We start from the raw sequence: 56,263 nt of genomic DNA on the forward strand, positions 1-56,263 counted from the left end.
TTGTGGAACTGGACTCTAGACAAGCCCCACTCCACTCGGAGGTTTTCTTCATGTCACCACGCCACGCCGACCGTCACCAACGTCCCTGGGTAATACAACTAGGTAGCAGTTGATGTCGTTTTGAGCCCCCAAAACGACATCAACTGCTACCTGGTTGGGGAGGGAAGTCAGTGGAAGGCGTCCAGTCCGGTGATGTGCCGGCCGAGGATCAGGGTGTGCACCTCGTCCGTGCCCTCATACGTGCGGACCGATTCCAGGTTTGCGGCATGCCGCAGCGGTGAGTAATCCGTGGTGATGCCGTTGCCGCCCAGGATGGACCGGGCCTCCCGCGCCACGGCAATCGCCTCCCGGACATTGTTTAGCTTGCCCATGGAAATCTGCTCCGGGCGGATGCTCCCCGCATCCTTCAGCCGGCCCAGGTGCAGGGCCAGCAGGGTGCCTTTCTGGATCTCCACCAGCATGTTCACCAGCTTTTCCTGCGTGAGCTGGTAGCCGGCCAGCGGCTTGCCGAACTGCAGCCGCTCCTGCGAGTACGCCAGCGCGGCCTCATAGGAATCGCGGGCCGCGCCCATGGCACCCCACGCGATGCCATACCGGGCCTCGTTCAGGCAGGTGAACGGGCCGCGCAGCCCCCGCGCTGCCGGCAGCAGGGCCTCGGGACCCAGCCGGACGCCGTCGAACACCACATCACACTGGATCGAGGCGCGCATGGACAGCTTTTGCCGGATGGGCGTGGCGGTCACCCCGGGGGTGCCTGCCGGCACCAGGAAGCCGTGCACGCCGTCGTCCGTCATGGCCCACACCACCATCACGCCGGCCACGGAGGCCAACCCGATCCATCGCTTGGCGCCGTTGAGCACCCAGCCGGCGTCCTCCCCGTTGCCGTCCCGCTCAGCAAAGGTGGCCATGGAGGCGGGATCCGAACCGGCGGTGGGCTCGGTCAGGGCAAAGCACCCGATCACCTCCCCGGCGGCCATCCGGGGCAGCCACTCCTGCTTCTGCTCCTCGGACCCCCAGGTGTGGATGGCCGTCATGGCCAGCGAGCCCTGGACGGACACGAAGGTGCGGATGCCGGAATCGCCGGCCTCCAGTTCCATCGCCGCGAGGCCGTATTCGACGGCGGACCGGCCGGGGCAGCCGTAGCCCTCCAGATGCATGCCCAGGACCCCCAGTTCACCCAGCTCCGGGGCCAGGTCCAGGGGAAAGACGGCGTCGTCATACCACCGGGCGATCTCCGGTTTGATCCGTTGATGGGTGAAGTCACGGACCTTCTGGCGGAGCTCCAGTTCCTCCGCCGAGAGCAGGGAATCGAGGTCCAGCACGTCGGAGGTGCCGGCCGTCATGGCTTCACCTGTCATTTCTTCACCTCGAAGTAGCCGCGGGTGGAGGGCAGGAAACGGCAGACGACGGCGAGGACCACGCCGAGCGCCAGCAGCAGCACGCCGCTCACGAAGGCGCCGCCGACGCCGAAGATCTGGGTGTCGCCGTAGGCCGGGTCCCACATCTGCACCGCCGAGATGAAGAACGCCGCGGTCAGCAGCAGCGCCCCGGCCAGGGGCAGGATGCCGCGGAACCAGAGGTTGCGCACCGATTCCCGCAGCGTTCCACGGAAGTACCAGAAGCAGGCAAAGCCGGTCAGGGCGTAGTAGAACGCGATGAACAGGCTGATGGCACTGATGGAGTCCGCCAGCAGGTTTTCGCTCAGGAAGCTCATGGCCACGTAGTAGGCCGCGGCTGCCCCGCCCATCACCTGGGTTGAAAAACCTGGCGTCTGGTTGCGTGGGTGCACCTCCGCGAACTTTGCCGGCAGTGCACCATGGACACCCATGGAGAGGGTTCCGCGGGCGGTGGGCAGGATGGTGGTCTGGGTGGAGGACAGGACGGACGCCAGAACCGCGACGACGATCAGCCAGCCCCATGGGCCCAGCACCACGTCCTTCATGGCCAGGAAGACATCGTCCTGGTTGGCCTCGTTGCCCAGGCCGATGCCCTCCGAGCCCACGGTGGCGTACATCATCACCAGCAGCCCCACGGAGACATAGATTGCCACCAGGACGAACGCCGAGATCACGGCGCCGCGGCCGGGGGTGGTGGACGGGTTTTCGGTTTCCTCGTTCACGGCAAGGCAGGTGTCCCAGCCCCAGTAGATGAACAGTGCCAGGAGTGCCCCGTGTACTACAGCACCGGGATCGGCGAAGGCGCCGGCGGGGTTGAACCACTCGAGATCGAAGGCCTGCCCTTCCGGCGCACCGCCCACGATCCGCACCACGATGGCCAGCGCAAAGAGGCCCAGCGCAATGTACTGGACATAGGTCAGCACCCGCTGGACGTGCTCGCCGAGGCGGATCCCGCGGTAGTTCACCAGCGTCATGAGGACGATGAACGCCAGCCCTGTGCCGGTGACCAGTACTTTGTTCCCCGCCAGGGACCCGTCGCCCACCAACAGCCACAGATACTGCCCGGCCACCTGTGCCAGGTTGGCCAGGACCACGATGCCGGCAAGTGCCACGCCCCAGCCGCCCAGCCAGCCCGCCCAGGGGCCGAAGGCCCGGCGGGACCAGGTGAAGGTGGTGCCGCAGTCCGGGATGGCGCTGTTGAGCTCACGGAAGGCGTAGGCGATGAACAGGACCGGAATGAAGCCCAGCAGCAGGATCAGGGGAGTGTAGTTGCCGTTAACCGCAACGATGAGACCCAGGGTGGCGGCCAGCGAATACACCGGAGCGGTGGAGGCCAGGCCCAGCATTACCGAGTCGCCAAGGTCAAGGATGCCGGCCCGCAACCCCTTGGCGGGCACAGGGATGCCGGTCCCGCGGCCGGGGCCGCCCGTCGTCGTCATGTCCGTGCTCATGCTGTCACCGGTTTCATAGAACGATTCCTGCCTTGGTGGTATCGGCCACCGCGGAAAGCGGCGCCGGCGCGTCAATGGTGTTGGGGACGAAGCGGCAGAAGTAGTCGGTGACCGGCCCGTCCGATTCGCGGATGCCGCAGCCCACGGACTCGCCGTCCACCACCCACAGGCCCAGGACGGGGTGGTTGCCGTCGAAGTCCGGCAGCGGGTGGTACTGCTGGTAGCACCAGCCCTCGCGGCCGTAGCCGCCGGGCTGTTCCAGGCTGATTCCGTCCGCGTGGATCCGGATGTTGTCGCCTTCGCGGCCGTGGAGGGGCTTGGCCACCCATTCCTTCAGCGGCCCAGGATCTGTGAGGTAGGCAGGCAGCAGGTTGGGATGGTTGGGGTAGAGGTGCCACAGGGCGGCGAGCAGGGCCTTGTTGGAGAGCAGCATTTTCCAGGCGGGCTCCACCCAGCGCGGGTTGTGGGCCCGCTCCAGGAGGCGGGGCCCGAATTCCTCCTTCATCATCAGCTCCCAGGGGTAGAGCTTGAAGATGGTGCTGATCATGAAGTTGTCCAGGTCCACGAAGCGGTTCAGGTTGGGGTCCCAGCCGATATCGGACATATTGATCCCGATAGTGGTCCACCCGGCCTGGCCGGCGACGTCGCGCATGTAGGCCGCGGTCATCCAGTCCTCGCCTGATTCCTCCACCTCCGAATGGGCAACGTGGAGGGTGCTCATGCCGGTGCGGTACTGGAACTTCTTCCACTGCCGGATCAGGGCTTCATGGATGCCGTTCCATTGATCCTTCTCCGGGTGGACGTCCTGCAGCCAGAACCATTGGGCGACGGCGGCCTCGATGAGTCCGGTGGGGGTGTCGGCGTTGTATTCGAGCATCTTGGCCGGACCGCCCCGGCCGTCGTAAATGAAGTCGAACCGGCCGTACACATCCACGTCGCCGGCCTGCAGTGATTCGGCCGCCAGTTCCAGGGCCTGCGGGCCGATGCCGATGCTGCCCATGGCGCCGGTGGCCAGGAATTTCGCGGCCTCCAGGCACATGCGGTGCATGTCCTCAGCCGCCGCCTCGAGGGTCTCCACCTCGTCCATGGTGAATTCGTAGTATGCGGACTCGTTCCAGTACTCGATCCGGCGCCCGTCATCCATGGTGGTGGTGGAGAACACCAGGCCCTGCTCTTCGATCTTCTGCTTCCAGCCCGGACGCGGCTGGGACAACATCCTCTTCATCCGTCAGCCCCCCGAAACCTTGCCGCCGCCACCGCTTGAGCCGCTTTTGGCGCTCGAACCGAAACCGCCGCGGCTGACCGTACCGCCCTTGCTGCTGTAGCCGGTGGAGGCCTTGGCCCCGCTGGGGATGGTCCTGGTGTAATTGGGCGCGGTTGACCGGTTCTGGCCGATCGGCGGAACGCTTGCCCCACGGGAGTAGAAGTACCAGGCGTAAATGCCGCCGCTGCGGCCCGCCGAGCTGTCGCAGCTGGTGTCCGCCACGCGCTCGCCGGTTTCGTCGTTGAAGCACACCTGTGCGTATTCGGGGTCGTCCTCGTTGCTGGCCACCACTGCCGTAATGGTTCCGGCCAGGAGTGCCGTCACGCCCAGGCCCACGACCACCGTGCGCCGCTGGGAGCGCTTCTTCCGTGCCGCTGCATCGTTGAGCTGTTTTTCCCGCTCCCGGGCGAACGGGTCAACAGGAGTGACCGGTTCATTGAGGAGGTCGGGGCGCAGGTCCGGCTTGGGGACCTGCCAGGGCGGAGGCTTGGCGGTGCTGCCCCCGGGGGTTTCCGAAGGCACCTGCCCGGAGGCTCCGCCCCGTCCTTTGTCCTGCGTTTTGTTGGGGTCCTCGTTCGGGTCCATGGTGTTTGAATCCACAGCGTCCCCTTCAGTTGTCCACGTGAATTGGGCACAGCGCTGCACCCCCATTGCAATCCTCGGATCAGCGTAATCCCTCTGCCGGGCCGCTGCGAGTAGAACCACGCTCGAAGGCGGGGGAGAACTGCCCATCGCAGCATTGCCGGGAGGCGGCGGGGGAGAACCCTAGACTGATGCCATGGAATCAGGTTCTGTCCTCGCCGTCTGCCGCGTCCACCAGCTCATCGGGGACCAGGGGAACGTTGGTGTCACGGCCATCGACAAGCGCCCGGCAAACGGGCCCGTGAAGGTCCACAAACTGGGCCTGCGCGGCGACATCCAGGCCAACAGGGCCCACCACGGCGGGGAGGACCAAGCTGTCTACGCCTACTCCCAGGCCGACGCCGACTTCTGGGCCGGGACCCTGGGACAGGAACTGCCGCCGGGCGCCTTCGGCGAGAACCTGCGGGTGTCCGGCATCGAAGCCACCCACGCGGTGATCGGGGAGCGCTGGAAGGTGGGGCCCGACGTCGAACTCGAAGTCACCTCCCCGCGCACCCCCTGCGCCACGTTCCAGCGCCGGATGAAGGAGCCGCAGTGGGTGAAGCGGTTCACCGACGAGGGGCGGGTGGGGACGTACCTGCGCGTCATCCGCACCGGCAGCATCCGGGCCGGCGATCCCATCGAGCGGACCTTCGTGCCGCGGCACGGCATCACCATCGGCAGATGGTTCAGCGCGCCGGACGCGGAAGTCATCAAGGCCCTCCGCAGTGCAGAGGCCGACGGCGAGATCAGGCTCCAGGACGAATACCACACCAAGTTCGGGGTGCTTTTGCGGCGGCTGGGGCAGTAGCACCCCCGCCCTTGGCGGGCTGTGTGCGGAAGGTCACCGCCGCCGTCGAACCCTGAATTGGCGGTCGGTGGCGTCCATCCCTTACACTTGAAACATCCCCCACTCCGGAAATCCCTTATTCCTGCCCAATTTTTGAGGCAGGACTGGCAAGTGTTGGGGCCCGCGCAAGCGATGCGGGCATTTTCATAGGGAGAGCCGGCTAAAGAAAACGCTGTACAGACTGCTGGGATAGCAGCCAAGAGATGCAGCGCGAAGTCCTGCCACGGGATTGCGAAAGCGCCGGACTTCTGTGACCGGCCGGTCAACGTTTGCCCGGCATCATCGGCACGCGTACTGCGGCTCCGCTCACCTCGGGTAGTGCCGCCTGGCCCCCTATGGATGAGGAATATCTCCCTATGCCCGAAAATCAGAACGAAACCACCACCGAAGCAACCGCCGGCATCGAATTCACCGAGCCCGCTGCCCCCGCAGCAGAGGCCGCCGGCGTAACCGCTGAGGCTCCCGAAGCCGCCCCGGCCGCCCCTGCAGCCAAAGCCGAAGAAACCCCCGCAGCTAAGGCTGGCGAGGACGAGGAAGACGGCGTGCGCTTCGCCGATCTCGGCATCGACGGCCGTGTCCTGGCCGCCCTGCAGGACGTCGGCTACGAAAAGCCGTCCCCCATCCAGGCAGCCACCATCCCGCTGCTGCTCGAAGGCCGCGACGTAGTGGGCCTGGCCCAGACCGGTACCGGTAAGACTGCAGCATTCGCAGTACCGGCCCTGTCCCGCCTGGCCGAGCTCCACGACCTCAACGGCCCGTCCCGCAAGACGCAGGCCCTGGTCCTGGCCCCCACCCGTGAGCTTGCCCTCCAGGTGGCTGAGGCGTTCACCTCCTACGCCAAGCACATTGACGACTTCACCGTGCTCCCCGTCTACGGTGGCTCCGCCTACGGCCCGCAGCTCGCCGGCCTGCGCCGCGGCGCCCAAGTGGTTGTCGGTACCCCCGGCCGCGTGATCGACCACATCTCCAAGGGTTCCCTGGACCTGTCCGAGCTCCAGTACCTGGTGCTGGACGAGGCCGACGAGATGCTGCGCATGGGCTTCGCCGAAGACGTGGAGCAGATCTTCCAGCAGACCCCGTCGGACCGCCAGGTTGCACTGTTCTCGGCCACGATGCCGAGCCAGATCCGCCGCATGTCCAAGCAGTACCTGAACAACCCGGCCGAGATCTCCGTCAAGTCCAAGACCACCACCGGCGCCAACACCCGCCAGCGGTACCTGCAGGTCATGGGCCCGCACAAGCTCGATGCCATGACCCGCATCCTCGAGGTGGAAGAGTTCGACGGCGTCATCGCCTTCGTGCGCACCAAGATGGCCACCGAGGACCTGGCTGACAAGCTGAAGTCACGCGGTTTCCAGGCTGCCGCCATCAACGGCGACATCCCGCAGCAGCAGCGTGAGCGCACCGTCGACGCGCTGAAGGAAGGCCGGATCGACATCCTGGTGGCCACCGACGTCGCCGCCCGTGGCCTGGACGTGGAGCGCATCAGCCACGTGGTCAACTACGACATCCCGCACGACACCGAGTCCTACGTGCACCGCATCGGCCGCACGGGCCGCGCGGGCCGCAGCGGTGAGGCCATCCTGTTCATGACGCCGCGTGAGAAGTACCTGCTGCGCGCCATCGAAAAGGCCACCCGCCAGCCGGTGGAGCAGATGCACCTGCCCACCGCAGAGACCGTGAACTCGCTGCGCCTGGGCAAGTTCGCCGAGCGCATCACCGAGACCCTTGAGTCCGAGGACGTCTCGATGTTCCGCGACCTGATCGCTTCCTACGAGGAAGAGCACAAGGTGCCGGCAGCAGAAATCGCTGCGGCACTGGCCGTCATGGCCCAGGGCGGGCAGCCGCTGCTGGTCAAGGAACTGCCGGCTGCTCCCGAGTTCCAGAAGCGCGAACGCTCCAAGGACGGCTTCGGCTCCCGTGGGCCCACCCGTGCGCTGACCGAGGGCAACGCCACCTACCGCATCGCGGTGGGCCGCCGCCAGCGCGTCATGCCCGGCTCCATCGTTGGCGCCATTGCCAACGAGGGCGGCATCTCCTCCGCACAGATCGGCGGCATCGACATCCGCTCGGACCACTCCCTGGTGGAGCTGCCCGCGGACCTGAGCGCCGAGCAGCTGCGTGCCCTGTCCCGCACCCGGATCGGCGGCGAGCTGATCCACCTCGAGCTGGACAACGGCCGCAAGCCCTCCGGTGACCGTGGCGCCTACCAGGGCAACCGTGGCGGCGACCGTGGCGGCAACTTCAAGGGCAACGGCGGGTTCAAGAAGGAGTTCCGCAAGAACGACGGCGAGCGGTCCTCCGCCGACCGCGGCGGCCGTTCGTACAGCGAGCGCTCCTTCAGCGACCGTGGCCAGGCCAGCGACTCCCGCTTCGGCGGGCACGGCGATGGCTCCCGCAAGCCCCGCAGCGGCGGCGACAGCGGACACCGCGACTTCAACCGCAAGGGCAAGTGGTAAACCACCCCTCGCGTTGAGGAATTGACGACGGCGATGGGCCGGCTTTCGAGCCGGCCCATCGGCGTTTAACGGCATGAGTGTGGGACTGGCCACATTCCTGCCCCCACGCGGCGGTGAAGGGACCTTGGAAGGTGCTTGCCGGCGTCGTCCACTCTGCTGGCGCCGGCCCCTCCAGCCCCGGAATCCCGCGGAAAAAGCCGCTCCCGCGGTCCCCAAAAGCGCGTTGACCGTGGTCCCGAAAGGGCTCTTGGCGCCGATTTGTTGGTGCGTAAATCTTCCGGTAGAGTATTTACTCGTTGCCCCCCTAGCTCAGTGGTAGAGCGCGTTCTTGGTAAGAACGAGGTCACCGGATCGATTCCGGTGGGGGGCTCTGAATGAGGGCCTGCGTCAAGGCGGTTTGACCGGCTTGACGCAGGTTTTTCTCATTCGTGGCGGTGTAGCTCAGTTGGTTAGAGCGCACGACTCATAATCGTGAGGTCGGGAGATCGAGCCTCCCCACCGCTACAGGCTAAGCCCCCGGGTTCCGCAAGGACCCGGGGGCTTTTCTGTTTCCTGGATCCGCAGTAGCTGGGCAGGTGCCCGCGCTAAAGGTCCAGGATGCGGCGCTTGGCAGCGGAGAACTCCTCGGCGGAGAGTGCCCCGCTGGAATAGAGGTCGGCCAGGACAGCAAGATCAGACGCCACGGAGACGTTCGGGCTGACGTTTGCAGGACCATGCGGCAGCTTGAACCTTCGGAGCAGCCTCGAATGGTCCAACGTGAGGGTGACCAGAAGTGTTGCGCCGGGAAGGGCAATAACGATGCCCAGTATGAACGACAGTTGCCCGAACGTGGTTCCCACAACTGTGATGACAACGCCGCTGGCAACCAGGCACAGTCCCGCCAGCTGCACCGCAGTCCGACCAAGGCGATGATCGCCGTCTCGATATTCCAACAGATAACCGCCGGCCGCCCCTGGAACCGCACGCTCATTCATAGGTTTGAGGATAGCCCCGGGAATTCTTCTTGAACATGGGCGCTTCCCCACCGGAAGGCTTTCCTGTTTCCCCGATCCGCAGTAGCTTGGCAGCAACGTGCGGATGGGGGATCGGTGGACTTTTTCACGGCGGTATTGGAGCCGTTCCGGTGGCTGGTGTCCGCCATCATGGTGTCTTTCCACGACGGGCTCAGTGCCTTGGGTATGCCGACTGCGGGCGGATGGACCTGGACGCTGTCCATCATCGGGCTGGTGCTGGTCATCCGCGCGGCGCTGATTCCGGTGTTCCTGGCACAGGTGCGGGCCCAGCGCAGGATGCGGCTCCTGCAGCCGGACCTGAAGGACCTCCAGGACAGGTACAAGGGCAGGACGGACCAGGCGTCGCGGCAGGCCATGGCCCAGGAGCAGATGGCCCTCTACAAAAAACACGGCACCAATCCGTTCTCGGCCTGCCTGCCGCTGTTGATCCAGGCACCGTTCTTCCTGGCGCTCTTCCAGGTGCTGTCAGGAATTTCCAATGCATCGCGCCAGGGTGAAGGCATCGGGGTGATGGGCCACGACCAGGTGGTCCAGTTCGAGTCGTCCAGCATCTTCGGGGCGCCGCTGTCAGCTTCGCTGCTCCATGGCGGCGGCGAGCCCACCGCTGTGGCCGTGCTCGCCGTCGTCATGATCCTGGTGATGATTGCCAGCCAGTTCCTGACGCAGAAACTTGTTGCCTCGCGGACCATGGCCGGCCAGGACAGCGGGAGCCCGCTGATCCGCCAGCAGCAAATCCTTCTGTACGTCCTGCCCGTGGTCTTCGGCGTGGGCGGGATCTTCTTTCCCATCGGAGTCCTGGTCTACTGGACGGTCTCCAACCTCTGGACACTGGGACAGCAGTTTTTGGTCTCACGGGAGCCTATGAGGCCTTGACATCAGACGGCAGAATGGGCCCATGGCCCAGCTGATCTACTCCGCAATCATGTCCCTCGACGGCTACACGGCAGACAGGGACGGTAACTTCACCTGGTCAGCGCCGGACGAGGAAGTCCACGCCTTCATCAACGACCTGGAGCGGGATGTGGGCACCTACCTGCTGGGCAGGCGGATGTACCAAGTGATGGAGGTGTGGGAAACCATGGGCACCGCCGAGGACCCGCCGGTCATCCAGGACTACGCGCGCATCTGGCAGGGGGCGGACAAGGTGGTGTACTCGACGTCGCTGGACAGCGCCGCTGCACCCCGGACCAGGCTGGAGCGGCAGTTCGTCCCGGCGGCGGTGCAGGACCTGAAGGCCGCCGCGGACAGGAACATCAGCATCGGCGGCCCCACCCTCGCGGCCCACGCCCTCAAGGCAGGCCTCGTGGACGAGTGCCAGTTCTTCATCAACCCTGTGGCCGTGGGCGGCGGCCTGCGCTTCCTCCCGGAGGGGCTGGAGGCAAAGTTCCAACTGCTGGACGAGCGCCGGTTCGGAAACGGGGTGGTTTACCTCCGCTACGGAGCCCGCTGAACCACAGGCGCGCCCGCCCTGGGCTGCACCGCGAAGAGGGTGAACAGCAGTGCCGCCAGGGCCGTGCCCACCAGCAGGAGGAGCCCGATTGAATAGCTGCGCGTTGCAGCGTCATACGTCGCGCCCATGACCAGCGGTGGAAAGTAGCCGCCCAGGCCGCCGGCGGCGCTCACGATGCCGCTGACGCTGCCCACCTTCCCTGCCGGCGACAGGACGCCGACCCAGGCGAAGACGCCGCCGGTCCCAAGGCCCAGTGCGGCCGCCATGGCAACGAACGTGGCACCGGCGGGCACTTCGCCGTCGGGCCGCATGTTCACCACCCAGCTCAGGACCGCGACGGCGGCAAGGGCTGCGATCACCACCGGCTTGGGGCCGAGCTTGTCGGCAAGGACCCCGCCCACCGGACGGGCAAGGACAGCGGCCAGGGCAAAACCGGCGGTCCGGGCGCCCGCGCCGGCGGGATCGAAACTGTAGACGTCCCGCAGATAGGTGGGAAGGTAGGTGGCAAAGGACACGAAACCGCCGAAGACCACGGCGTAGAGGAAGCACATCTTCCAGGTGACGGCCATCCTGGCGGCGTCAAGGAGTTTGGGCAGCACCGGGGCGTGGTTGGGTGCCCAGTCGGGGGATTCCTTCATGAGGAACCAGACCAGCACCGCCATCACGGCCAGGACAGCGGCGATCAGAAGGTGCGTGGGAAAGTATCCGATCCCGGCGACGAGCCGGGGATTCAGGAAGGCCGCAAGGGCCGTTCCGCCCATTCCCGCACCGAAGACGCCGGTGGCGAAGCCGCGGCGGGCCGGTTCATACCAGGCGCTGACGAAAGGGATCCCGACGGCGAACACGGTGCCCGCCACACCAAGCAGCAGCCCGGCCCCCAGCACCAGCGCGAAGGAGCTCAGGAGCCCGCCGACCGACACCAGGAGCAGGGGAGGGATGGCGGCCAGCAGCACCAGGGTGAACATTGCCCGGCCGCCGTACTTGTCGGTCAGGGTGCCCACCACGATCCTGCCCAGTGAACCGACAAACACAGGCATGGCCACCAGGATCCCGGTAGTGGCCGGCGTCAGTTCGAGGTTTTTGGTGTAGAACGCGCCCAGCGTGGCTACGGAGTTCCATGCCCAGAAACCTGCCACGGATGCCGCCGTCGCAAGCGCCAGGTTCAGCGCCCTGCCGGTGCCTCGCGTTGATGTTGTTCCGGCCACTGCCCGCTCCTCACTGCATCATCAAAAGCAAGCCGCCGGTCAGCGGTTGCGGGTGTCCCTGTCCGGGGTGCCCACGGCGGACCAGCCCCGGCCCTTCGTTTCCCTGTCCCGCGAGCGGTACACGATGTACGGGCGGAAGAGGTAGTGCAGGGGCGCGGTGAAGGCGTGCACCAGCCGGGTGAACGGCCAGATGACGAACAGCGCCATTCCCACCAGGGTGTGCAGGTGGAAGGAGAACGGCGCAGCGGCCATCGCCGCGATGTCCGGCTGGAAGATGAACAGCGACCGGAACCACGGCGCCACGGTTTCGCGGTAGTTGTGCCCGTGTTCGCCCTCGAAGATGCTGGCCAGCGTGGTCCACAAACCGAAGACGATGGCAGCGGTCAGCACCACGTACATCGTCTTGTCGTTCTTGGTGGTGGCCATGAAAACCGGCCCGGTGGTGCGGCGCCGGTATATCAGCAGGGCAATGCCGCCCAGCGTTGCCACCCCGGCAATGCCGCCCACCAGCAGGGCGTTGAAGTGGTAGAACTCCTGGCTCATCCCCACCGCCTGGGTCCACGCCATCGGAATCACCAGGCCGAAGAAGTGCCCGGCGATGACGGCCAGCAGCCCGAAGTGGAACAGCGGGGAGGCGATCCGCAGGAGTCTGGACTCGTAGAGCTGGGAGGACCTGGTGGTCCAGCCGAACTGGTCGTATTTGTACCGCCAGATGAGCCCGCCCACCAGCACCACCGCCATGACATAGGGCAGGACGCCCCACAGGACGGTGTCCCAGGAGTTAAGGACGACGGCGGCTCCCGGCTCGGTTGCGAGCGCTGCGTTGAGTGCCGGCATGGTTACGACCCCCTGACCGGCAGCAGCCGCGGGTCGTAGGGATCCAGTCCCACGCGTTCGGAGGGTGGGCCGTATCCGGCCATTCGCATCACTTCCTGCTCGTCCTGGGGTGACTTACCGGGCAGGGTGGCGCAGATGGCAGCCAGGATGGCAGCGTGCGGCAGGTTGTCCCGCAGCAGCCCGAGCCGGAGCATTTCAAGGCTGGCCCGGTAGCGCTGCAGCAATGTCCGTCCGGCCCCGGAATCCACCCGGGCGGCGAATTCCAGCACCATGGGCAGGTAGTCGGGAAGCTCTCCGTCCAGGTCCACCAGGACGCCGCTGTTCCGGTAGGCCTCCTTGAACAGTCCCAAGACTTCGCCGCGGCGCCGGGTGTCCCCGTCCGTCCAGTAGCTCAGGTGCAGGGCGTGCCGCCGGCCCAGGTCGAACTCGCGCACGTACTGGGCCTGCAGCTCCATGGGCGGGCTGGTTTCCAGGAGGTCCAGCACCGGTGCGAATGCGGGCAGCGCACCGGGGAATTCGGCCAGCGCGGCCCGGACCAGGGGGACCCGCTGCACCAGGTCCTCATCGGGGTAGGACAGGCACCATGCCGCGGCAAGGTAGACCACGTCATCGCGGCGGCTCATGGCTGGTCCTCGGCAGCCGCGAGGGTATCCGGTTCGGGTCCCTTCTCAGGGAAGAGCCCGGGCGGCGCCCCGCGGCCGTCCCAGTTCAGCAGGTTCACCCGGCCCCTCAGGCTGGTGCCCGCCGCGATTTCGTCCGTGGTCTGCCGGTCCTTGAGGGCGTTGAACGTGTCCACGGCAACCGGGACGGGCCTGCCGCTCGCCTCACCGAAGGGGGAGGAATCCTGCATGCCCGGGCCGCCGTCGAAATCCAGCGAGCAGCCCATCTCCTCCAGGTCGTGGGCCTGCTCCACGTGTGCCTTGGGGATGACGTACCGTTCGTCGTACTTGGCGATGGCCATCAGCCGGTACATCTCGTACATCGTCTGCCCGTCCATGCCCACGGCCTCGGGGATGGATTCGTCCGGATCGTTGCCCAGGCTGATCCCGCGCATGAAGGAGCGCATGGCCGCGAGCTTCCGCAGCACCATGGTGACCCGGTCCGTGTCCCCAGCCGTGAACAGCTCGGCGAGGTATTCCACCGGGATGCGCAGCGCGTCGATGGCGCCGAACAGGTTGGCGTGGTCCTCGCCGTCGTGCCCCTGGTCCCGCAGCAGGTCCACCACCGGGGACAGCGGCGGCACGTACCAGACCATCGGCATGGTCCGGTACTCCGGGTGCAGCGGCAGCGCCACCTTGTAGACCTTCGCGAGCGCATACACCGGCGAGCGCCGGGCGGCGTCGATCCAGTCCTCCGGGATGTCCTGCGCCCGGGCGGCGGCCTGGACGGCGGGATCGTTGGGGTCCAGCAGTACGTCCATCTGGGCATCGTAGAGTTCCTGCGGATCGGTGACGGACGCCGCGGCGGTGACGGCATCGGCGTCGTACAGGAACAACCCGAGGTACCGCAGCCGGCCCACGCAGGTCTCGGAGCACACCGTGGGGATCCCCACCTCAACCCGCGGGTAGCAGAAGGTGCATTTTTCGGCCTTGCCGGTCTTGTGGTTGAAGTAGATCTTCTTGTAGGGGCAGCCGGTGACGCATTGCCGCCAGCCGCGGCACTTGTCCTGGTCCACCAGAACGATGCCGTCCTCCACCCGCTTGTAGATCGCGCCGGAGGGGCAGGACGCCATGCAGGACGGATTCAGGCAGTGCTCGCAGATCCGCGGCAGGTAGAACATGAACGTCTGCTCGTAGGCGAACTTGATCTTGTCCTCGGACTCCCGGCGGACCTTCTCCACCAGGGGGTCCAGGTGGCCGTTGTCGGCCGAGCCGCCCAGGTTGTCGTCCCAGTTGGCGGACCACGTGATCTTGGTGTCCTCCCCGGTGATCAGCGATTTGGGCCGGGCCACCGGGAAATCGTCGCCCAGGGGAGCGTCCACCAGGGTCTTGTAGTCGTACGTCCAGGGCTCGTAATAGTCCTTGAGCTCCGGCTGGACCGGGCTGGCGAAAAGCCCGAACATCTTCCGCACCCGGCCGCCGGCCTTGAGGACAAGCTTGCCGCGCTTGTTCAGGTCCCAGCCACCCCGCCACCGGTCCTGGTCCTCGTACCGGCGCGGATAGCCCTGCCCGGGCCGGGTCTCCACGTTGTTGAACCAGACGTACTCGGTGCCCGCCCGGTTGGTCCAGGCCTGCTTGCAGGTGACCGAACACGTGTGGCAGCCGATGCACTTGTCCAGGTTCATCACCATGCCCATTTGAGCCATGACTCGCATCAGTACTGCACCTCCTGTGAGCGGCGGCGGACCGTGGCCACCATGTCGCGCTGGTTTCCGGTGGGGCCGAGGTAGTTGAACGCGTAGGCCAGCTGGGCGTAGCCGCCGATCAGGTGTGATGGTTTCACCAGGAGCCTGGTCACCGAGTTGTGGATGCCGCCGCGCCGGCCGGTTGCTTCGGACTTCGGCACGTCGATGGTGCGCTCCTGGGCGTGGTGGACGTACACCACGCCGGCCGGCATACGGTGGCTGACGATGGCCCGGGCCACCAGGACGCCGTTGATGTTCAGGCACTCCACCCAGTCGTTGTCCTTGACCTCGATGGAATCGGCATCCGCCGGACTCATCCACACCGTGGGGCCGCCGCGGGAGAGCGAGAGCATCAGCAGGTTGTCCTGGTATTCGGAATGGATGGACCACTTGGAGTGCGGCGTCAGATACCGGACCACCACCTCCAGTTCCCCGTTCCGGCCGAGTTTGGGTTCGCCGAACAGCCGGTGCATGTCCAGCGGCGGCCGGTAGATGGGAAGGCCTTCGCCGATGTCCGTGATCCAGTCGTGGTCCAGGAAGAAGTGCATCCGGCCGGTCAGGGTATGGAACGGTTTGAGCCGCTCGATGTTGATGGTGAACGGGGCATAACGGCGTCCGCCGGTCTCCGAACCGGACCATTCCGGCGAGGTGATCACCGGGACCGGCGCTGCCTGCGTTTGGCTGAAGGTGATGAACTTTTCCTCCGAGCCCTCGGACAGGTCCGCCAGTTTCCGCCCTGTCCGGACTTCCAGGTCCTTGAAACCCTGCACGGACAGCTGGCCGTTGGTGGTGCCCGAGAAGGCCAAGATGGCCTCCGCCATTTTCGCGTCGGTGTCCATCGCCGGGCGTCCGTCCGCGGCGCCGCCAAACATCACCCCGTTGGCGTGGCTGAGCCGGTTGAGCGCGCCGTCGAGTTTGTAGGTGACGTTCTTGACGGTGAAGCCGAGCCTGTCCGCAAGGGGCCCGACGGCGGCGAGCTTGTCCGCGATGGCCGCATAGTCCCGCTCCACCACCGAGAAGACGGGCATGTTCTGTCCGGGAACGCCGGGGATGTCCGTCTCCCGCCAGTCCCTGACGATTCCGCCGGGCTGGGCCAACTGGCCAGGAGTGTCGTGCTGCAGCGGCACGCTCACCAGGTCCTTCCGGACGCCCAGATGGGTTTTGGCCAGCCGGGAGAACTCGCGGGCCAGCAGGTGGAAGGTGTCAAAGTCCGTCTTGGTTTCCCACGGCGGGTCGATCGCCGGGGTGAAAGCGTGCACGAACGGGTGCATGTCCGTGGAGGAGAGATCGTGCTTCTCGTACCAGGTGGCGGCGGGGAAGACGACGTCGGAGAGCAGCGTGGTGGACGTCATCCGGAAGTCGGCGGACACCAGGAGGTCTAGCTTTCCTTCCGGCGCTTTTTCGTGCCACTTCACGTGAGTTGGTTTGAGGCCGTCGGCGTGGTCCTCACCCAGCACATTGTTGTGGGTGCCCAGCAGGTTCCGCAGGAAGTACTCGTTGCCCTTGGCTGAGGAGCCGAAGAGGTTGGAACGCCAAAGGACCAGGGTGCGCGGCCAGTTTTCCGGGGCGTCCACGTCCTCGATGGCCGGGTTCAGGGTCCGGTTCTTGAGGGCGTCCGCGATGTAGCTTGGGGTGTCCTTGACTGTTCCGGCGGCGACGGCGGCCTCCGCCTCGTCCGCGAGGTCCAGCGGGTTGCGGTCGAACTGAGGGTAGAACGGCATCCAGCCAAGCCGCGCTGACTGCGCGATGGCATCCGCGGTGTGCAGGCCGTCCATGGCTCCCGTGGACAGCGGGGACTTCAGCGCATCGGCGGAGTAGCCGTCCTGCCGCCACTGGTCCGTGTGCATGTACCAGTACCCGGTGCCGATCATGGTGCGCGGCGGCCGGGACCAGTCCAGCGCGTTGGCCAGGGACACCCAGCCGGTGACCGGCCGCGTCTTTTCCTGGCCCACGTAGTGCGCCCAGCCGCCTCCGTTCCGGCCCATGCAGCCGGTGAGCATCACCAGCGCCAGGATGGCCCGGTACGTGGTGTCACCATGGAACCACTGACAAATGCCCGCGCCCATGATGATCATGGAACGGCCCTTGGACTCTTCAGCGTTCCGCGCAAATTCGCGGGCCACCCGGATGCAGGCCTGGGCGGGAACGGAGGTGATCTCCTCCTGCCAGGCGGGTGTGTAGGGGGTGGCGGCGTCTTCGTAGCCTGCAGCCCAGTTCCCGGGCAACCCTTCGCGGCCCACGCCGTACTGGGCGAGCATCAGGTCGAACACCGTGGTGACCAGCTGGCCTTCCACCTCGATCACGGGCACCCCGCGGCGGAGCACGCTGCCGGTGCCGTCCGCCTGCTCGAAGCATGGAAGCAGGATTTCGGCGCTCTCACCCGAGACCTCCCGCAGGGACAGCGCCGGTTCGATCCCTTCAAGGTCCAGGTTCCATTTGCCCTCCCCGCTGCCGGAGTAGCGGAAGCCCATGGACCCGTTCGGGACGGCCGGCAGGCCTGTCTTTTTGTCGAACAGGACGGTGCGGAATGCCGCGTCCTCAGCCCCGGACTCCGCCGGGATGTCACGTGCGGTGAGGAATTTCAACGGCGTGAGGGCGCCGTCGTCGCGCCTTTCCAGCCTGACCAGGAACGGCAGGTCCGTGTACTGCTTCACGTAGTCCGTGAAGAACGGGACCTGCCGGTCCACGAAGAACTCCCTGAGCATCACGTGGCCCATGGCCATGGCCAGCGCGGCATCGGTTCCGGCCTGCGCCGGAAGCCACTCGTCCGCGAACTTGGTGTTGTCCGCATAGTCGGGGCTGACGGTGACCACTTTTGTGCCCCGGTACCGGACCTCGGCCATCCAGTGCGCGTCCGGGGTCCGGGTGACGGGGACGTTCGAACCCCACATCATGAGGTACCTCGCATCCCACCAGTCGCCGGACTCAGGAACATCGGTCTGGTCCCCGAACACCTGGGGGCTGGCCACGGGGAGGTCGGCGTACCAGTCGTAGAAGCTGGTCATCACCCCGCCGATGAGCTGGATGAACCGGGTCCCCACCGCGTGCGAGACCATGGACATTGCCGGGATGGGGGAGAAGCCGGCGCAGCGGTCCGGGCCGTAGGTCTTGACGGTGTTCACGTGGGCGGCGGCCGCAAGCTCGATCGCTTCCTGCCACGACACCCGCACCAGGCCGCCCTTCCCGCGGGCCTGCTGGTACCGCCGGCGCCGCTCAGGATCCGCGGCAATCTCGGCGAAGGCGAGCACCGGGTCGCCCAGCCGGGCCTTCGCTTCCCGGTACATCTCCACCAGCACTCCGCGGGCGTAGGGGAAACGGACGCGGGTGGGGGAGTAGGTGTACCAGGAAAAGGCTGCCCCGCGCGGGCAGCCCCTGGGTTCGTATTCCGGGCTGTCAGGGCCCACCGAGGGGTAATCGGTCTGCTGGGATTCCCAGGTGATGATGCCGTCCTTGACGTACACCTTCCAGGAGCAGGAGCCGGTGCAGTTCACGCCGTGGGTGGAGCGGACCACCTTGTCGTGGCTCCACCGGTCACGGTAGAAGATGTCCCCCTTGCGGCCGCCCTCCCGGAAGACTGCCCTGCCGTCGTCGGTCTGCTCCCACCGGGTGAAGAAACGGCCAAGCTTTAACATCGCCTCTGAGGCGGGTCCATCCAATCCAGCATTGGGTCCGGCAGCCATGCCCCCAAACTAGGCAGATGCTTTCAGGCCGGATAGGGCATAACGGCCCTGTTCAGGGCCACGCAGCTTCTGCATCCGGGTGACGTGCAGGCAGAATGGGTCCATGACACGCATCGCCATTATTGGCGGCCACGGCAAAGTGGCCCTCCTCCTGTCCCAGCTCCTCACCGGCGAAGGCCACTCCGTCACCTCGTTCATCCGGAATCCTGACCATGCAGGGGACGTCGCCGACACTGGCGCCTCGCCGTCGGTCCTGGACGTGGAGAATGCCACGACGGCGGAAATCACGGAGGCGCTGGCCGGCCACGACGCCGTGGTCTGGTCTGCCGGCGCCGGCGGCGGCAACCCGGAACGCACCTATGCCGTGGACCGGGACGCCGCCATCCGCTCCATGGATGCCGCCGCCCAGGCAGGAGTGGAGCGGTATGTCATGGTGTCCTACTTCGGTGCCGGCAAGGACCACGGGGTGCCGGAAAGCAACAGCTTCTTTGCGTACGCCGAAGCCAAGGCTGCCGCGGACGAGTACCTGCGCGGCACCGGGCTGGCCTGGACCATCCTTGGCCCGGGGGCGCTGACGGACAAGCCGGGAACCGGGCTGATCGACGTCGACCCGTCACCGGAGGGTGACCGGGACACCTCGCGCGCCAACACGGCGATTGTGGCGGCGGCGGTGCTGGACCTGCCCCAGACAGCGGGCCGGACCATCGAGTTCCGCGACGGCACCCTGCCGGTGGCGGCCGCGCTGGAACCGCGCGCCTAGGCGCTTTCGGGGAGGAGGGGCAGCGTCCCGGTTATGCCGGGGTGGCCGGCGCTGCCAGCTCCAGGTCCAGGGAGTTCCTCTCCACGTAGTCCAGGGCGCAGCGCACGGCACCCACCGTGACGATTGAGTCTCCCAGCGGGGAGACTGCCACCCGTGCGGGGGTGGCGGTGAACTCCTTCAGGCGCTCGCTGATGGGCCTGAGGAGCACGCCCGCGGAATCGGCCACCCCGCCGCCGATCACCACCAGCTCGGGGTTGAGCAGGGTGGCCACGGTGCCCACCACCCGGGCCATCCTGTCCGCCAGCCGGTCCAGGATGCCCAGTGCCACAGCGTCACCCTGTTCCGCAGCGGTGAAGACCTGTTCAGCTTCCACCCGGCCCTGGACGGAGCGGAGGGTGGTGGGGGCCGTGGTGGCCAGGGCGTCGGCGGCCCAGGTACGGGCAAGGTGCGCTATGCCGTAGGTGTCGCCCACCCCTTCCACCAGGTCCAGGTACGCGAGTTCCCCGGCGCTGCCGCGCGTTCCGTGGACCAGCCGGCCGCCCTCAACGATGCCCGAACCCAGCCGTTCGCTGGCCAGGATCACCACCACGTCGTCTATCCCCGCGGCGGCCCCCTGCCAGCGGTCACCGAGGGCTGCAAGGTTGGCGTCGTTTTCCAGCAGCACCGTCCAGCCCCGGGTTTCCTTGAGGGCTGGCCGCAGTCCCAGGTCGAACAGTCCCCAGAACTCCTGCGTGGCCACCACGTCGCCGTGCCTGTCAACCGGTGCGGCAACTCCGGCGCAAACGGCCAGCACCTGCCCGGGCTCCATGCCCGCCGAGCTCAGCGCCGCCCCAGCCACCCCGTCGATGAAGGCTATGCGCTCCCGGGAGCCCACCTCCCCGGCCTGGAAAGGGCGGCTGGACCGTCCCAGCGTCCGGCCCCGGAGGTCCGAAACCACCACGGTGACCTTGGAGTAGCCGATGTCCATGCCCAGGACCACGCCTGCGCGCTCGTTGAGTTCGAACCGGCGGGCAGGGCGGCCCTTCTGGTACCCGCCGAATTCGCGCTGGTTCTCCCGCTCCAGGACCCAGCCCCGGCGGACCAGGTCCTCGCACACGGCGATGGTGGTGGCGCGGGTCAGGCCCGTTGCCGCCATGACGTCCGTGACGGTCACAGCGGCCGAGGCGCGCAGGAACTCCAGGACTGCGCCGGCACTGACCCGCCGCAGCAGCTGGGGAGTTGCCGGGACCAATTCAGGCATGCTGTTGACCTTCCTGTACAAAGCACCAGATAATACTTGGGAAAGTAAATTTAGATTCAATATAAATGTACCTGCTGCACAGAAAAGGATCATCCCTTGTCCACCACTGCCACGCTGGCAACCCTGTCCGACTCCGACCGTTCGGCCGACCCCAACTGGTGGCGCCAGGCTTCCGTGTACCAGATCTATCCGCGCAGCTTCGCGGACTCCAATGGCGATGGCATCGGTGACCTGAAGGGCATCACCGCCAAGGTCCCGTACCTGAAGTCGCTGGGCATCGACGCCGTCTGGCTGAGCCCGTTCTACCCCTCCGCCCTCGCGGACGGCGGCTACGACGTGGACGACTACCGCGACGTGGACCCGAAGCTGGGCACGCTGGCCGACTTCGACGAGATGGCCGCCGCGCTGCACGGGGCCGGCATCAAGCTGATTGCCGACATCGTCCCCAACCACTCCTCCAACCGGCACAAGTGGTTCCAGGAGGCACTGGCCGCACCCAAGGGATCCCCGGCACGTGACCGCTACATCTTCCGTGACGGCAAAGGCCCCAACGGTGAGATCCCGCCGTCGGACTGGGACTCAGTGTTCGGCGGACCTGCCTGGGAGCGCATCACAGAACCGGACGGCACCCCCGGCCAGTGGTACATGCACATCTTCGCCAAGGAACAGCCGGACCTGAACTGGTCCAACCGCGAGATCCGGGATGACTTCCTGAAGACGCTGCGCTTCTGGTCCGACCGTGGCGTTGACGGCTTCCGTGTGGACGTGGCACACGCCCTCACCAAGGACCTCACGGAGCCGCTGCTCTCCAAGCTGGAACTGAGCGCCGCCAACACCGGCGTGGACGGATTCGACGACGGAACGCACCCGTTCTGGGACCGCGACGAGGTCCACGAGATCTACGCCGAATGGCGCGAAGTGTTCAACGAATACAACCCGCCGCGCACCGCCGTCGCCGAAGCCTGGGTGCACGCCACCCGGCGCGCCCGCTACGCCAGCCCCCAGGGCCTGGGCCAGGCGTTCAACTTCGACCTGCTGCAGGCCGACTTCGATGCCGCCGAGTACAAGGAGATCATCACCCGCAACCTGGCCGAGGCCGCCGCCACCGGTGCCTCCTCCACCTGGGTGTTCTCCAACCACGACGTCGTGCGGCACGCCACCCGCTACGGCCTGCCCCAGGTGGCCAAGGAAAAGGCCGGTGCCAAGGGCCAGGACGGCAAGGACTGGCTGCTGGCCGGCGGCCCCAAGGACCAGCTGGACGTTGAACTGGGCGAGCGCCGCGCGCGGGCCGCCACCCTGCTGATGCTCGCCGTTCCGGGATCCGCCTACCTGTACCAGGGCGAGGAACTGGGCCTTCAAGAAGTGGCCGAGATTCCCGAATCGGAGCGGCAGGATCCTTCCTTCTTCCGCAACAAGGGCGTGGAAATCGGCCGCGACGGCTGCCGGGTGCCGCTGCCCTGGAAGGTGGAGGGCACCTCCTTCGGATTCGGCGACGGCGGCTCCCACCTGCCGCAGCCGGATTGGTTCAGCAAGTATGCCGTTGAGGCCCAGGACGGCACCGAAGGCTCCACCCTGGAGCTCTACCGCAAGGCCCTGAAGCTCCGCCACGAACTGATGACGGACGAGGAACTTGAGTGGGCCGAAAACGGCAATCCGGACGTCCTCCACTTCAAGCGGCCCAACGGCTGGCAGTCCGTGACCAACTTCGGGAACACCGCCGTCGAGCTTCCGGCCGGCGACGTGCTGGTCAGCAGCAGCCCACTTGAGGACGGCAAGCTGCCGGCCAACACCACTGCCTGGCTGCGTTGAGGTGGGCCTGGCTGAAGCCCTGGGAAGGCCGGCTGTCCTGATGGGGGAGCGGGCCTGATGCAGGAAGTCATCTATGGATGCATGGGACTGGGCGGCAGCTGGTCTGATGAGCCACATGGAAGCCACCACGTGGACCAGGCCGCTGCCGCCGTCCAGGCAGCCCTGGACGCGGGGATCACCCTGTTCGACCATGCTGACATCTACCGCAGCGGCAAGTCCGAAGCAGTGTTCGGCGAGGTCCTGGCCGGCACGCCGGGCCTGCGGGAGCGGATCCGGCTGCAGACCAAGTGCGGCATCCGGCTGAACGAACGCGGCCTGCAGACCCACTATGACCTGAGCCGGGAGGCCATCCTGGAACGGGTCAACGGCAGCCTGGAACGGCTCCGGACCGGCTACGTGGATATCCTCTTGCTGCACCGCCCGGACCCCCTGGTGGACCCAGCGGAGGTGGCATCCGCCGTCGGGCAGCTAATGGACGAAGGCAAGGTCCGGCAACTGGGGGTGTCCAACATGTCGGCAGCGCAGATCGAGGTGCTGCAGGACCGGCTGGAAACCCCGGTGGTGGCCAACCAGCTGGAGATGAGCCTGCTCAAGCGCGCATGGCTGGAAAGCCAGGTCCTGGTCAACCACCCGGAACACCTGGACTACAGCTTCCCGCACGGGACAGTGGAGTACTGCGTCCGCAACACCATCACCCTGCAGGCGTACGGCTCCCTGGCCCGCGGAGTGTATACCGGCGCGGAACCGGACAGCCCCACCTCAGCCGATGCGGCAACGGCCGGACTCGTGGCGGAGCTTGCGGGACAGTACGGCACCTCCGGTGAGGCTGTCCTGCTCGGCTGGCTGATGAAGCATCCAGCCCGGATAGCACCGGTGATCGGAACGGTTAACCCGGACCGGATCCGGGCCTGCGGTGACGCGGCCCGGGTGGCGCAGGCCCTCAGCCGCGCCGACTGGTACAAACTCTGGGTCACGGCGCGCGGGAGCAACATCCCCTAAGCCCGCCCCTCCCAACTGGGTAGCGGTAGGTGTCGTTTTGGAGCTCCATAACGACACCTGCCGCTACCTACTTTCGCCGCTGGGCTCGGTCATATCCCGTTTAGTTCGTATTGATCCTCACAAGCTGGCCCTTTTCTTCGCCGTGCCGCTTGCGGGGCGGATACTGTAGAAAGCATGACGTCTACCATCGCCGCCGAAACCGTTAGGCCGGAACGCAATATCCCCGCAGAGATCGCCCGTTCCTGGCTGCTGGTCAATGCCATGAAGCCGGAGCTTTTCGACCAGTCGGCCGTCTCCCGTGCCGACTCGATCATCCTGGATATTGAAGATGCGGTGGACCCCTCCCAGAAGGACCAGGCCCGCGGCAACGTGATCGACTGGCTGACCGCCGGCGGCAAGGCCTGGGTCCGGATCAACGATGCCACCAGCCCGTTCTGGGCCGATGACCTCGCCGGGCTGCGCGGCACTCCGGGCCTGCTGGGCGTCATGCTGGCCAAGACCGAATCCGCGGACCAGGTCACCGAGAGCTTCCACCGCATGGACGGCAAGACCCCCGTGATCCCACTGGTGGAATCCGCCCTCGGCATCGAGGAAGCCAACCACATCGCCAAGGCCCAGGGAGCGTTCCGCCTGGCCTTCGGTTCCGGCGACTTCCGCCGCGACACGGGCATGGCCGCCACCCCGGAGGCCATGGCCTACCCGCGGGCAAAGCTCGTCGTCGCCAGCCGCGTGGGCAACCTGCCCGGCCCCATCGACGGCCCCACCGTCGGCACCAACCACCCCATCCTGCGCGAGCAGACCGGCATCACCGTCATGATGGGCATGACCGGCAAGCTGTGCCTGGCCATTGACCAGACGCCGGTCATCAACGAGGTCATCAGCCCCACGCCGTCGGACGTCGCCTGGGCCACCGACTTCATGAACGACTTCGAAGCCAACGGCCGCGTCATCCGCGACGGCTCCGACCTGCCCCGCCTGGGCCGCGCCGAGAAGATCATGAAGCTCGCCGTCGCCTTCGGGGTGCAGCCCGCGCTGTAGCCCCACCAATCACCTTCCAGGAGACCCCGTGACCGATACCCGCTATCTGGTCCACGGGGTCTTTTGGGACGGGCAGCCGCCGGGCTTCACCGCAGCGGCGCATTCCAACGCGATGGAACCTCCCAAGGAAGCGTTCGACGCCGGCAGCCCGGTTCTGCGCCTCCAGTCACCGGAGGGGGACTTCCGGGAGCTGGGCCTCCATGCCGGCGCACGCCTCGGCTTCCGGGTGGTGCAGCCGGGCAGGTCCTGCCTGGGCCATGTCCAGGTCCAGTCGGCAAGTTCGCGAAGCCAGATCCTCTGCGCCTCCGCTGCTCCGGCCGCACGGGGAAAGCAGTGCGAGCAGTGCTTCGTGCTGGATGAGTCCCGGCTGATGCACGACTTCCACCGGGGCGGCCGGGTCACTCCCGGCCTGCGCCACTACCTGATGCAGGAACACTGGCTGTACATTGCCACGTTCGCCGGCGGTGCCACCAAGGTGGGTACCGCCTCCGGTCCGCGGAAGTGGAACAGGCTCGCGGAGCAGGGGGCCGCAGCGGCCGCGTATGTTGCCAGGGCGCAGGACGGCCGCGTGGTGCGGATCCTGGAGGACCTGGTGACGGCCCAGGTCGGCCTCACGCAGCAAGTGCGGTCCGCAGCCAAAGCGGACGCCCTGCTGCAGCCGCTCCCGGCGGCGGACCTGCTGGCCGCCAATGCCCGCGCCGCTGCCGACGTGCGCGCGCTGCTGGCGTGCACCGCCGTCGACGGCTTTGAAACTGTGGCGGAGCACTGGCTGCGGCCGGCACAGGCTGACGCGCTGCACCGGCCAGGCCAACGCCATCCCTACCCGCATGCCCTGGACCAGGGGCAGCACGGCTTCCGGATCACGGCGCTGAGCGGGGCGAACGTGCTGGCCCGGCTCGATGGCACGGACGCCGCGTTCGTGGTGAACATGTCCCAACTGGCCGCCCGGACCATCACCCTTGGTGAGTACGCTTCGGAGGTCCCGGCAGTGCAGGAGTCCTTGTTCTAGCCGGTGCCGCAGGCCTGGACGGTAGACTTGCACGGTGCTGAACGAATTCTGGGCCACCGCGCCAACCCGTTACAAAGTCCTGGTCTTCAGCGCGATGGGACTGATCGCCGCCGGCATCATCCTGAACATCATCGGCAACACCGGCGGCAACCAAACCCTGGCCATGGCCTCCCTGCCGCTGATCGGGCTGGGCCTTGTCCTGCACGTCGTGGGCATCGTGGTCCGCGGCCAGTCGATCCGCAAAAACCTCAGGCGCTAGCTGCCGCGTTCCGCAGGACATGGCTGCGGGCGTGCTCCACGGCATCGGGAAGATGCTGGAACAGGTGTTTGTGGTGCCGCAGCGAACGGATCACGCCCACGTTGGTCACCAGGTCCAGGTGGTCCGGCCGCACACCCTTGAGCAGGACCGTGATGCCCCGCAGTTCCAAGGCAGCGATGACCTCCACCAGCGCGTGGGCGCCGGTGGCGTCAAGCATCCGCAGCTGCGAGAGCCTGATGATCGCCACCTGGACGTCCTTGACCTGGCTGATTTCCTGGAGGATGCGTTCGGCGGCCCCAAAGAACATCGCCCCGTCCAGCCGAAGGACCGCAATGTGCTCATCGCCGTCGGCGGAAGGCCCGGGGATCGGCTCGCGCTGGACGCCGCTCAGCGAGGCGAATTTCCGCAGCGCGAAGAGCGCCGCCGCGGCCAGCCCGATCTGGATGGCCACGATCAGGTCGAAGGCCACGGTGATGATGGCCGTGAGAACGAAGACTGCGGCGTCTGCCCGGGTGGAACGCAGGATGGCGGCAACGGTGCGCCGGGAAACCATCCGTGTTGCGGTGACCATCAGGATCCCTCCCAGTGCTGCCAGCGGGATGCGGCTGACCATTCCGGACGCCAGGTACGTGATGGCCAGCAACACGACGGCGTGAACGGCTGCGGCAAGGCGCGTCCGGGCCCCGGAACGTACATTGACCGCGGTCCTGGCGATGGCTCCGGTGGCGGGCATGCCGCCAAACAGTCCGGCGGCGATGGAAGCCAGGCCCTGGCCGGTCAGCTCACGGTCCGGGCTGTAGGGTCCGGTGGGCCTGCCGTCGGGTCCGGCCATCCCCGCGGCCACCCGGGCTGAGAGCAGTGATTCGATGGCGGCAAGGACGGCGATTGCCACCGCGGGCATGGCAAGGCTGCCCAAGGTAGCCACGTCCACGGCGGGCATTGCCGGCGCGGGAAGGGAATGGGGCAGCGCACCGATCCGCGGAACATCCAGCTGCAGGAGTTCGGCCGACGCCGTGGCCAGGAGGACCGCCACCAGGCTCGCCGGAAGGGCCCGGAACAGCTTTTGCAGCAGGACCATCACGACGGCGACCATCACCACGAGCACCAGCGTCAACAGGACAGTGGGCGCCTGCGCGGCTGAGGCAGCTTCAACGGCGGCGACCACAGTGTTGTGTCCCGGGACGCCGGACGTGCCCGTAGCGAGCGGAACCTGCTGGAGGAAGATAATGGCCGCGATCCCCAGCGTGAAGCCCTCCACCACCGGCCAGGGGATGAAGGCGACGGCCCGGCCCAGGCCGCTGAATCCCATGACGCAGACCAGCACCCCCGCCATCAGTGACAGCGGAGCCACGCTGCCCGGGCCGTGGACGGCCACGACGGGTGCCAGGACCACCACCATGGCGCCGGTGGGGCCCGAAACCTGCACGGAGGACCCACCCATGAGGGCTGCCACCATCCCGGCCACGATGGCGGTGATAAGCCCGGCCTCGGCGCCCACTCCGGAGCTCACCCCGAACGCGAGGGCCAAAGGCAGGGCGACAATGCCCACGGTGATGCCGGCCAGCAGGTCACTGCGCCACGAGGAGCGAAGGCCGGCATAATCCTGCCGGGACGGGAGGAGCCGGGTAAGCCTCTGGGCGGCCCTGACAGTGGCGCGTCCGGTGTCAGCGGCGGAGGTGGCCGTCACGAGGCTGATTCGCGGGAGAGGTGCTCCGCCGGCAGCTGCTGTGCAAGCCGGAGCTGTTCGTTCGATTCGGACAGGCTGTCCAGGAGGAAGGTCCGGGCGATGGCGAGCAGCTCCGAAACCCCCGGGTGTGCCAGTTGGTATGTCACTGCGTTGGCGGTGCGCACCGAGGTCACCACCTTGTGCCTGCGCAGGGTGGCCAGGTGCTGGGAGAGGTGCGAGGCTTCAAGCCCGGTCTGCGCCAAAAGGTAGCTGACGGCCGCAGTTTCCTGCGGGGCGGCGGCCAGCAGTTCAAGGATCCGGATACGTGCCGGGTGCGCCAGGCCCTTGAACAGATTGGCCTTGATCTCGTACAACGGCGCTTGGGCGGAAGACAGCAAGGGAGTGGCTCCTGGGCTGATTGATGAAATGATGAAACCATCATATCAGTGGGTTGCACAACGTGTCCCGGCTGCGCCGGGGATAGGCTGGAATCCATGACTATCAATCCGGATCTGCAGGGCCGAAGCTACCCTGCCGCAGAGGTGTACGACGTTGGCCGCGAGAAAATCCGCGAGTTCGCCCGCGCGGTCAAAGCCACCAACCCTGCACACTTCGACGTCGATGCAGCCACGGCCCTGGGCCACACGGACCTGGTGGCACCCCCCACCTTCGCCATCATCATTGCCCAGCGGGCCGACGCCCAGCTCATCGAGGATCCGGACGCCGGCATCGACTTCTCCCGCGTGGTGCACGCGGACCAGCGCTTCACCCACCACCGGCCCATCGTTGCCGGGGACCGCCTCGTCGCGGAACTCCATGTGGACGGCGTCCGGGCCATGGGCGGCGGCGCCATGATCACCACACGCTCGGAGATCTTCGCCCTCGGTTCCGGCGACGCCCGCGAACCGGTCACCACCACCACGTCATCCATCCTGGTCCGCGGAGAGGGACAGTAACCATGAGCCCCACCTTCAATGAACTGAGCGCCGGCCAGGACATCGGCAGCCGCACCATCGAGGTCACCCGCACCGACCTGGTCAAGTACGCCGGAGCATCCGGCGACTTCAACCCCATCCACTGGAATGAGGCCTTCGCCACAGGCGTGGAATTGCCGGGTGTCATCGCGCACGGCATGTTCACCATGGGCTCAGCCGTGCAGCTCGTCACTGACTGGGCAGGGGACCCGGGCGCCGTCGTGGACTTCCAGACCCGCTTCACCAAGCCCGTCCTGGTCACCGACACCACCGGAACCCCGGAGCCCGGCGCCACCATCGAGGTCAGCGGCACCATCGGAAAGCTCGACGCCGACGCAGGCACCGCCCGCGTCGACCTCGCCGTTGTCTCGGCCGGGCAAAAAGTCCTGATGAAGGCCCAGGCCGTCGTCAAGCTGTCCTGAGCCCGCACCCTTGAGCGCAGGCACCCGGAATCGAGGCCACGTCCCTCCAGGTCAGGCACTGGCGGAACGCCGTGGTGGTGGCCTACACAGCAAGCGGCCTGGCCTTCGCCTCCTGGGTGTCCCGGCTGCCCGCCATCCGGGACGCGCTGGACCTCAGCCCGGGCACCGTCGGGGTCATCCTGCTCTGCATGACGCTGGGTTCCTTCGCCTCCGTTTCCGCCTCCGGCCTTATCGTCCTGCGGCTGGGGTCCAAGCGGACCATCCGCACCGGCAGCATCATGGCCGGCGTCGGCCTGCTGACGGCTGGTTTTGGCACAACCGTGCTGTCAAACCCAGTGGCAACCGCTGTCGGCCTGGGCATCATCGGCCTGGGAACGGGGAGCTGGAACACTGCCTCCAATGTGGAGGGTGCGGCAGTGGAGCGCGCGGTGGGGCGGCACATCATGCCGCGGCTCCACGGCGCCTTCAGTCTGGGAACCGTGGCCGGCGCGGGACTGGGCGCCGCCGCGGCTGCTGCGTCTGTACCCGTGTTCTGGCACCTTGCTGCGGCAGGAACGGTGGTGGCCGTATCGGTGGCGACGGCGGCGTCCTGGTTCCGCGCCGACATCACCACGGCAGGGGAGCGGACCTACACCCCGGACAACTTTGAAGACCCCACCACGGGCCCCATTCCCGTGATCCCTGCCGGAAGCCCGGCTGACCCGCCCCTGGACAACAAGCGGAAGATCGCCCAGGCGTGGCGGGACCGCCGAACGCTGCTGCTGGGCGTCCTGGTGCTCGGCCTCGCCCTGGCCGAAGGCGCCGCGGGGGACTGGGTGGCCCTTGCCCTGGCGGACGGCCACGGGCAAAGCGATGCCGCCGGTGCTGCCGGCTATGGCCTTTTCGTCACGTTCATGACCATCGGCCGGTTCGCCGGGACGGTGGTGCTGGACCGCTTCGGCCGTGTGCCCGTCATGCGCTGGTGCGCCGCCCTGGCGGTCCTGGGCCTGGCGGTGTTCGTCTTCGCCCCTGCGCCGTGGCTCGCCTATGTGGGACTGGCGGCCTGGGGCCTGGGCGCATCCCTGGGCTTCCCGGTGGGCATGTCCGCCGCGGCCGACGATCCCGCCAAGGCCGCGGCCCGGGTGTCGGTGGTGTCCACGATCGGCTATGGCGCGTTCCTGTGCGGGCCCCCGCTGCTCGGCCTGCTGGCCGAACACGTGGGGATCCTGCACTCGCTCCTTGCCGTGATGGTGATGCTCGCTGTGAGCTTCGTGCTGTCCCCGGTGGCCCGGAAGGCCGGCTAGTTTTCCCTAGTATTGTTGACGGGTGACTCCCACGCTGCTTTCCTCCCTGACCACCTCCGCCGTCGGCGGCCCCGCCGGCAAGTTCATTGAGGCCCGGACCGAGGCAGAGATCATCGATGCCGTCCGGACCGCGGATGCGGCCGGCGAGCAGGTCCTTATCATCAGCGGCGGCTCCAACCTCCTGGTGTCCGACGACGGGTTTCCCGGAACCGTCGTGAAGATCGCCTCGGACGGGTTCACGGTCAACGCGGAGGACTCGTGCGGGGGAGTGGCAGTAGTGGTGCAGGCCGGCCACAACTGGGACAAGCTCGTGGAGCACGCCGTCCGGCACGCCTGGTCCGGAATCGAGGCCTTGTCCGGCATCCCCGGTTCCACCGGTGCCACCCCGGTCCAGAACGTGGGTGCGTACGGCGCCGAAGTGTCCCAGACCATCGCGGCCGTCCGCACCTGGGACCGCGAACGCAACGCCGTCCAAACGTTCACCAACTCGGAGCTGAAGTTCGGCTACCGCGACTCCATCCTCAAGCGCACCACGGTCAACGGCTCACCCCGGTATGTGGTCCTCACCGTGGAGTTCCAGTTGCCGTTGGGGCGGATGAGCGCGCCCATCCGATACGCCGAACTGGCCCGCTCCCTGGGCGTGGAGGTGGGCAAGCGTGCCTACGCCAATGACGTCCGCCGGGAAGTGCTCCGGCTGCGCGCCTCCAAGGGCATGGTGTGGGATGGCGCCGACCGCGATACCTATTCCACCGGTTCCTTCTTCACCAACCCCATCGTCTCGGCGGACGTGGCAGACACGCTGCCGGAATCGGCGCCGCGCTATCCGGCGGGCCAGGACGGACGGGTGAAACTTTCCGCGGCGTGGCTGATCGACCAGGCAGGGTTCGGCAAGGGCTTTGGCCTGGAACCGGAAGGAGTGGCCGGCGGCCGCGCATCCCTGTCCACCAAGCACACGCTGGCCATCACCAACCGTGGCTCCGCCAGCGCCGCCGACATGGTGGCCGTGGCACGCGAGGTACGCGCCGGCGTCGAACGCCGCTTCGGCATCCAGCTGCACCCGGAGCCGCTGCTCATCGGACTGGACCTCTAGCCGTCCCGCCAGGGCCGTACCAGGCCTAGGATGGGCGCATGGCTGCAACTGGTTCCCTGCGCCACCGCAGGACGATCGGCAGGCTCCGGCTCGCATCCCAACGGCTTGCCGGGGAGGGTGCCGCGTCAGCGCCGGAGCTGGTCCGGTGGATGACCGCGATGCAGGCGCAGGACCTGCCGGCAGCGCTGTGGGCCGTTGGGGTTCGAGTGCCCGGTGCGGGGATTTCGGACGTGCGTGCTGCCATCGATTCCGGGGCTGTGGTCCGGTCCTGGCCCATGCGTGGAACACTGCATCTGGTTGCCCCCGAGGACCTGGGATGGATGCTGGACCTCACCGCCGAGCGGCTCACCAAAAGCATCGCGGCCAGGCACCGACAACTGGAAATCACCTGGACTGATGTTGAGAAGGCGCGCGACCTGGCCCTGGACCGCATCCTTACTGATGGCCCCCTCAGCCGTCCCGGGCTGTTCAAGGTGTTCGACGCCGGCGGCCAGCCCACGCAGGGCCAGCGCGGCGTCCATCTCCTGGGCACGCTGTGCCGGCACGGCTGGCTGGTGCCGGGGCCGCTGTCCGGCAACCAGCAGCTGATCGCGGCTTTCGACGAGTGGATCCCGGAGTCCCGCCGGATGGAGCGCCAGGAAGCCATTGCCGAGTTTGCGCTGCGGTACTTCCGGAGCCACGGTCCCGCCACCCTGCGCGACTTTTCCTGGTGGACGCAGCTGCCGCTGACCGAGGTGCGCGCCGCGTTCCAGCACGTCCGGAGCCAGCTGGTGGAGCTCGAGATCGATGGCACCAGCTACTGGCTTTCGCCGGACGTGGCGTCCCTCCTGGATTCCGGTGTCCCCGGCGGCCGGTCCGTTCACATCCTGCCCGGATTCGATGAGTTCGTCCTCGGCTACACGGACCGGACCCCCGTCCTGGCACCGGAGCATTTCGACCTGATTGTGCCGGGCGGCAACGGCGTCTTCAAGAAGACGGTAGTTGCGGCGGGGAAGGTGGTGGGCACCTGGGCGCTCCAGGGTACGGGCCGTGGTGCCGCCGTCGTCCCCGAACTCTTCGATGGGACCAAGCCCCTGGGCCCGGCAGCCCAGGCAGCCCTCACCAAGGCCGCTCACCGGTACATGACGTTCCTGGCCACCTGACCCTCTTCCCATACCTCCCCGCATAACCGGCCCTGCACCGCATAACCGGTGTGGGCCCGCAACGCTTATGCGTGCCAGGGCCGCTCGTCTTCCTGGCAGTCCACATAGGGACGAGAGCGGCTGTCGGCAGTCCAAGAGACCAGCCACCCTTGAACGATGAAAGCCGATGCAGTGCGTGCCCTCGTTGACGATCGCTGGCCTGAGCGAGCTGTGGCCTCAACATCACAGTTGGCCGCCGCGGGGCTGGACGACCGCTTGCTGACGGCGGCCGTCAAGAGTGGTGCCCTGCTCCGCTTGCGGCGGGGAGCGTACGTCCGGGCTGCGTACTGGAACAGGATCAAACCGTGGGATCGGGACCAGCTGAGAATCATGGCGCATTTCGAGTCCACCTCGGGGCTGGCCCGGTATAGCCACGTGAGCGCAGCAAGGCTGCATGGCTTCCATGTATGGAACGCCGGATCCCTGGTGCACGTGACAACGCAGTATTCCAATTCGAGTGCCAGCGCGGGCAAGGACGTCCAGACCCACCGCCTCCCGCTCCCAGAAATTGAGTGCACTTCGTTATGGACGCCCGATGGACAAAAGATCATGACCACTGCCGTCGAGAGAACCGTCCTGGACTGCGCCCGGATCCTGCCCCTCGACAAGGCTGCTGTCATCGGCGATCACGCACTCCACAAAGGCGCTTCAATGGCCTCGATGCGGCGTTTGCTTGAAGAGAGCCCGGTCACCCGCGGGGGCAGGCGTGCCTTAGACCTGCTGGATGTTCTGGATGGGCGGTCGGAATCAGCGGGGGAGACACGGACCAGGCTGCTGCTCCACTCATTCGGTTTGGGCACATTTAAGCCTCAGGTCGAGATCATGACTACTGCGGGCCTGTTCCGGGCAGACTTCGCCGACGCGGAAGCCCGGGTGGCGATCGAATTCGACGGCGCCGTCAAATACATGGACTATAAACCCACACAGGAAGCGCTGCTCGCGGAGCGCTGGCGGGAAAATGCCCTGGTGGAGGCAGGATGGCGTGTCTTCAGGCTGCAATGGAACCACCTGGACCGGCCGGGGGAGCTCCGCGCGCGGCTGGCAGCGTTCCTTGGATATCCCGAAACGCAAAAGCGGCCCCGGCCCGCATAACCGGCGCTGGGCGGCAGCGGTTACGCGGGCAAGGGCCGCTCGTGGGGCAGCTGTACGGGTTACAGGTTGCCGGTGGCGATGTTGAGCATGCGGCGCAGCGGCTCGGCGGCGCCCCAGAGGAGCTGGTCGCCCACGGTGAAGGCGCTGATGTACTGCGGGCCCATCTCCATCTTGCGGACGCGGCCCACCGGAATGTCCAGGGTGCCCGATGCGGCCACCGGGGTCAGCTCGGCCATGGAGGCTTCCTTGGTGTTCGGAACCACCTTGGCCCACTGGTTGTCCTCGTCCAGCAGCTTCTCGATCTCGGCGACAGACAGGTCCTCGCGGAGCTTCAGGGTCAGCGCCTGCGAGTGGGAGCGCATGGCGCCGATCCGGACGCAGAGGCCGTCCATAATGATCCGGTTTTCCTCGGAGGTGCCCAGGATCTTGTTGGTCTCGACCCCGGCCTTCCACTCTTCCTTGGACTGCCCGTTGCCCAGGTCAGCATCGATCCAGGGGATCAGGGAGCCGGCAAGGGGGACGCCGAACTGGGTGGCGTCGATGTCCGTGCGCTGGTGGGCCAGGACCTTGCGGTCGATGTCCAGGATGGCCGATGCGGGATCGTCCAGTTCGGTGCTGACCTCGGCGTTGAGCGTGCCGAACTGGCTGAGCAGCTCGCGCATGTGCCGGGCGCCGCCGCCGGAAGCTGCCTGGTAGGTCATGGAGGTGCCCCACTCCACCAGGCCGTTCTTGAACAGGCCGCCGAGGCCCATGAGCATGCAGGAGACGGTGCAGTTGCCGCCGATGAAGTCCTTGGTGCCGTTGACCAGGCCCTTGTCGATGACGTCGCGGTTGATGGGGTCCAGCACGATGATGGAGTCGTCGTTCATGCGCAGGGTGGAGGCGGCGTCGATCCAGAGGCCGTCCCAGCCGCGGCTGCGCAGTTCGCCGTGGACCTGCTTGGTGTAGTCGCCGCCCTGGGCGGTGACGATAATGGGCAGCTTGGCCAGCGTGTCGACGTCGAACGCGTTCTCGAGCTTGCCGCCGCCTTCAGCGAAGGAAGGCGCGGCACCTCCCGCGTTGGAGGTGGAGAAGAACACCGGGTTGATGTTGGCGAAGTCGCCCTCGTCCTGCATGCGCTGCATGAGGACGGAACCGACCATGCCGCGCCATCCGACCAGGCCGACGGAAGGGGTAGCTGCTGTAGTCATTGGACTATTTTAGACGGCGCGACCGGAAGGGCGCAGTCGGTTACGTCACGCCCGGGCAGGGCACCGAGAAGGTACGACGGCGGCACACACCTGAGCGGTGAGCGGCGGCGCGCTCGGAGCTATAGATCAAGTCCTCGGCTCCTCTGTTGGCGGTGGAGTGGGTGGAGCGTCGCCCGGGAACGGACGCGTACTGTCTGGGAAGTTTTCGCGGGTGATGGCGATGTGTGGCGGATTTGATTCGAACCAGGCCCGTGCCTGGTCATCGGTAAGGGCAAAACGCGGTTTCGGCAATCCTTTCAGCTTGCGCTTCTTGGTCGCCCGCAACTCGCGGCGTAGGTTGCCGATTCCCAAGAGCCAGCCTCCTGTGAAGAGGACCGTCCCCAGCAGTCCGAAAATGACAAGGATTAGATTGAGGCTGGCAAGTGCAATGATCAGCATCAGGGGTGCGCCGAGGGCCGGAATGGTCATGAGGGCTGTCACGACAACGAGCCCTGTTGTCGTGTGCACCGAGTAGTTTCCGGATGGCTGGGAGCCGCCGATGCCCCATTCGTCTTTCGTATACGCGTGGACCGTGCGCTCCATGCCGGTTGCGTAGAAGTACGGCCGATCCACAAGTAGCTTCTGTACGGCAGGATCGATCACCCTAGGTGACTCGCGCTTCATCGGGAAGCCACAGGCGGCCGGAGCCTGTGCGGAGAATCACTGATTGACATGTCCTGCTCCAGGTTCCCGTGTATCGCGTTCCTTGCGCAGCTTCTTGGCCCGGTACTCGTCCCTTGCCAAGCCAAAGGTGTACCAAGCCCCGAAACCACCCAGGCCAATTGCAAACAATGCGCCCCATTCGGGGCCCGTGCCCTGCCTGAAGGAGGCGAGGAACAGCACCGTAGAGCCAAGGAACATGAGACCCAGAAAGGCGGACACAATTCCCATGCCCCACCATGTCCGGATCTGCGCCTGGCCTCGCCCCGGCGAAAAACCGATCTCGTCCCCGGGATAGCTGTGCAGTTCCCCTGTATTGGTCCTGCGCAGAACGCGCTTCTCACCCCGGGCAAGCGCGGCCTTATGCTCGGCGTACACCACGTCGTTCCGCCGCTCCCGGTAGTCGTTGTGCATCACGATCAACTCCGATCCCGCTGCTCTTGGGCCAAAGTATTCACCAGTCCTTCAGGCTCGAACGGCGCGTAGGAGGGTCCAGTGTCTTCCCCGCTGCCTTCCGTAAACGTGTGGCTTTGCGTTCCTTGAAGTAGTAACCCCATGATGTCGGCACAAGGAAAAGTACAACGGCGCAGCTGATAATAAATTGCACCCAGTCGGTGACGCCCTCACCCGTGAGGAGAATGATGGCGGCCCCAACCACAACTGCCGAGAACACCGAGATCAAAATAGCAAGGAAGAGCAGACCGCCCGCGGAATTGATGGGTTTGACGGCACTGCCGACGTCGCCCTTGTAGACCCCGTATTCCTCGACCGTGAGTCCCTGCTTCGCGGCTTCCAGTTCCACCTGCTGCTCGTAGTAACCCTTTCGCCGGGCGCGCCGAGGTTCGGGTGCGTTGTGGTTCATCGGAATTTCCCTTCTGGCCTGTCGGCACCTAGCGCGGGGGCGTAACCGACAAGAGATCGGTTGTACGAATAAGGGAATCAGGGGCGTTGCTAATTGACCAGCTGAATGATTACTGAGGAAGGAAATGCATGGCAGCTCATGGCAGTTCACTTGGAAAGGGACGACGGCTGTTAGGGAAATTTTCCCGGGTGATCTCCAGCGTTCCTGGCCGTTCTTCAAACCATGCCCGCGCCTGATCATCCGTGACTTGGTACAAAGGCTTGGGAAGTCCACGCGTCCGCCGTAGCTTTCGTGCCCGAAGTTCGTCGCGGATTGAGCCTAGCGTGTAGAACCAGCCGCCCGTGAAGAGGACCGTGCAGACAAGGCACAGCAGAAAGACTCCGATATTCAGGTAGATAACCCCAATGATCATCCAGATTGGGGCAAGTATGGCAGGGACTGTTAAGAGCACCTCAATCAGGGTCAGTACCACCAGGCTGTGGGCCGGGTTGTTGGAACTGTAGGCCGACGAACCGCCCAAACCCCACTCCTCGGGAGTGTAGGCGTTGATGATGTCGTCTTTGCCGTACCCGTAGTAGTAGGTGCGCAGGCGCTTGACGCTCTTCTGAACATTCTCAGTCATCGGTCAGGGGCGATCCGGTTCGAAATGAAAGTAAGGAATGGCGGAGGCCAGCTTCGCTGAGAGGCGCGGTGGCGGGACCGACGTTGTCACCGTCAACAGCCGCGCAAACCCACCCTTCCGTTTCCTGACGCACGAGGAACCCATACTCCCCTTCAGGGCCGCTGGTCCTCAGACGCACACCACCTTCTGGATGCGTTGCCAGATGATCCCGAACCAGGTACGACTGTGCGGCCTCAGCGGAGGTGGCAGGATCTTGGGGCAGAACAAACCAGGCCTGCATTGTTCGTGGCTGGAACAACAGCTTTGTGCGGTCCGATTCGATCTGTAACACAGTGTCGCCCAAGACTGCGGATTGCAGGAGATCGATCTGCGTCCACCGTGCGGCCTTGGCCAAGGTATAAGCAACAACATCCACCTGGGGCGTGAATGACAGCTCAGACCCAGCTGTGGCGGAGGCCATGCCGCGTGCCACGAGAGATGACAGTCCGGCTCTGATCATTTCCAGATCGGTGCTCTCATCCCTGAGGCGCAGCCAATTAGCGCTCTCGGTAGCAGCTGCAGTGTTCTGGAGCTGGAGGATGTATGCCATCTCAGCAATGCCGAAACCTATGGAATTGTCTTCCGGTACGGTCACAGTAAGTCTTCCTTCATCTCTTGGTTTCTGCTAGAAACCGAAAAAGTCTTTGACACCGTCGCCGATGTCAGAGGTAACGTCTTCGGCAAAGTCTCCAAAGGCGTCGAAGCCTTGATCAATTGCGTCTTTCGCGCCCGGAACCAATTCAACGGCAGCCCAGGCGCCACCGATCACCATACAGCTCACGCCGATTGGCCCCGGAACGAAGGAGCCAGCACCGATGAGAGTCTTCAGTCCGGATCTGACGGCGTCCCCGGTCTCGCCTTCACGGATTGCGTTGACGCTGTCGAGCCCGTCCAGGGCCACGCCTATCCCACCAAGAAGGTTTCCGGGGGCGTTCAAGGCCCGCAACTGAGACCTCCCCAGGGATTCTGCGCCAACTCCCCGGGCTACTTCTGCGAGGTCGCCAAATCTTCCGCTGACGAGGTTCAGGGTGCCTGAAAAGGCGCCGCGGAGTTCATCTGCGGCAGCCGAGCTTTTCCAGAGTTCTTTGCTCCAGATTGCACGCCAGTCACTTGAGAGAATCTCGTCGTGCGTGCTGGCGAACTGTTGGATATCCCGGAGCCCGAGGGGAGCACCCTTTATGCCCAGTACACCGTTGTAGGCATCCCAACCCTTCCGGAATGGGGAATCTCCTTCAGCGATCCACTCCGGGCCCCAAGGAACGAATGACGTGGCCGGGCCGTCCGCGGGGCCGCCGTGGGCTACACGCTCTCCGTCGAATCCAAGCGCGTGGGTGCTGGCCTTCTCCTGCTCGTCGGCGTTCCTGAGCAGCACCTTTGATTCCTGTTGCAGCCGCGAGACGGTCTGCTGAAGAAGGGTGCGGTGGTTGCTGTTCCAGTCAGAGCGGAAGCGCTGGGCGTCCGCGCCCTTCCACGCCGGATTGTTGTTGATCTGGCTGCTCAGCTGCGTCGACTGCTGTTGCAGGAGGTCCGCCGTCTTGCTGAACTGCTGCGCCAGGGTGCGCAGTTGTTCGACGTCGGCACCCCATAAAGTTCCTGCCACCAGGATTCCCCCCCCCAATATTTATCCCGCAGCAGTGCAGAGTGCTGCGGGCCCCAGCCTAAGGCAGGATCACCACTGCCGCGATGGGTTGTCCTGCCCATGCACGGCAATATGCGCTAGCCCCGGTCTGACTCCTCCAGCACGGCAGCCTTCCTTGCTCGCAGCGCGAAGAATGCGCCGAAGGCGAAGACCTGGGTAACGATGACCAGCACGATGGCGCCTGCGATCTTGTTGCCGCCCAGGATCATGGTCAGCCCCACGATCGCGGAGAGCAGCGCCAGCAGCGGCAGCAGCATGTAGCCCAGCACGAACAGGGTTTCGGGTTTCTTGAGCATGTTCCTAGCCCTCGGTCCGTGACCATTTGGTGAATCGGTAGCGCGTGCCGTTGGCGGCGGTCAGCCAGCCGTCCGGCGGGACGGAGGCGGAGGCCTCCCAACTGGGGCCAAGCTCGGGAGCGAACGTGTCGCCGTCGGCCTTCACGTCGATGGTGGTGACCACGGCCACGTTGGCGAGGTCCGTGGACTGGCGGAAGACGTCACCGCCGCCCAGGATCCACACCGTTTCGCCGCCGTCGACAAACTGCGACTCAAGGAGCGCATCATCCAGGGAAGGAACCACGACGGCGCCCTCCGCCTCAGGCGTGCGGGCCCAGCTTTTCTGCCGGGTGATGACGATGTTCGTCCGGCCGGGCAGGGGGCGGTACTTCTCCGGGAAGGACAGCCAGGTCTTTCGGCCCATGATGACCGGGTGCCCGGTGGTGAGCCTGGTGAAGTGCTTCAGGTCCTCGGGCAGGTGCCAGGGCATGTCCCCGTCCTTGCCGATGACGCCGTCGGAGGTCTGCGCCCAGACCAGGCCGACGCCGGTGATGGAGGCAGCCAGTTCCTCGGTGAAGGACTGGGGATCGGTGAAGTTTTCGGTGCTCATACGGCAATCGGCGCCTTGATCGTCGGGTGGTGCTGGTAGCCCACCACTTCAAAGTCCTCCAGCGTGTAGTCGAAGATCGATGCCGGCTTGCGCGTGATCTTCAGCTGCGGGTACTCGTACGGCTCACGTTCCAGCTGCTTGAGGACCTGGTCCATGTGGTTCTCGTAGATGTGGACATCGCCGCCGGTCCACACGAACTCGCCGGGCTCCAGCCCCACCTGCTGGGCCACCATGCAGGTGAGCAGCGCATAGGAGGCGATGTTGAACGGCACGCCCAGGAACATGTCGGCGGACCGCTGGTACAGCTGGCAGGAGAGCTTGCCGTTGGCCACGTAGAACTGGAAGAACGCGTGGCACGGCGGCAGCGCCATGTCGTTGAGCTCGGCCACGTTCCAGGCGGAGACCATGTGCCGCCGGGAGTCCGGGTTGGACTTCAGGTTCTCGATGAGTTCGGCGATCTGGTCGATGTGGCCGCCGTCAGGGGTGGGCCAGCTGCGCCACTGGACGCCATAGACGGGGCCAAGGTCGCCGTCCTCGTCAGCCCATTCATTCCAGATGGTGACGCCCTGGTCCTGCATCCACTTGATGTTGGTTTCGCCGCGCAGGAACCACAGGAGTTCAACCGCCACGGACTTGAAATGGACCCGCTTGGTGGTGATCAGCGGGAAGCTCTTGGCCAGGTCAAACCGCATCTGGCGGCCGAAAACGCTGGTGGTTCCGGTTCCCGTGCGGTCCGATTTATGGGTGCCGGAGGCCAGGACATCGCGCAGGAGGTCTTCATAAGGCGTTGGGATGCTCACGCCCCAAGTCTACTGGCTGGCCGTTGGGAAACGCCGGGTGCCCCGCGGCCGGACGTCCCTACAGGGATCACGGCGATGCGGGCTGGGCCGCGGTGGGTGCGTCAAAACGTTTCCCGCTTGGGCCTTCCAGCCTGGGAGGGGGCCAGCACAGCATCAACAGCAGGACCGCCAGGTTCAGCAGGCCTGCCGGATTCATCCAACTTGTGTGTCCGAGGGCGGGATCCGGTCGAGCCGCGTGGTTGCCGGCAATTGCCGCCAGGCCGGAGGCAACGGTGGCAACAGTCCGGAGCAGCCGGTTCATGGTGATGGCCCGGAGGAGGCCATCCTGCAGCGGAGTGAGTCCGGCCAACGCCCGGCGGCGGGTAATCAGGACCAGGACAACCAGAGTTCCAGCCGCCAGCACCACCAGGGCGCCGCCGAGATAACCTGCCAGCTCCGCTCCGGGAATTCGGCCTTCCCCGCCCATGGTCGAATAGCCGCCGTTGCCGTCCGGCTTTGACTCATAGGGGAGAGGGGCGAAGCCCGGCAAGGTGGATGTCCACAGAATCTGCGCGGCGGACCCTCCGAAGATGGCCAGGACGGTCCAACCGAGCCTGCATGGAAGAAGATCCCGGACCCGCCGCGGGTTTTCGGATTGTTGAGGCGTTACGGCGCCCCTGGGGTAGCTGAGTTGCCCCAGCGCATGAACGGCCAGGCAGCCAAGAACCGGCCACGCCAGGGTAGCCGGGATGTCCACAGGCGCAGTGCCGCCGGGGGACACCGGGAGGATCCCGGCATTGGCTGCCGGCAACAGCGAACTTGCCAGCCAGCCAACCAGGCCGGTCCAGAAGGCATGCCGGGACGCCTTTGCCACGCGGTCACTCCCACTGCCTCCCCGCATAAGGGACCGGAGCAGGAAATAAACACCGCCCGCAAACAGGAACGGCCACAGGAGAACCATCGGTGGTACATCGTTGACAACAGCGATTGCGGCAGCCTGCACGTTATCCCCCCAGAACGGTGCGTCGTGCCCCTAAGTCAATGCCGGGAAGAGCCTTGGGTCAAGCTGGGAGGACCGCGCCTAGTCGTCGAAGGGCTTGAACTGCTCCACCGCCACAACCCGTTTCCTCCCGCCGCTGGCCACGTGGCACACCACCACTTCGCCGGGGGACAGGTAGGGTTCCTTGGCTGGCAGCAGTCGCGTCAGGTGCGAGGGCATGTGCTCCGCCAGCTGCTTGAGGACGGTGGGCAGCGCGGGCCGGTGCGTGCAGACAACCACGGGCCGCTGCTTGTCGAAAAGCGATTCGATGACGGCGGCCGTCTTCTTGGGACTGCGCTGGTGCTTGTGCTCGGTCAGGCCTTCCGCCAGCTTCACCTTTGCTCCCGTGGCCCGCGCATAGGGGGCCACGGTCGCAACGCACCGCAGCCACGGGCTGGTCACCACCCGCATGGGCTTCCATGCCTGCAGGAGCCGGCCCACTGCCTGCGCCTGCCGGGTGCCGGTGGCCGCGAGCGGACGCTCACCCTCTGCCTTGCTCCAGGACGAGCGTGGCTTGGCTTTGGCGTGGCGGAGCACCAGCAGCGGCCAGGTGTCCAGCGTGCCCCGTTCGTGCGCGTCACGCAGGTATTCAAGAGGCACGACGTCGGACGGGTTGGACAGAAGGCGGGCCGCCTTTTCGGGGGCGCACCACATGACGCTGTCCACTTCCTTGCCGTCCGGGACCAGGGTGTTGCCGTTGACCTTGACCGCCCAGTAGTAGACCACCTTGAGGCCGGACGAAACGTGGTAGTGGATGGGCGGCAGGGGGATCCCAAGCGGCGCCCGGAGGCCGATCTCCTCCCACACCTCACGGACGGCACATTCGGGAACGGTCTCGCCGTCGTCAATTTTCCCTTTAGGCCAGGACCAGTCGTCGTAGCGCGGCCGGTGGATCAACGCCACTTCAAGGCCGTCCTTGTTGACCCGCCAGGGGATGGCGCCCGCAGCGGTTACGGCGACGGGTTCCCCCGGGTGGTCAGTCTGGTCAGCTACGAGTGCATCGCTCGACAACGCGGCTGCCTATCGCCGGCTCAGGCTGCGTTGACGCGGCCGGGACGCCAACAGCCAGGATTGGACGTCTTCCAGCGGCTTCCCGTCCTCGGACAGGTGGTGCCGGGTCCAGCGGCCCTCGTTGTCAAGGTGCCAGCTGGACGTTTCCGGTGCCATGTACCGCTTCAGGAGGTCAAGGACGTAGGTGATGTCGTCCGCGCTGGTCAGCTGAACCAGTGCCTCCACCCTGCGGTCCAGGTTGCGGTGCATCATGTCGGCCGAGCCGATGTACACCACGGGATCCCCGGCGTTGGCGAAGGCGAACACCCGCGAGTGCTCCAGGAACCGGCCCAGGATGGAGCGGACCGTGATGTTTTCGCTCAAACCGGGAACGCCGGGGCGCAGCGAACAGATTCCACGCACCACCACATCCACCTTGACCCCTGCCTGCGAGGCGCGGTAGAGCGAGTCAATGATGGCCTCATCCACCATGGAGTTCACCTTGATCTGCACCTGCCCGGGCACACCCGCCCGGGCGTTGCGGATCTCGGTCTCGATCCGGTCGATCAGCCCGGACCGGACGGAACGGGGCGCCACCAGGAGCCGCTTGAAGGTGGACTTAGGGGCGTAGCCGGAAAGCTGGTTGAACAGCTTGGACAGGTCCTCGCCCACCTGTTCGTTCGCAGTCAGCAGGCCCAGGTCCTCGTAGTACCGGGCGGTCCGGGGGTGGTAGTTGCCGGTGCCGATGTGGCAGTAGCGGCGGAGCCCGTCCACTTCCTGCCGGACCACCAGGGAAAGCTTGCAGTGCGTCTTCAGCCCGACGATGCCGTAGACCACATGCACGCCGGCCTGCTCCAGTTTGCGGGCCCAGGAGATATTGGCCTGCTCATCGAACCGTGCCTTGATCTCCACGAGGGCCAGGACCTGCTTGCCGGCCTCGGCGGCGTCGATCAGGGCATCGACGATGGGGGAGTCGCCCGAGGTGCGGTACAGGGTCTGCTTGATGGCCTGCACCTTGGGGTCCGCCGCAGCCTGTTCCAGGAACGCCTGAACGGATGTGGAGAACGAATCGTACGGGTGGTGCAGCAGGATGTCGCGGCGGCGCATGGCGGCAAACACGTTCGCCGCCTTGGAGGTTTCCGACTCATTCAGGTACCGCGAGGTGTGCGGGACATGCTTGGGGTAGTGCAGGTCCGCCCGGTCAATGGCGGCGATGACTGACAGGCCCCTGAGGTCCAGCGGCGCAGGCACCGAGTACACCTCGGACTCCTCCACGCCAAGCTCGCGGATCAGCAGCGCGCGGATGTTGGGGTTGATGTCGTTGGTGACCTCAAGCCTCACAGGCGGGCCGAAGCGCCGGCGCAGCAGTTCCTTCTCCAGCGCCTGCAGGAGGTTCTCGGCGTCGTCCTCCTCCACTTCCACGTCCTCGTTGCGCGTGACGCGGAAGGTGTGGTGCTCCAGGACCTCCATGCCCGGAAACAGCTTGTCCAGGTGGACGGCGATGACTTCCTCGAGCGCGATGAACCGGGCCACCCGGCCGGGGATTGCGCCGGCGCGCGGACCGTCAATGGAGATCAGGCGCGGCAACTGGTCCGGGACCTTGACGCGGGCGAAGAGTTCCTTGTCGCTGATCGGGTTACGGACCACCACGGCAAGGTTCAGCGACAGGCCCGAGATGTAGGGGAAGGGATGGGCGGGGTCAACGGCCAAGGGGGTGAGGATGGGGAAGACTTTTTCCGCGAACATCACGCTCAGCTGCTGCTTGGCGGCGTCGTCCAGTTCGTCCCAGTGCATGAGGTGGATGTGCTCGTAGGCCAGGGCGGGACGGATCTGGTCGGCGTAGACCTGGGCGTGCCGCTCCTGGAGCCGGTGGGCTTCCTCGCTGATCCGTTCCAGCACCTCGACAGGGCTCAGGCCGGCGGGTGAGGGGACGGCGAGGCCCGTGGCGATGCGGCGCTTGAGGCCGGCGACGCGGACCATGAAGAACTCGTCCAGGTTGGAGGCGAAGATGGAGAGGAAGCTGACGCGTTCCAGCAGGTGCAGGGTGGGGTCCTCGGCCAGCTCCAGCACGCGGGAATTGAAGGCGAGCCAGCTCAGCTCACGGTCCAGGAACCGGTCCGGCCGGATGTCGCCTTCCGGCTGCAGGTTCGGGGCGAATTCCGGAATGTCGATGCGGTCCTGGGTGGCCCTGGACGCCGGGACCTCGGAGGAGCCGAAGCGCGCCCGGACGGGCACCGCAACTTCCTGGGACGTAGCTGTTCCGGAGGGTTCCGGGTTCATGGCTTCTCCTTTAGCTTGCGCGTTGGTGCCGGCGCTTCCGCCCCGCGCGGTTCCCTTTCAACCTTACAAGCATTCACCTGGCCCACGGCCCTTGTTTTACGCCCTGCAGGGGATCAGTGTGGCTGCCCTGCCTACCCTGCCGCCGGCCCATACATGACGTCCATGTCCCAGCGCGTGAAACCGAGCCGCCGGTACAGGGCGACAGCGGCGGTATTGTCTGCATCCACATAGAGCATGACGCCCTTCAGCCCGCAGTCCCGGAGGTGCTTGATGCCGGCGATGGTCAGGGCCTTGCCCAGGCCCATGCCCTGGGCTTCCGGCGTCACGCCCACCACATACACCTCGCCGATCGCAGGGTGCGTGCCGTGCCGCGGGTGGACCTTGGTCCAGTGGTAACCCAGCAGGCGGCCGTCCCGGTCCTCCGCCAGGAAGAACCCCGCGGGATCAAACCAGTCCTCCGCCATGCGCGCCTCGAGGTCGGCCCGGGTCAGGTTCCCCTGCTCCGGATGGTGGGCGAAGGCTGCCCTGTTGGCGGCCAGCCAGGCGTCCTCGTCCTTGCCCGGCACGAAGGGGCGGATGGCCACCCCGTCCGGGAGGCCGGCGTCGGGAAGCTCCGCGCCCGCCGTCGTCATCCGCATCTTCCACAACTCACGCACCGGCGCGTACCCGTAACGCGCCGCAAGGTCCGCGGCGGCCTCATGGTTGCCATGGGACCAGGCATTCAGCCCCTCAAACCCCCGGACCTCCTTGAGTGCGCCGACCAGCCGGTCCGCGACTCCCTGGTTCCGGTAGGAGGGGTGGACGGCGATTTCCAGGATGCCGTGGCCGTCCGGTTCCTCAACCACGACGGCGAACCCGGCCAGGTCCTGTCCAGTGGCCGGATCTGAGTCCTTGTCGGGTGCATAGAGGGCCAGCGTCAGCAGCGTATGCCCGGCGGAGTCCCCGGCCCGCATGGTCACCATGCTCTGCTCGGAAATGGAAGGGTTTCCATCCGATTCCTCAGCTGCCGCCAGGAGGTCGCGGCAGTCCTTGAGGAGTTGCTGGTCAACTCCGCCCCGGACGACATGGACGGGCCACTTCTGCGGATGCGCTGGAGTCATGAGCCAAGGCTATACGTCAATGGCGGGCCGGGGCTCAGGCCTCGGTGAGTTCGTCTTCCTGCTGCCGGACCAGGGTGAGGCGGTAGCCAACGTTCCTGACCGTGCTGATCAGGTTCTCGTGGTCCGCGCCGAGTTTGGCGCGGAGGCGCCGGACGTGGACGTCCACGGTGCGGGTGCCGCCGTAGTAGTCGTAGCCCCAGACCTCGGTGAGCAGTTGCTGGCGGGTGAAAACGCGGCCGGGATGCTGGGCCAGGTATTTCAGGAGTTCGAACTCCTTGAAGGTGAGGTTCAGCGGGGCACCGTTGACCCGCGCCGTGTAGCTTGCCTCGTCGATGATGACGCCGGCCGCACGGATCTCGCTCGGGGCATCTTCCTGCTCGGGCACGGCCCGGGCAACGGAGAGGCGGATACGCGCCTCCACTTCGGCGGGTCCGGCGGAGTCGAGGACGATGTCGTCCACAGCCCACGCCGAGGAGACGGCGGCCATGCCGCCTTCGGTCAGGATCAGGACCAGGGGAGCGCTGAGTCCGGTGGCCTTCAGGAGCTGGGTGAGCGAACGGGCACCCACCAGGTCCTTGCGGGCATCCAGCAGGACGATGTCGCAGGGGTCCGTCTCAAGGAGGGCGGTGGGCTCGGCAGGGAGGATATGGACCCGGTGGTTCAGCAATTCGAGGGCAGGCAGGATGTCCACCGAAGAACCGGTGCTGTTGGTCAGTAACAGGATGTGCGACATTGTTCCTCCAAGGGCCGTCCGCGCATCATTGGGCGACTGAACCGGATTCTCACCGGCCGGTACGGGCTTCCTGCACGAGGTTCCCAGCCGTCAGCACGCCGCCGGCCAGCCACCTCAGCAGGGAGCGTAGCTGAACCTTGAGTATACCCGGCGGCCTCCTCCAAGCCACAGATTCAAGCCGCGGACAGGCACGTTTTGCGACATAAGCGGTTCACATAAGGCAGGATTGAAGCAGGGCGGACCAGCCCTGCCACGAGGGGGCGGACCAGCCTTCCGGCCGATGCCAGGATGGGAAAACAGCGCAGTGAGTGCACCGACGAACCACAGGCCGGGCCCCGCATGACGGCGGAACTGCAGGCACCCGTGCGTTCGCTTGGTTCCTGGACCATAGGTGTCATTGGGATCGCGGGCCTCATCGCCATCATCGCCGGGGTCTACGCGTCTCCTGAAGCGCTCGTCGCCGTCGGCATCCTCATTGCCGCCGCGGTGGGCATTGGGTGGCCGCACTTCCTCCGCATCCCCGCCAAGAAGACCCTCGCCGCCGTCATTGCCCTTCCGGGGGCGGCCGCTGCGGTGGCCGCCGGCGTGACACCGGCGCCGGGCTACCTGGACTGGACACCGGCATTCGTGGCGCTGGGAATGATGGCGGTCTTCGTGGTGCAGCTGGTCCGCGGCACGGGCCAGGCCCAACGGCTGGAGTCCACGCTCGGATGCTGCGCCGGTGTCCTGCTGTCCTGCCTGGGAGCAGGCTGGGTTGCCGGTGCCCGGTTCAACGGGGTCCGCGAGATGCTGCTGGTGGCGGCCGTCAGCGCGGCCGTGGCCCTGCTCGCCGGCCTGATCCGCTGGCCGGACAGCATCATTGCGCCACTGGGCATTGTGCTCGCAGGCCTGGCGGGGCCGCTGGCCGGACTGGTCCTGTCGGACATCGCGGTCCTGCCCGCCGCCGTCTTCGGGGTGGTGGTGGGCGCGGTCCTGGCAAGCTTCCGCAGGCTGGCCACGCTGCGTGGCGCCCCGCTGAATTTTCCAGCCGCCCTGAGCATGGGCCTCGCCCCGGTTTCTGCGGTGGGATCCCTTGCGTACTTCATAGACAAGCTACTCATCTACTAACGGGTTAGGATGGCACCATGTCCGTACTTGCTTTTGAAATCTTCTTTCTTGTCCTGCTCGGCATCGCGAGCCTGTCCATGGCCTGGTTCGCCGGTTTCGTGGTCTACCGCCTCTTCAAGGGCCAGAAGTAGCCACCCCTTTTCCGGAGCCAGCCGTATCTCGAGGTAATACCAATGCCCATTGAGATTCCTACAGATCTGACCCCTGAACTCGTCCCCCTTTCATGGCTCATTGGTGAGTGGGAGGGCCGCGGCCGGCTGGGCAGCGGCGACGAGGACTCGGAGCACTTCCTGCAGCACGTCTCCTTCACCCACAACGGCCTGCCGTACCTCCAGTACCGGGCCGAAAGCTGGTTGACCGACGACGAGGGCACGCGCCTGCGGCCGCTCACCGTCGAGACCGGCTTCTGGGCGCTGGAGCGCAAGCAGCTGGATGCCGACGGCGGCCCCGGCCTGGTGCCGGCCGACATCGTCCCGGTGCTGAAGAGCGCCGACGAAGTGGAAGCGCTGCGCAACAAGGACGGCGGTTTCGACATCTCGGTGTCCATCGCCCACCCCGGCGGAATCACGGAGCTGTACTACGGCCAGATCAAGGGCCCCCAGATCCAGTTGACCACCGACATGGTGATGCGTGGCAGCCACTCCAAGGAGTACAGCGCGGCCACCCGGATCTTCGGCCTGGTGGACGGCAACCTGCTGTGGCGGTGGGACGTGGCAACAGGGGGAGAGGGCGGCAGCGGCCTCGAAGCCCACGCCTCCGCGTTCCTGCACAGAGTCTCCTGATACAACAAGAGTCTCCTGACCTGGAAAGGGCTCCTCGTGGAAGACGGCACGGAACAAGCGGGGAAGCCCGGCGGCTACGGCGGCCTCAAAGCCGTCTTCTTCAACGGCACCCTGAAGAAGTCGCCGCAGACGTCCAACACGGACGGCCTGATCGCCATCAGCCGCGGCATCATGGAAAAACAGGGTGTCAGCACCACGGTGATCCGCACCGTGGACCACGACATCGCCAGCGGTGTCTACCCTGACATGACCCAGCACGGATGGGCCACCGACGAATGGCCGGCGCTCTATCCCGCCGTCAAGGAAGCCGACATCCTGGTGGTGGCGGGCCCCATCTGGCTGGGCGACAACTCGTCACAGACCAAGAAACTCATCGAGCGCCTCTACGCCCATTCCGGTGAGCTGAACGGCAATGGGCAGTGGGCGTTCTATCCCAAGGTGGGCGGCTGCCTGATCACCGGCAACGAGGACGGCGTCAAGCACTGTTCCATGAACATCCTCTACAGCCTGCAGCACATCGGCTTCAGCATCCCGCCCCAGGCCGACGCCGGCTGGATCGGCCCGGTTGGTCCCGGCCCGAGCTACCTGGATGAGGGCTCCGGCGGCCCCGAAAGTGACTTCACCAACCGCAACACCACCTTCATGACCTGGAACCTCCTGCACCTGGCAAAGATCCTGAAGAATGCAGGCGGCTACCCCGCCTACGGCAACCTGCCCAACGAATGGAACGCCGGAACCCATTTCGATTTCGAAAACCCGGAATACCGTTAGCCTTCAAGGACTTCTACTTCATATGACTACTCCCAGCCCTTTGTTGTCGCGCCCCGGCGCCGTCGAGGCGGGCGGCCCTGACGCAGGAGTCGCCGCCCACTACGGCGAGCCCCTGCGCGAGCAGCGCGCACTCGCTGCCGGAACCGCCGTCGTCGATCTTTCCCACCGCGGCGTGGTCACCGTCACCGGGCCGGACCGGCTGAGCTGGCTCAATACCCTGTCCTCGCAGCAGGTGGCAGCGCTGAAGCCGGGGGAGTCCAGCGAACTGCTGCTCCTCAGCGTCCAGGGCCGCATCGACTTTGACGCCCGGGTGGTTGACGACGGCGAAACCACCTGGCTGATCGTCGAGGCCGCCGAAGCAGCGCCGCTGGCTGAGTACCTTAACCGGATGAAGTTCATGCTGCGGGTGGACATCGCCGACGTCTCGGCAGACTGGGCCGTCGTCGGCAGCACCAGTGCCGTCCCCGAGTGGTCCGGCCGCCTTGCCTGGCAGGACCCGTGGCCGCACGTGTCAGCCGGCGGATACTCCTACGCCACCGTCTCCGAGGAGAACCACCCGGGCCTGGAGCGCCCCTGGTTCGAGTACCTCATCCCCGCAGCGGAGCTGGAGGAAGCCGTTTCCGGGCGCGCGCTGGCCGGTGTGCTCGCCGCCGAAGCCCTGCGCGTCGCCGCGTGGCGGCCACGGATCGGTGCCGAGACGGATGACAAGACCATCCCGCACGAACTGGACCTGCTGCGCACCGCCGTCCACCTGGCCAAGGGCTGCTACAAAGGCCAGGAAACCATCGCCCGGGTCCACAACCTGGGCCATCCGCCCCGCCGGCTGGTGTTCCTGCAGCTGGACGGCTCACAGCACACCCTCCCCGCCGCCGGAAGCCCGGTCATGGCAGGGGAACGGAAAGTGGGGACGGTGACCTCGGTGGCCCAGCACTATGAGATGGGCCCGGTGGCACTGGCAGTCATAAAGCGTTCCGTGGCACCGGATGAAATACTGACGGTCCTGGACGGCGATGAGCCATATCCGGCCGTCCAGGAACTCATTGTCGCCCCGGATGCCGGCCAGGTGGTGGGGCGCCAGACAGGATTCCTGAAAGGGCCACGCTGATGACCGAACACACCGGGACCACGCCTGCGGGCGCTGGAACGCAGCCCGCGGAAGGGCACGACGACGACGCGCTGGCTTTGGCGCAGACTCTCTTCCAGGCGGCGCGGGAAGGAAGCGATGAGCTGCTGGGTGCCTACCTGGACGCCGGGGTTCCCGCCACCCTGACCAACTCCGCCGGTGATTCCCTGCTCATGCTGGCCGCCTACCACGGCCACACCGGCACCGTTGGGCTGCTCCTGCAGCACGGCGCCGACGCCAACACCGCCAACGACCGCGGCCAGACCCCACTGGCCGGCGCCGCGTTCAAGGGCTACACGGACGTGGCCCGCGTCCTGCTGGGCGCCGGCGCGGATCCGGATGCCGGTGCGCCGTCGGCACGGGCGGCAGCGCAAATGTTCGCCCGCACGGAGATCCTGGACCTGCTGGGCTAGCTTCACCCGGGTTCCGCCCGGCACCAAAAACTCCTGAAGGAAGACCGAGTGGAAAACGTAGCAAAGCCCTGGCCGGCACTGTGGTCCCTGGTGATCGGGTTCTTCATGATCCTGATCGACACCACCATCGTGTCCGTGGCCAACCCCCGCATCATGGAGGGCCTGGACGCCGACATCAACTCGGTGATCTGGGTGACCAGCGCCTACCTGCTGGCCTACGCCGTCCCGCTGCTCATCACCGGCAGGCTGGGGGACAGGTTTGGGCCCAAGAAGCTCTACCTCTCCGGCCTGGTGGTCTTCACCCTCGCCTCCCTCTGGTGCGGTCTGTCCGGCGACGTCCGGATCCTGATCGCCGCCCGCGTTCTACAGGGCCTCGGCGCCGCGATGATGACTCCCCAGACCATGGCCGTGATCACCCGGATCTTCCCGCCGGACCGCCGCGGATCAGCCATGGCTGTCTGGGGCGCCACCGCCGGGATGGCAACGCTTGTGGGGCCCATCCTGGGCGGCGTCCTGGTGGACGGCCTGGGCTGGGAGTGGATCTTCTTCATCAACGTGCCCATCGGCGTCGTTGGCTTCATCCTTGCGCTGCGCAACGTTCCGGCACTGAGCACCCACCCGCACAAGTTCGACATTCCCGGCGTGGTGCTGAGCGCCGTGGGGCTCTTCCTGCTGGTGTTCGGGATCCAGGAGGGCGAGACCTACAACTGGGGCACCATCACGGGGCCCATCAGCGTCTGGGGCCTGATCATCGCCGGCATCGTGGTGCTGACCGGTTTCGTCCTGTGGCAGCGGTTCAACAAGGGTGAACCGCTCCTGCCGCTGGGACTGTTCCGGGACCGCAACTTCTCCCTGGCCAATATCGGGATCACCACCGTGGGCTTTACCGTGACCGCCTTCAGCCTGCCGCTGATCTTCTACTACCAGCTGGTCCGGGGCCTCACCCCCACGCAGTCCGCCCTGATGATGGTGCCCATGGCCCTGATCTCCGGTGGGCTGGCCCCCGTGGTGGGCAAGCTGGTGGACCGGGTCAACCCGAAATACATCACCGCCACCGGGCTGGTGCTCATGGCGGTGGCGCTGCTGTGGAACTCGGCCCTGATGCAGCCGGATACGCCCATCCTGCTGTTCCTGCTGCCCAGCGCCGTCCTTGGCTTCGCCAACGCCGGCATCTGGGCCCCGCTCAGCACCACTGCCACCAGGAACCTGCCGCCGCGCCAGGCGGGGGCCGGGTCGGGTGTCTACAACACCACCCGACAGATCGGGGCGGTCTTGGGAAGTGCCGCCATCGCCGTGCTGATTCAGTCCAGGCTCGCCGCCGAGCTTCCCTCAGGCGGACCTGGCGGACCTGCCGGGGAAGGACTGGCTATGGGCGGCTCGCTGCCGGAGTTCCTCCATGCAGGATTCTCGACGGCGATGGGCCAGTCCATCCTGCTGCCTGCCGGAGTGATCCTGGTGGGAGCTGCGGTGGCGCTGTTCTTTGCCAAGCCGCAGCCGGTGCAGGGCTGGGGAATGCAGGGGCAGGACCGGGCGTCAGCGAAGGTGGACGCTGGTTTGGATTCCGCCGGCTGAGAGGCCAAGCTGCCTGGCCAGGGCCAGGCAGCCGGTGTTGCTGACGTCGGCACGCCATTGCAGCGTCAGCCCGGCAGCCAAGGCCTCGTGGGCCGCGATGGAGCCCGCCAGCGAGCCCAGCCCGCGGCGGCGCCATTCAGGATCCACCAGCACCCCCATGTTCGCCAGCAAGCCTTCCCATTCCCCGTAAGCCCCGCAGGCCAGGGGTACCCGCCTGCCGTCCACTTCGTGCACGATGGTGTACCGGTTTTCGAGGTCGGAGAGCCCCACTTCGTTGACGTCGTCCGGCGGGCAGCGGCCTTCCAACTCGATGGCCTCAGGGTTGCCGTGCGAAACCGTCAGTTCCTCGGAAGGCTGCTGAAGCGGCAGGTCGTCGGCGAAGAACAGGGCCGCAGCGCCGAGTCCGTGCCCGCCCTGGTCCCTGGTGAGTTTCAGCAGCGTGACGTGCTGGGCCATCTCCTCGTCAGGGATGTCCCTTGCGGCGTCAATGACGTTCTGAGGCGCCACCAGCGCGGAGCTTCCGAACAACCGCACGAATTCAACGGTCCGGGCCGATTCGTCAGCGCGGACAATCCGTTGGCCCGAAGCCAGGGCGTCACCGAAGGCGTCGTCGTCAAGGCCCAGCCGGCGCGCCCATGCAAGCTGGATGATGGCCGCTGAGCCGGGATCGAGTGTCATGGTCCCAGCCTATGGGGGCGCGGTGGCTTAGCCGAACAGGACCGCGGCTTCGTCGTAGCGGTTCTGCGGGACGGTCTTCAGCTGGCCCAGGGCCTCCTCGAAGGCGACGTGCCGGATGTCCGTGCCCTTCAGTGCCACCATGGTGCCCCAGTAGCCTTCCACCACGGAATCGATGGCGGCCATGCCAAGCCGGGTGGCAAGGACCCGGTCGAAGGCAGAGGGAACGCCGCCGCGCTGGATGTGGCCCAGGATGGTGGCGCGGGTTTCGATGCCGGTCCGGGCCTCCAGTTCGGGGGCGAGCTGGTCGGCGATGCCGCCAAGGCGGGGGCGGCCGAAGGTGTCCAGGCCACGCTCGGAGTGGGGGCTTTCCATGTGCTCGGGGACGAAGCCTTCGGCCACCACCACCAGCGGCGCGCGGCCACGGGCGTGGGCCTCGTTCACCCATTCGGTGATCTGCTCGATGCTGACCTTCTGCTCCGGGATGAGGATTGCGTGCGCGCCCGCCGCCATGCCGGCGTGCAGGGCGATCCAGCCCACGTGCCGGCCCATCACTTCGGCAATCATGCAGCGGTGGTGGGACTCGCCCGTGGTGCGGAGCCGGTCGATGGCCTCGGTGGCGATCTGCACGGCGGTGTCGAACCCGAAGGTGTAGTCGGTGGCGTCAAGGTCGTTGTCAACCGTCTTGGGGACGCCCACGATCTTGAGTCCGGCGTCCGTCAGGCGCTTGGCGGCTGCGAGGGTTCCCTCACCGCCGATCGCGATGATGGCGTCGATGCCCAGCCGGTCCATGTGGGCCTTGATGGCCTCCGGGCCACCACCGTTTTCGAAGGGGTTGGTGCGGGAGGTGCCCAGGATGGTGCCGCCCTGCTTGGCGATGCCGCGGACCATGGTGCGGGGGATGTCGATGATGTCCCCCTCCACCACACCCCGCCAGCCGTCGCGGAATCCGACGAATTCCTGGCCATGGACGGCAATGCCTTTCAGCACGGCGCCGCGGATCACGGCGTTCAAACCGGGGCAGTCGCCACCGCTGGTGAGGATTCCAATTTTCATGTTCGCTCAAATCCTGGAGAGAAGGTTTACGGGCAGAGCGCCACGCTGAGCTCACCTAGAAGTGTAGTGGGGTGTGTGGGGTACGACACAAACCGGTTACATGGGGTGGCGTTGGTGCAGGGACAGCCCGGGAATGGGAAAGGCTCCCGATTTCGTGGATTGTCCGCGAAATCAGGAGCCTTGGGGCCTGGTCAGTGGGCCGGGCCAGTGGTGGTCAGTTGAGCGACCGCCGGTCCAGGAACGTCTGGAGCACGATCTCGTTCCGCTGGTCCGGGAGGATCACCCAGGCAAGGAGGTAGAAGACGAATGCCGGGCCTGGCAGCAGGGCGAAGAGCAGGAAGGCGATGCGGACAAAGGCAACGTCCACGTTGAGCTTGGCAGCTATGCCGCCGCAGACTCCGCCGAGCCACCGCTCCGGGCCGCGCTGCAGGCCTAGGCCCCTGACGATGCTGAAGAACTTATCCATGGCTCAAGACTTCCTTGTCGTTGGTTCGTTGTCACGTTTCCGGGCTGAGAGCAGGCCGCCAACCACCAGGGCTACTCCGGCGCCGATCATAAGCCCGATCAGGACGTACGTGCCGTTGAGGGTCACGATGCCCAGCTGCGCCACGATGATCAGTGCGGCCAGCGCCAGGACGATCAGTCCCCACACCACCGTCCCCACCCTGGGAGGTGCCGTTTCGGTGGTGTCCCGGTCCGCCGTCGTCGGAATGTTGCTGTTGTCCATGTCAGTTGCCTTCCTGGATTGTGACGTTGCTGAACGTGCCGTCGATCCGTACCACCAGGTGGTTGCCGGGCTTGTCCGCGTTGTAGCTGCTTTCGCGGGTGGTGGTGCCGCCGCGCTGGCCGGATGCCTCGTTCAGGTTTCCCATGGTCATGTCCGCCTTGATGTCGACGGGCACGTTTTGCGGGATCACGACGGTTACGTTGCTGGCAGTGATGTCCAGGGGAACCACGACGTCGGATGTCAGCGGGGCGGTGGGGGAGAGGTCCGTGAGGTCCACGGTTCCCCGCCCTGCGGTGATGTCGATGCCGCCGCGCGCCTCCTCGATGCTGGCCGGGTTCCAGTCCACCTGCTGGAAACGCATCCGGCCATCGTCCAGCGTGTTGTAGATGCCGCCGGTCACCAGTGCGATCACGGCAAAGAGGCTCAGGACGCCGGAGGTCCGGCCGCGGAAGCCCGCAAGCAGGATGCCCAGGCCCAGGACTGCTGCCGCACTGGCCCACACAATGGCGTTGGCGGAGCCGCCCAGGTCGATGATGTTTGCCGCGTCGAGCGCCTTGAGACCGCCGCCCACCAGCAGGGCAGACCCGGTTGCGATGGCGACGGCGGGGGCGCCGGGGCCTGCGGGCCGGGGCTTTTGCGGCCGCGGTGGAACCCACGGTGCTGGGTAGCTGCTGCCGCCGGGGACTCCGCTGCCGGGGCCGCCTGCACCAGGTCCGCCCGGGACTGTGCTGCCGGGGCCCATGCCAACAGGGCTACCTCCGCCGGAAGTGCCGTGGCCGTAGGTGCCGGTGCCGGTACCACTGATGGGGCCGCTGTAGCGGGGTGTCGCAGGAAATCCCGGTCCGGACCCTGCTGCGGTGCCTGTGCCCGTGCCTGCCGAGGTGCCTGCAGAGAATGATGAGGTGTATTCCGCGGAGGAGTAATCCACGCCTGGGCGTCCCGCCGGGTGGGCCGCACCCGGAGCCGTGGCTGTGTGGCCGGCCATGGTCGGGTGGGCTTTATTGCGCTGGGAGAGGTAGTAGACCAGGTAGATCGCGCCGCCAACCCAGAAAATCGTCCAGAGCAGTCCGCTCAGGCCGTTATGGCTCCAGCCCCAAAAGCCTCCGCCCAGACCGGTGAGCCCCAGCACGGTGGCAATCAGGGAGCCCGTCATGCCGCTGGACCAGCGCCCCGCGCCGGCTTCCTGGACGTGGATCCGGCTGTCCGGTTCCGGGAGGAAGGCCCAGGCCAGGCCGTACAGGAACACACCGATGCCGGCCAGGAGGGTCAGGACAATGAAGACGCCGCGGATGATGATCGGATCCACGTTGAGCCGGTGGGCAATGCCGCTGCAGACACCGCCGATCCACCGGTCGGTGCCCCGGTAGATGCCGTTGCTGCGGATCCAGCCGAAGAAGTCGGTGGAAGGAGTCGGAGCGGCGGAGCTGCCGGGGAAGGCATAGCCCTGCGGCGGATCAGCGGGATCAATGCCCGGACCGCCGCCCGGACCAGCGCCCGGACCGGCTGAAGGGCCGGCACCCGGACCGGCTGAAGGGCCTGCACCCGGTCCGGAGGCGGGGCCGGCCGCAGGGCCCGTGCTGGAGCCTGCATCCGGGTTGGTGCTTGGCCCGGTGCTGCTGCCGGTACCTGGACCGGCTGCGGGGTCCGAAGGCGCTGCGGAGGTGGACGGGAGCGGCTGGGTGGGCCGCTCGCTGTCGGAGCCGGGGAAGGTCCCGGAAGGGTGTTCGTCGTCAGGGGAGGGGATCTGCGAGTTCATACCTCGATCCTCCCGTCCGGCCCCTTTGCCG

General features: G+C 66.4%; 54 protein-coding genes, 2 tRNA genes and 1 pseudogene. 24 read left to right on the top strand and 33 right to left on the bottom strand.

Features of this window, described 5'->3' with window-relative positions; genetic code table 11:
* Positions 1-167: 167 nt before the first annotated feature.
* From ASG86_RS11355 to ASG86_RS11370, 4 genes are read right to left on the bottom strand one after another with little or no spacing between them, the layout of a single operon-like run.
* Entirely contained in the window at positions 168-1,358 is a 1,191-nt protein-coding gene (locus ASG86_RS11355) for an acyl-CoA dehydrogenase family protein (RefSeq protein ID WP_056334046.1), read from the bottom strand.
* Positions 1,355-2,848, bottom strand: a complete 1,494-nt coding sequence (locus tag ASG86_RS11360; protein WP_056334049.1) for an APC family permease — start codon at positions 2,846-2,848, stop codon at positions 1,355-1,357. Before ASG86_RS11360 ends, ASG86_RS11355 begins: the two co-directional genes overlap by 4 nt.
* 13 nt (positions 2,849-2,861) lie before the next feature.
* The gene (locus tag ASG86_RS11365; protein WP_056334052.1) at positions 2,862-4,073 is read right to left on the bottom strand and encodes a glutathionylspermidine synthase family protein; all 1,212 of its coding nucleotides are present in this window, start codon (positions 4,071-4,073) and stop codon (positions 2,862-2,864) included.
* Positions 4,074-4,076: 3 nt separating this feature from the next.
* Complete coding sequence (locus ASG86_RS11370) at positions 4,077-4,712, bottom strand: Tat pathway signal protein (RefSeq protein WP_156386177.1); 636 nt, start codon at positions 4,710-4,712, stop codon at positions 4,077-4,079.
* 178 nt (positions 4,713-4,890) lie between these two features.
* Between ASG86_RS11370 and ASG86_RS11375 the strand changes: the two genes are divergently transcribed.
* The 4 genes from ASG86_RS11375 to ASG86_RS11390 all read left to right on the top strand — a co-directional run bounded on the left by ASG86_RS11375 (position 4,891) and on the right by ASG86_RS11390 (position 8,546).
* On the top strand, positions 4,891-5,544 hold the full coding sequence (locus ASG86_RS11375; protein WP_056334054.1) for an MOSC domain-containing protein: 654 nt from the start codon (positions 4,891-4,893) through the stop codon (positions 5,542-5,544).
* A gap of 395 nt (positions 5,545-5,939) precedes the next feature.
* Entirely contained in the window at positions 5,940-8,042 is a 2,103-nt protein-coding gene (locus tag ASG86_RS11380) for a DEAD/DEAH box helicase (RefSeq protein WP_056334057.1), read from the top strand.
* A gap of 298 nt (positions 8,043-8,340) precedes the next feature.
* A tRNA-Thr gene (locus tag ASG86_RS11385) sits at positions 8,341-8,412 on the top strand.
* A 60-nt stretch (positions 8,413-8,472) separates the two neighbouring features.
* Positions 8,473-8,546, top strand: a tRNA-Met gene (locus ASG86_RS11390).
* A gap of 80 nt (positions 8,547-8,626) precedes the next feature.
* Here the strand turns inward: ASG86_RS11390 and ASG86_RS11395 are convergent.
* Positions 8,627-9,016 carry an SHOCT domain-containing protein gene (locus ASG86_RS11395; RefSeq protein ID WP_156386178.1) on the bottom strand — a complete coding sequence of 130 codons (390 nt, stop codon included), beginning with the start codon at positions 9,014-9,016 and terminating at the stop codon, positions 8,627-8,629.
* Positions 9,017-9,130: 114 nt separating this feature from the next.
* On the opposite strand from ASG86_RS11395, the pseudogene yidC reads away from it, so the two are divergent.
* Together yidC and ASG86_RS11405 are read left to right on the top strand one after the other, a co-directional pair.
* Positions 9,131-9,925, top strand: a pseudogene (yidC, locus tag ASG86_RS11400) (membrane protein insertase YidC); the annotation flags it as partial.
* A 25-nt stretch (positions 9,926-9,950) separates the two neighbouring features.
* Complete coding sequence (locus ASG86_RS11405) at positions 9,951-10,505, top strand: dihydrofolate reductase family protein (protein ID WP_056334067.1); 555 nt, start codon at positions 9,951-9,953, stop codon at positions 10,503-10,505.
* Here the strand turns inward: ASG86_RS11405 and ASG86_RS11410 are convergent.
* The 5 genes from ASG86_RS11410 to ASG86_RS11430 are packed head-to-tail and all read right to left on the bottom strand — an operon-like array spanning position 10,490 to position 18,571.
* A complete protein-coding gene (locus ASG86_RS11410) occupies positions 10,490-11,710 on the bottom strand; it encodes an MFS transporter (RefSeq protein WP_056334070.1) in 1,221 nt (406 codons plus the stop codon). The genes ASG86_RS11405 and ASG86_RS11410 overlap by 16 nt on opposite strands.
* A 39-nt stretch (positions 11,711-11,749) precedes the next feature.
* On the bottom strand, positions 11,750-12,547 hold the full coding sequence (narI, locus tag ASG86_RS11415) for a respiratory nitrate reductase subunit gamma (protein ID WP_056334073.1): 798 nt from the start codon (positions 12,545-12,547) through the stop codon (positions 11,750-11,752).
* A 2-nt stretch (positions 12,548-12,549) separates the two neighbouring features.
* Entirely contained in the window at positions 12,550-13,170 is a 621-nt protein-coding gene (gene narJ, locus ASG86_RS11420) for a nitrate reductase molybdenum cofactor assembly chaperone (protein ID WP_056334075.1), read from the bottom strand.
* Positions 13,167-14,861, bottom strand: coding sequence for a nitrate reductase subunit beta (narH, locus tag ASG86_RS11425; protein WP_056334077.1), 1,695 nt, complete (start codon positions 14,859-14,861; stop codon positions 13,167-13,169). The genes narJ and narH overlap by 4 nt, the downstream gene beginning before the upstream one ends.
* Entirely contained in the window at positions 14,861-18,571 is a 3,711-nt protein-coding gene (locus ASG86_RS11430) for a nitrate reductase subunit alpha (protein ID WP_056334080.1), read from the bottom strand. Before ASG86_RS11430 ends, narH begins: the two co-directional genes overlap by 1 nt.
* Positions 18,572-18,674: 103 nt before the next feature.
* On the opposite strand from ASG86_RS11430, the gene ASG86_RS11435 reads away from it, so the two are divergent.
* The gene (locus ASG86_RS11435) at positions 18,675-19,331 is read left to right on the top strand and encodes an SDR family oxidoreductase (protein WP_056334083.1); all 657 of its coding nucleotides are present in this window, start codon (positions 18,675-18,677) and stop codon (positions 19,329-19,331) included.
* Between the two features lie 31 nt (positions 19,332-19,362).
* Here ASG86_RS11435 and ASG86_RS11440 read toward each other — a convergent pair whose 3' ends face one another.
* Entirely contained in the window at positions 19,363-20,571 is a 1,209-nt protein-coding gene (locus ASG86_RS11440; RefSeq protein ID WP_056334086.1) for an ROK family transcriptional regulator, read from the bottom strand.
* Positions 20,572-20,667: 96 nt separating this feature from the next.
* On the opposite strand from ASG86_RS11440, the gene ASG86_RS11445 reads away from it, so the two are divergent.
* The 5 genes from ASG86_RS11445 to ASG86_RS11465 all read left to right on the top strand — a co-directional run bounded on the left by ASG86_RS11445 (position 20,668) and on the right by ASG86_RS11465 (position 25,685).
* Entirely contained in the window at positions 20,668-22,380 is a 1,713-nt protein-coding gene (locus tag ASG86_RS11445; protein ID WP_056334088.1) for a glycoside hydrolase family 13 protein, read from the top strand.
* Between the two features lie 57 nt (positions 22,381-22,437).
* Complete coding sequence (locus tag ASG86_RS11450; RefSeq protein ID WP_056334091.1) at positions 22,438-23,379, top strand: aldo/keto reductase; 942 nt, start codon at positions 22,438-22,440, stop codon at positions 23,377-23,379.
* 174 nt (positions 23,380-23,553) lie between these two features.
* Positions 23,554-24,417, top strand: a complete 864-nt coding sequence (locus ASG86_RS11455; RefSeq protein ID WP_056334094.1) for an HpcH/HpaI aldolase/citrate lyase family protein — start codon at positions 23,554-23,556, stop codon at positions 24,415-24,417.
* 28 nt (positions 24,418-24,445) lie between these two features.
* Positions 24,446-25,426, top strand: coding sequence for a DUF2797 domain-containing protein (locus ASG86_RS11460; RefSeq protein ID WP_082566769.1), 981 nt, complete (start codon positions 24,446-24,448; stop codon positions 25,424-25,426).
* Between the two features lie 34 nt (positions 25,427-25,460).
* Positions 25,461-25,685, top strand: a complete 225-nt coding sequence (locus tag ASG86_RS11465; RefSeq protein WP_056334098.1) for a DUF3188 domain-containing protein — start codon at positions 25,461-25,463, stop codon at positions 25,683-25,685.
* Here the strand turns inward: ASG86_RS11465 and ASG86_RS11470 are convergent.
* Positions 25,675-27,372, bottom strand: coding sequence for a SulP family inorganic anion transporter (locus ASG86_RS11470; protein WP_056334100.1), 1,698 nt, complete (start codon positions 27,370-27,372; stop codon positions 25,675-25,677). The genes ASG86_RS11465 and ASG86_RS11470 overlap by 11 nt on opposite strands.
* Positions 27,369-27,749: an ArsR/SmtB family transcription factor gene (locus tag ASG86_RS11475; protein ID WP_082566770.1), complete on the bottom strand. Its 381-nt coding sequence runs from the start codon at positions 27,747-27,749 to the stop codon at positions 27,369-27,371. Before ASG86_RS11475 ends, ASG86_RS11470 begins: the two co-directional genes overlap by 4 nt.
* A 96-nt stretch (positions 27,750-27,845) precedes the next feature.
* On the opposite strand from ASG86_RS11475, the gene ASG86_RS11480 reads away from it, so the two are divergent.
* From ASG86_RS11480 to ASG86_RS11505, 6 genes are all read left to right on the top strand, one after another.
* Positions 27,846-28,307, top strand: a complete 462-nt coding sequence (locus ASG86_RS11480; protein WP_056334108.1) for an FAS1-like dehydratase domain-containing protein — start codon at positions 27,846-27,848, stop codon at positions 28,305-28,307.
* Between the two features lie 2 nt (positions 28,308-28,309).
* Positions 28,310-28,747, top strand: a complete 438-nt coding sequence (locus ASG86_RS11485; RefSeq protein WP_056334111.1) for a MaoC family dehydratase — start codon at positions 28,310-28,312, stop codon at positions 28,745-28,747.
* A 29-nt stretch (positions 28,748-28,776) separates the two neighbouring features.
* Positions 28,777-30,030, top strand: coding sequence for an MFS transporter (locus ASG86_RS11490; RefSeq protein WP_056334114.1), 1,254 nt, complete (start codon positions 28,777-28,779; stop codon positions 30,028-30,030).
* 22 nt (positions 30,031-30,052) lie between these two features.
* Complete coding sequence (locus ASG86_RS11495) at positions 30,053-31,120, top strand: UDP-N-acetylmuramate dehydrogenase (protein WP_056334117.1); 1,068 nt, start codon at positions 30,053-30,055, stop codon at positions 31,118-31,120.
* 38 nt (positions 31,121-31,158) lie between these two features.
* Positions 31,159-32,262: a winged helix DNA-binding domain-containing protein gene (locus tag ASG86_RS11500; protein ID WP_056334120.1), complete on the top strand. Its 1,104-nt coding sequence runs from the start codon at positions 31,159-31,161 to the stop codon at positions 32,260-32,262.
* A gap of 156 nt (positions 32,263-32,418) precedes the next feature.
* Positions 32,419-33,393 (top strand): type IV toxin-antitoxin system AbiEi family antitoxin domain-containing protein, encoded by a 975-nt coding sequence (locus ASG86_RS11505; protein WP_056334123.1) that lies wholly within the window; start codon positions 32,419-32,421, stop codon positions 33,391-33,393.
* Positions 33,394-33,452: 59 nt separating this feature from the next.
* Here ASG86_RS11505 and asd read toward each other — a convergent pair whose 3' ends face one another.
* The 15 genes from asd to ASG86_RS11580 all read right to left on the bottom strand — a co-directional run bounded on the left by asd (position 33,453) and on the right by ASG86_RS11580 (position 46,250).
* Positions 33,453-34,583, bottom strand: coding sequence for an aspartate-semialdehyde dehydrogenase (asd, locus tag ASG86_RS11510; RefSeq protein WP_056334126.1), 1,131 nt, complete (start codon positions 34,581-34,583; stop codon positions 33,453-33,455).
* 126 nt (positions 34,584-34,709) lie between these two features.
* Positions 34,710-35,225, bottom strand: a complete 516-nt coding sequence (locus ASG86_RS11515; protein ID WP_056334130.1) for a hypothetical protein — start codon at positions 35,223-35,225, stop codon at positions 34,710-34,712.
* A gap of 57 nt (positions 35,226-35,282) precedes the next feature.
* Positions 35,283-35,696, bottom strand: coding sequence for a hypothetical protein (locus ASG86_RS11520; protein WP_056335445.1), 414 nt, complete (start codon positions 35,694-35,696; stop codon positions 35,283-35,285).
* Between the two features lie 40 nt (positions 35,697-35,736).
* Positions 35,737-36,144: a hypothetical protein gene (locus ASG86_RS11525; protein WP_056334133.1), complete on the bottom strand. Its 408-nt coding sequence runs from the start codon at positions 36,142-36,144 to the stop codon at positions 35,737-35,739.
* A gap of 136 nt (positions 36,145-36,280) precedes the next feature.
* Entirely contained in the window at positions 36,281-36,766 is a 486-nt protein-coding gene (locus tag ASG86_RS11530; protein WP_056334135.1) for a hypothetical protein, read from the bottom strand.
* The gene (locus ASG86_RS11535; RefSeq protein WP_056334139.1) at positions 36,759-37,400 is read right to left on the bottom strand and encodes a hypothetical protein; all 642 of its coding nucleotides are present in this window, start codon (positions 37,398-37,400) and stop codon (positions 36,759-36,761) included. The genes ASG86_RS11530 and ASG86_RS11535 overlap by 8 nt, the downstream gene beginning before the upstream one ends.
* 30 nt (positions 37,401-37,430) lie before the next feature.
* Complete coding sequence (locus ASG86_RS11540; protein WP_082566795.1) at positions 37,431-38,405, bottom strand: hypothetical protein; 975 nt, start codon at positions 38,403-38,405, stop codon at positions 37,431-37,433.
* A gap of 116 nt (positions 38,406-38,521) precedes the next feature.
* Complete coding sequence (locus tag ASG86_RS11545; protein WP_056334146.1) at positions 38,522-38,740, bottom strand: NF038396 family protein; 219 nt, start codon at positions 38,738-38,740, stop codon at positions 38,522-38,524.
* A gap of 4 nt (positions 38,741-38,744) precedes the next feature.
* Positions 38,745-39,329: a dihydrofolate reductase gene (locus ASG86_RS11550; RefSeq protein ID WP_056334150.1), complete on the bottom strand. Its 585-nt coding sequence runs from the start codon at positions 39,327-39,329 to the stop codon at positions 38,745-38,747.
* Complete coding sequence (locus tag ASG86_RS11555; RefSeq protein WP_056334153.1) at positions 39,326-40,129, bottom strand: thymidylate synthase; 804 nt, start codon at positions 40,127-40,129, stop codon at positions 39,326-39,328. Before ASG86_RS11555 ends, ASG86_RS11550 begins: the two co-directional genes overlap by 4 nt.
* 67 nt (positions 40,130-40,196) lie before the next feature.
* Entirely contained in the window at positions 40,197-40,982 is a 786-nt protein-coding gene (locus ASG86_RS11560) for a hypothetical protein (RefSeq protein ID WP_156386179.1), read from the bottom strand.
* A gap of 207 nt (positions 40,983-41,189) precedes the next feature.
* Positions 41,190-42,158 (bottom strand): NUDIX hydrolase, encoded by a 969-nt coding sequence (locus ASG86_RS11565; RefSeq protein ID WP_056334158.1) that lies wholly within the window; start codon positions 42,156-42,158, stop codon positions 41,190-41,192.
* Positions 42,159-42,167: 9 nt separating this feature from the next.
* Entirely contained in the window at positions 42,168-44,417 is a 2,250-nt protein-coding gene (locus tag ASG86_RS11570) for an RNA degradosome polyphosphate kinase (RefSeq protein WP_056334161.1), read from the bottom strand.
* A 131-nt stretch (positions 44,418-44,548) separates the two neighbouring features.
* Positions 44,549-45,517 (bottom strand): mycothiol synthase, encoded by a 969-nt coding sequence (gene mshD, locus ASG86_RS11575; RefSeq protein WP_056334163.1) that lies wholly within the window; start codon positions 45,515-45,517, stop codon positions 44,549-44,551.
* A 34-nt stretch (positions 45,518-45,551) separates the two neighbouring features.
* Positions 45,552-46,250: a winged helix-turn-helix transcriptional regulator gene (locus ASG86_RS11580; RefSeq protein ID WP_018769102.1), complete on the bottom strand. Its 699-nt coding sequence runs from the start codon at positions 46,248-46,250 to the stop codon at positions 45,552-45,554.
* A 339-nt stretch (positions 46,251-46,589) separates the two neighbouring features.
* Here ASG86_RS11580 and ASG86_RS11585 point away from each other — a divergent pair, with 339 nt between their 5' ends.
* The 6 genes from ASG86_RS11585 to ASG86_RS11610 all read left to right on the top strand — a co-directional run bounded on the left by ASG86_RS11585 (position 46,590) and on the right by ASG86_RS11610 (position 52,018).
* Positions 46,590-47,357 carry a hypothetical protein gene (locus ASG86_RS11585; RefSeq protein WP_056334166.1) on the top strand — a complete coding sequence of 256 codons (768 nt, stop codon included), beginning with the start codon at positions 46,590-46,592 and terminating at the stop codon, positions 47,355-47,357.
* 173 nt (positions 47,358-47,530) lie between these two features.
* On the top strand, positions 47,531-48,139 hold the full coding sequence (locus tag ASG86_RS11590) for an FABP family protein (RefSeq protein WP_056334169.1): 609 nt from the start codon (positions 47,531-47,533) through the stop codon (positions 48,137-48,139).
* 36 nt (positions 48,140-48,175) lie between these two features.
* Positions 48,176-48,910 (top strand): flavodoxin family protein, encoded by a 735-nt coding sequence (locus ASG86_RS11595; RefSeq protein ID WP_056334172.1) that lies wholly within the window; start codon positions 48,176-48,178, stop codon positions 48,908-48,910.
* A gap of 22 nt (positions 48,911-48,932) precedes the next feature.
* Complete coding sequence (ygfZ, locus tag ASG86_RS11600) at positions 48,933-50,015, top strand: CAF17-like 4Fe-4S cluster assembly/insertion protein YgfZ (RefSeq protein ID WP_056334175.1); 1,083 nt, start codon at positions 48,933-48,935, stop codon at positions 50,013-50,015.
* The gene (locus tag ASG86_RS11605) at positions 50,015-50,446 is read left to right on the top strand and encodes an ankyrin repeat domain-containing protein (protein ID WP_056334178.1); all 432 of its coding nucleotides are present in this window, start codon (positions 50,015-50,017) and stop codon (positions 50,444-50,446) included. The genes ygfZ and ASG86_RS11605 overlap by 1 nt, the downstream gene beginning before the upstream one ends.
* 48 nt (positions 50,447-50,494) lie before the next feature.
* Positions 50,495-52,018 carry a DHA2 family efflux MFS transporter permease subunit gene (locus tag ASG86_RS11610; RefSeq protein WP_056334183.1) on the top strand — a complete coding sequence of 508 codons (1,524 nt, stop codon included), beginning with the start codon at positions 50,495-50,497 and terminating at the stop codon, positions 52,016-52,018.
* Here the strand turns inward: ASG86_RS11610 and ASG86_RS11615 are convergent.
* The 5 genes from ASG86_RS11615 to ASG86_RS11635 form a co-directional block, all read right to left on the bottom strand.
* Complete coding sequence (locus tag ASG86_RS11615) at positions 51,980-52,696, bottom strand: GNAT family N-acetyltransferase (protein WP_056334186.1); 717 nt, start codon at positions 52,694-52,696, stop codon at positions 51,980-51,982. The two genes, ASG86_RS11610 and ASG86_RS11615, sit on opposite strands and share 39 nt — an antisense overlap.
* 27 nt (positions 52,697-52,723) lie before the next feature.
* Positions 52,724-53,749, bottom strand: coding sequence for an ATP-dependent 6-phosphofructokinase (locus ASG86_RS11620; RefSeq protein WP_056334189.1), 1,026 nt, complete (start codon positions 53,747-53,749; stop codon positions 52,724-52,726).
* Positions 53,750-53,963: 214 nt separating this feature from the next.
* Positions 53,964-54,215 (bottom strand): PspC domain-containing protein, encoded by a 252-nt coding sequence (locus ASG86_RS11625; RefSeq protein ID WP_056334192.1) that lies wholly within the window; start codon positions 54,213-54,215, stop codon positions 53,964-53,966.
* A 3-nt stretch (positions 54,216-54,218) separates the two neighbouring features.
* The gene (locus ASG86_RS11630; RefSeq protein WP_056334195.1) at positions 54,219-54,476 is read right to left on the bottom strand and encodes a hypothetical protein; all 258 of its coding nucleotides are present in this window, start codon (positions 54,474-54,476) and stop codon (positions 54,219-54,221) included.
* Between the two features lies 1 nt (position 54,477).
* Positions 54,478-56,232 (bottom strand): PspC domain-containing protein, encoded by a 1,755-nt coding sequence (locus ASG86_RS11635; protein ID WP_056334198.1) that lies wholly within the window; start codon positions 56,230-56,232, stop codon positions 54,478-54,480.
* Positions 56,233-56,263: the final 31 nt, after the last annotated feature.

It is taken from the genome of Arthrobacter sp. Soil764 (genome assembly GCF_001428075.1).
Taxonomy (GTDB): Bacteria; Actinomycetota; Actinomycetes; order Actinomycetales; family Micrococcaceae; genus Arthrobacter.

Excerpts from the sequence above, each read along its gene's own strand:
- ASG86_RS11525 (WP_056334133.1), bottom strand. The coding sequence starts at position 36,144 with ATGAACCACAACGCACCCGAACCTCGGCGCGCCCGGCGAAAGGGTTAC.
- asd (WP_056334126.1), bottom strand. The coding sequence starts at position 34,583 with ATGACTACAGCAGCTACCCCTTCCGTCGGCCTGGTCGGATGGCGCGGC.
- ASG86_RS11435 (WP_056334083.1), top strand. The coding sequence starts at position 18,675 with ATGACACGCATCGCCATTATTGGCGGCCACGGCAAAGTGGCCCTCCTC.
- ASG86_RS11580 (WP_018769102.1), bottom strand. The coding sequence starts at position 46,250 with ATGTCGCACATCCTGTTACTGACCAACAGCACCGGTTCTTCGGTGGAC.
- ASG86_RS11630 (WP_056334195.1), bottom strand. The coding sequence starts at position 54,476 with ATGGACAACAGCAACATTCCGACGACGGCGGACCGGGACACCACCGAA.
- ASG86_RS11395 (WP_156386178.1), bottom strand. The coding sequence starts at position 9,016 with ATGAATGAGCGTGCGGTTCCAGGGGCGGCCGGCGGTTATCTGTTGGAA.
- mshD (WP_056334163.1), bottom strand. The coding sequence starts at position 45,517 with ATGACTCCAGCGCATCCGCAGAAGTGGCCCGTCCATGTCGTCCGGGGC.
- ASG86_RS11545 (WP_056334146.1), bottom strand. The coding sequence starts at position 38,740 with ATGCTCAAGAAACCCGAAACCCTGTTCGTGCTGGGCTACATGCTGCTG.
- ASG86_RS11550 (WP_056334150.1), bottom strand. The coding sequence starts at position 39,329 with ATGAGCACCGAAAACTTCACCGATCCCCAGTCCTTCACCGAGGAACTG.
- ASG86_RS11455 (WP_056334094.1), top strand. The coding sequence starts at position 23,554 with ATGACGTCTACCATCGCCGCCGAAACCGTTAGGCCGGAACGCAATATC.
- ASG86_RS11440 (WP_056334086.1), bottom strand. The coding sequence starts at position 20,571 with ATGCCTGAATTGGTCCCGGCAACTCCCCAGCTGCTGCGGCGGGTCAGT.
- ygfZ (WP_056334175.1), top strand. The coding sequence starts at position 48,933 with ATGACTACTCCCAGCCCTTTGTTGTCGCGCCCCGGCGCCGTCGAGGCG.
- narI (WP_056334073.1), bottom strand. The coding sequence starts at position 12,547 with ATGCCGGCACTCAACGCAGCGCTCGCAACCGAGCCGGGAGCCGCCGTC.
- ASG86_RS11450 (WP_056334091.1), top strand. The coding sequence starts at position 22,438 with ATGCAGGAAGTCATCTATGGATGCATGGGACTGGGCGGCAGCTGGTCT.
- ASG86_RS11500 (WP_056334120.1), top strand. The coding sequence starts at position 31,159 with ATGGCTGCAACTGGTTCCCTGCGCCACCGCAGGACGATCGGCAGGCTC.
- ASG86_RS11620 (WP_056334189.1), bottom strand. The coding sequence starts at position 53,749 with ATGAAAATTGGAATCCTCACCAGCGGTGGCGACTGCCCCGGTTTGAAC.
- ASG86_RS11570 (WP_056334161.1), bottom strand. The coding sequence starts at position 44,417 with ATGAACCCGGAACCCTCCGGAACAGCTACGTCCCAGGAAGTTGCGGTG.
- ASG86_RS11635 (WP_056334198.1), bottom strand. The coding sequence starts at position 56,232 with ATGAACTCGCAGATCCCCTCCCCTGACGACGAACACCCTTCCGGGACC.
- ASG86_RS11520 (WP_056335445.1), bottom strand. The coding sequence starts at position 35,696 with ATGCACAACGACTACCGGGAGCGGCGGAACGACGTGGTGTACGCCGAG.
- ASG86_RS11625 (WP_056334192.1), bottom strand. The coding sequence starts at position 54,215 with ATGGATAAGTTCTTCAGCATCGTCAGGGGCCTAGGCCTGCAGCGCGGC.
- ASG86_RS11355 (WP_056334046.1), bottom strand. The coding sequence starts at position 1,358 with ATGACAGGTGAAGCCATGACGGCCGGCACCTCCGACGTGCTGGACCTC.
- ASG86_RS11405 (WP_056334067.1), top strand. The coding sequence starts at position 9,951 with ATGGCCCAGCTGATCTACTCCGCAATCATGTCCCTCGACGGCTACACG.
- ASG86_RS11430 (WP_056334080.1), bottom strand. The coding sequence starts at position 18,571 with ATGGCTGCCGGACCCAATGCTGGATTGGATGGACCCGCCTCAGAGGCG.
- ASG86_RS11585 (WP_056334166.1), top strand. The coding sequence starts at position 46,590 with ATGACGGCGGAACTGCAGGCACCCGTGCGTTCGCTTGGTTCCTGGACC.
- ASG86_RS11605 (WP_056334178.1), top strand. The coding sequence starts at position 50,015 with ATGACCGAACACACCGGGACCACGCCTGCGGGCGCTGGAACGCAGCCC.
- ASG86_RS11505 (WP_056334123.1), top strand. The coding sequence starts at position 32,419 with ATGAAAGCCGATGCAGTGCGTGCCCTCGTTGACGATCGCTGGCCTGAG.
- ASG86_RS11485 (WP_056334111.1), top strand. The coding sequence starts at position 28,310 with ATGAGCCCCACCTTCAATGAACTGAGCGCCGGCCAGGACATCGGCAGC.
- ASG86_RS11375 (WP_056334054.1), top strand. The coding sequence starts at position 4,891 with ATGGAATCAGGTTCTGTCCTCGCCGTCTGCCGCGTCCACCAGCTCATC.
- ASG86_RS11590 (WP_056334169.1), top strand. The coding sequence starts at position 47,531 with ATGCCCATTGAGATTCCTACAGATCTGACCCCTGAACTCGTCCCCCTT.
- ASG86_RS11380 (WP_056334057.1), top strand. The coding sequence starts at position 5,940 with ATGCCCGAAAATCAGAACGAAACCACCACCGAAGCAACCGCCGGCATC.
- ASG86_RS11480 (WP_056334108.1), top strand. The coding sequence starts at position 27,846 with ATGACTATCAATCCGGATCTGCAGGGCCGAAGCTACCCTGCCGCAGAG.
- ASG86_RS11530 (WP_056334135.1), bottom strand. The coding sequence starts at position 36,766 with ATGACTGAGAATGTTCAGAAGAGCGTCAAGCGCCTGCGCACCTACTAC.
- ASG86_RS11365 (WP_056334052.1), bottom strand. The coding sequence starts at position 4,073 with ATGAAGAGGATGTTGTCCCAGCCGCGTCCGGGCTGGAAGCAGAAGATC.
- ASG86_RS11615 (WP_056334186.1), bottom strand. The coding sequence starts at position 52,696 with ATGACACTCGATCCCGGCTCAGCGGCCATCATCCAGCTTGCATGGGCG.
- narJ (WP_056334075.1), bottom strand. The coding sequence starts at position 13,170 with ATGAGCCGCCGCGATGACGTGGTCTACCTTGCCGCGGCATGGTGCCTG.
- narH (WP_056334077.1), bottom strand. The coding sequence starts at position 14,861 with ATGCGAGTCATGGCTCAAATGGGCATGGTGATGAACCTGGACAAGTGC.
- ASG86_RS11360 (WP_056334049.1), bottom strand. The coding sequence starts at position 2,848 with ATGAGCACGGACATGACGACGACGGGCGGCCCCGGCCGCGGGACCGGC.